42 protein-coding genes, 1 tRNA gene, 1 other RNA gene and 2 pseudogenes are annotated in these 57,671 nt (G+C 71.5%); 22 read left to right on the forward strand and 24 right to left on the reverse strand.

Annotation, left to right across the window (positions count from 1 at the left end):
- Positions 1–578 precede the first annotated feature (578 nt).
- The 4 genes from E0L36_RS17510 to E0L36_RS17525 all read right to left on the reverse strand — a co-directional run bounded on the left by E0L36_RS17510 (position 579) and on the right by E0L36_RS17525 (position 3,916).
- Positions 579–1,028: a VOC family protein gene (locus E0L36_RS17510; RefSeq protein WP_180930091.1), complete on the reverse strand. Its 450-nt coding sequence runs from the start codon at positions 1,026–1,028 to the stop codon at positions 579–581.
- A 291-nt stretch (positions 1,029–1,319) separates the two neighbouring features.
- Positions 1,320–1,781: a helix-turn-helix transcriptional regulator gene (locus tag E0L36_RS17515; protein WP_180930769.1), complete on the reverse strand. Its 462-nt coding sequence runs from the start codon at positions 1,779–1,781 to the stop codon at positions 1,320–1,322.
- A 431-nt stretch (positions 1,782–2,212) separates the two neighbouring features.
- Positions 2,213–3,160, reverse strand: a complete 948-nt coding sequence (locus E0L36_RS17520; protein WP_180930092.1) for a trypsin-like serine protease — start codon at positions 3,158–3,160, stop codon at positions 2,213–2,215.
- 141 nt (positions 3,161–3,301) lie between these two features.
- Positions 3,302–3,916 (reverse strand): hypothetical protein, encoded by a 615-nt coding sequence (locus E0L36_RS17525; RefSeq protein WP_180930093.1) that lies wholly within the window; start codon positions 3,914–3,916, stop codon positions 3,302–3,304.
- 400 nt (positions 3,917–4,316) lie between these two features.
- Between E0L36_RS17525 and E0L36_RS17530 the strand changes: the two genes are divergently transcribed.
- A complete protein-coding gene (locus tag E0L36_RS17530; protein ID WP_258016319.1) occupies positions 4,317–6,332 on the forward strand; it encodes a prolyl oligopeptidase family serine peptidase in 2,016 nt (671 codons plus the stop codon).
- 166 nt (positions 6,333–6,498) lie between these two features.
- Here E0L36_RS17530 and E0L36_RS17535 read toward each other — a convergent pair whose 3' ends face one another.
- The 11 genes from E0L36_RS17535 to ffs all read right to left on the reverse strand — a co-directional run bounded on the left by E0L36_RS17535 (position 6,499) and on the right by ffs (position 21,098).
- Positions 6,499–7,515, reverse strand: a complete 1,017-nt coding sequence (locus tag E0L36_RS17535; RefSeq protein WP_180930094.1) for an SURF1 family protein — start codon at positions 7,513–7,515, stop codon at positions 6,499–6,501.
- Between the two features lie 205 nt (positions 7,516–7,720).
- Positions 7,721–8,863, reverse strand: a complete 1,143-nt coding sequence (locus E0L36_RS17540) for a DUF4232 domain-containing protein (protein WP_180930095.1) — start codon at positions 8,861–8,863, stop codon at positions 7,721–7,723.
- A complete protein-coding gene (locus E0L36_RS17545) occupies positions 8,860–9,471 on the reverse strand; it encodes a SigE family RNA polymerase sigma factor (protein ID WP_180930096.1) in 612 nt (203 codons plus the stop codon). The genes E0L36_RS17540 and E0L36_RS17545 overlap by 4 nt, the downstream gene beginning before the upstream one ends.
- A 468-nt stretch (positions 9,472–9,939) precedes the next feature.
- Positions 9,940–11,229, reverse strand: a complete 1,290-nt coding sequence (locus tag E0L36_RS17550; protein ID WP_180930097.1) for an aspartate kinase — start codon at positions 11,227–11,229, stop codon at positions 9,940–9,942.
- An 849-nt stretch (positions 11,230–12,078) separates the two neighbouring features.
- Positions 12,079–13,515: a WD40 repeat domain-containing protein gene (locus tag E0L36_RS17555; RefSeq protein WP_180930098.1), complete on the reverse strand. Its 1,437-nt coding sequence runs from the start codon at positions 13,513–13,515 to the stop codon at positions 12,079–12,081.
- A 173-nt stretch (positions 13,516–13,688) separates the two neighbouring features.
- A complete protein-coding gene (locus E0L36_RS17560; RefSeq protein ID WP_180930099.1) occupies positions 13,689–14,537 on the reverse strand; it encodes an endonuclease I family protein in 849 nt (282 codons plus the stop codon).
- Between the two features lie 691 nt (positions 14,538–15,228).
- The gene (locus E0L36_RS17565; protein ID WP_180930100.1) at positions 15,229–15,909 is read right to left on the reverse strand and encodes a DUF5063 domain-containing protein; all 681 of its coding nucleotides are present in this window, start codon (positions 15,907–15,909) and stop codon (positions 15,229–15,231) included.
- Positions 15,902–16,501, reverse strand: a complete 600-nt coding sequence (gene recR, locus E0L36_RS17570) for a recombination mediator RecR (protein WP_180930101.1) — start codon at positions 16,499–16,501, stop codon at positions 15,902–15,904. Before recR ends, E0L36_RS17565 begins: the two co-directional genes overlap by 8 nt.
- Before the next feature lie 839 nt (positions 16,502–17,340).
- Positions 17,341–17,676, reverse strand: coding sequence for a YbaB/EbfC family nucleoid-associated protein (locus tag E0L36_RS17575; RefSeq protein ID WP_180930102.1), 336 nt, complete (start codon positions 17,674–17,676; stop codon positions 17,341–17,343).
- 568 nt (positions 17,677–18,244) lie between these two features.
- On the reverse strand, positions 18,245–20,761 hold the full coding sequence (locus tag E0L36_RS17580) for a DNA polymerase III subunit gamma and tau (protein WP_180930103.1): 2,517 nt from the start codon (positions 20,759–20,761) through the stop codon (positions 18,245–18,247).
- 238 nt (positions 20,762–20,999) lie between these two features.
- Positions 21,000–21,098, reverse strand: an RNA gene (gene ffs, locus E0L36_RS17585) — signal recognition particle sRNA small type.
- A 72-nt stretch (positions 21,099–21,170) separates the two neighbouring features.
- On the opposite strand from ffs, the gene E0L36_RS17590 reads away from it, so the two are divergent.
- A tRNA-Ser gene (locus tag E0L36_RS17590) sits at positions 21,171–21,255 on the forward strand.
- Between the two features lie 318 nt (positions 21,256–21,573).
- Positions 21,574–22,290: pseudogene (locus E0L36_RS17595) on the forward strand (transposase); the annotation flags it as partial.
- Between the two features lie 294 nt (positions 22,291–22,584).
- On the opposite strand, the gene E0L36_RS17600 reads toward E0L36_RS17595, so the two are convergent.
- From E0L36_RS17600 to E0L36_RS17610, 3 genes are read right to left on the reverse strand one after another with little or no spacing between them, the layout of a single operon-like run.
- Entirely contained in the window at positions 22,585–24,030 is a 1,446-nt protein-coding gene (locus tag E0L36_RS17600) for a PLP-dependent aminotransferase family protein (RefSeq protein ID WP_308416817.1), read from the reverse strand.
- 37 nt (positions 24,031–24,067) lie between these two features.
- On the reverse strand, positions 24,068–25,537 hold the full coding sequence (locus E0L36_RS17605; protein WP_180930105.1) for an alpha/beta hydrolase: 1,470 nt from the start codon (positions 25,535–25,537) through the stop codon (positions 24,068–24,070).
- Between the two features lie 41 nt (positions 25,538–25,578).
- Positions 25,579–26,241 (reverse strand): TetR/AcrR family transcriptional regulator, encoded by a 663-nt coding sequence (locus tag E0L36_RS17610; RefSeq protein WP_180930771.1) that lies wholly within the window; start codon positions 26,239–26,241, stop codon positions 25,579–25,581.
- A 197-nt stretch (positions 26,242–26,438) separates the two neighbouring features.
- Here E0L36_RS17610 and E0L36_RS17615 point away from each other — a divergent pair, with 197 nt between their 5' ends.
- Together E0L36_RS17615 and E0L36_RS17620 are read left to right on the forward strand one after the other, a co-directional pair.
- Positions 26,439–27,527 (forward strand): alpha-hydroxy acid oxidase, encoded by a 1,089-nt coding sequence (locus E0L36_RS17615; protein ID WP_180930106.1) that lies wholly within the window; start codon positions 26,439–26,441, stop codon positions 27,525–27,527.
- A gap of 361 nt (positions 27,528–27,888) precedes the next feature.
- Complete coding sequence (locus tag E0L36_RS17620) at positions 27,889–29,274, forward strand: class I adenylate-forming enzyme family protein (RefSeq protein WP_180930107.1); 1,386 nt, start codon at positions 27,889–27,891, stop codon at positions 29,272–29,274.
- Between the two features lie 5 nt (positions 29,275–29,279).
- Here the strand turns inward: E0L36_RS17620 and E0L36_RS17625 are convergent, their stop codons facing one another.
- The gene (locus tag E0L36_RS17625) at positions 29,280–30,053 is read right to left on the reverse strand and encodes a 4'-phosphopantetheinyl transferase superfamily protein (protein ID WP_180930108.1); all 774 of its coding nucleotides are present in this window, start codon (positions 30,051–30,053) and stop codon (positions 29,280–29,282) included.
- Positions 30,054–30,070: 17 nt separating this feature from the next.
- Between E0L36_RS17625 and E0L36_RS17630 the strand changes: the two genes are divergently transcribed.
- The 17 genes from E0L36_RS17630 to E0L36_RS17710 all read left to right on the forward strand — a co-directional run bounded on the left by E0L36_RS17630 (position 30,071) and on the right by E0L36_RS17710 (position 51,056).
- On the forward strand, positions 30,071–30,334 hold the full coding sequence (locus E0L36_RS17630; RefSeq protein WP_180930109.1) for an acyl carrier protein: 264 nt from the start codon (positions 30,071–30,073) through the stop codon (positions 30,332–30,334).
- Between the two features lie 111 nt (positions 30,335–30,445).
- Positions 30,446–32,134, forward strand: a complete 1,689-nt coding sequence (locus E0L36_RS17635; protein ID WP_180930110.1) for a class I adenylate-forming enzyme family protein — start codon at positions 30,446–30,448, stop codon at positions 32,132–32,134.
- A complete protein-coding gene (locus tag E0L36_RS17640; RefSeq protein ID WP_180930111.1) occupies positions 32,131–33,465 on the forward strand; it encodes a beta-ketoacyl synthase in 1,335 nt (444 codons plus the stop codon). The genes E0L36_RS17635 and E0L36_RS17640 overlap by 4 nt, the downstream gene beginning before the upstream one ends.
- Complete coding sequence (gene hppD / locus E0L36_RS17645) at positions 33,462–34,526, forward strand: 4-hydroxyphenylpyruvate dioxygenase (RefSeq protein WP_180930112.1); 1,065 nt, start codon at positions 33,462–33,464, stop codon at positions 34,524–34,526. The genes E0L36_RS17640 and hppD overlap by 4 nt, the downstream gene beginning before the upstream one ends.
- Before the next feature lie 184 nt (positions 34,527–34,710).
- Positions 34,711–35,685, forward strand: coding sequence for a phytanoyl-CoA dioxygenase family protein (locus E0L36_RS17650; protein WP_308416818.1), 975 nt, complete (start codon positions 34,711–34,713; stop codon positions 35,683–35,685).
- Positions 35,686–36,946: 1,261 nt separating this feature from the next.
- Positions 36,947–37,711, forward strand: a complete 765-nt coding sequence (locus E0L36_RS17655; protein WP_180930113.1) for an iron-containing redox enzyme family protein — start codon at positions 36,947–36,949, stop codon at positions 37,709–37,711.
- Between the two features lie 305 nt (positions 37,712–38,016).
- On the forward strand, positions 38,017–39,297 hold the full coding sequence (locus tag E0L36_RS17660) for a pyridoxal phosphate-dependent aminotransferase (RefSeq protein WP_180930114.1): 1,281 nt from the start codon (positions 38,017–38,019) through the stop codon (positions 39,295–39,297).
- 874 nt (positions 39,298–40,171) lie between these two features.
- Positions 40,172–40,906, forward strand: coding sequence for a hypothetical protein (locus tag E0L36_RS17665; RefSeq protein ID WP_308416819.1), 735 nt, complete (start codon positions 40,172–40,174; stop codon positions 40,904–40,906).
- Positions 40,907–41,162: 256 nt separating this feature from the next.
- Complete coding sequence (locus E0L36_RS17670) at positions 41,163–41,471, forward strand: helix-turn-helix transcriptional regulator (RefSeq protein WP_180930115.1); 309 nt, start codon at positions 41,163–41,165, stop codon at positions 41,469–41,471.
- Complete coding sequence (gene arsB, locus E0L36_RS17675) at positions 41,468–42,583, forward strand: ACR3 family arsenite efflux transporter (RefSeq protein ID WP_180930116.1); 1,116 nt, start codon at positions 41,468–41,470, stop codon at positions 42,581–42,583. Before E0L36_RS17670 ends, arsB begins: the two co-directional genes overlap by 4 nt.
- A gap of 174 nt (positions 42,584–42,757) precedes the next feature.
- Positions 42,758–43,453, forward strand: a complete 696-nt coding sequence (locus E0L36_RS17680) for a Crp/Fnr family transcriptional regulator (RefSeq protein WP_258016320.1) — start codon at positions 42,758–42,760, stop codon at positions 43,451–43,453.
- Positions 43,454–43,601: 148 nt separating this feature from the next.
- The gene (locus tag E0L36_RS17685) at positions 43,602–44,621 is read left to right on the forward strand and encodes a hypothetical protein (RefSeq protein WP_180930117.1); all 1,020 of its coding nucleotides are present in this window, start codon (positions 43,602–43,604) and stop codon (positions 44,619–44,621) included.
- Positions 44,621–46,963 carry a hypothetical protein gene (locus E0L36_RS17690; protein ID WP_180930118.1) on the forward strand — a complete coding sequence of 781 codons (2,343 nt, stop codon included), beginning with the start codon at positions 44,621–44,623 and terminating at the stop codon, positions 46,961–46,963. Before E0L36_RS17685 ends, E0L36_RS17690 begins: the two co-directional genes overlap by 1 nt.
- The gene (locus E0L36_RS17695) at positions 46,960–47,868 is read left to right on the forward strand and encodes a hypothetical protein (RefSeq protein ID WP_180930119.1); all 909 of its coding nucleotides are present in this window, start codon (positions 46,960–46,962) and stop codon (positions 47,866–47,868) included. Before E0L36_RS17690 ends, E0L36_RS17695 begins: the two co-directional genes overlap by 4 nt.
- A 235-nt stretch (positions 47,869–48,103) precedes the next feature.
- Positions 48,104–48,562, forward strand: a complete 459-nt coding sequence (locus E0L36_RS17700) for an Lrp/AsnC family transcriptional regulator (RefSeq protein ID WP_180930120.1) — start codon at positions 48,104–48,106, stop codon at positions 48,560–48,562.
- A 418-nt stretch (positions 48,563–48,980) separates the two neighbouring features.
- Complete coding sequence (locus E0L36_RS17705; RefSeq protein WP_180930121.1) at positions 48,981–49,502, forward strand: DinB family protein; 522 nt, start codon at positions 48,981–48,983, stop codon at positions 49,500–49,502.
- Positions 49,503–50,195: 693 nt separating this feature from the next.
- Positions 50,196–51,056 (forward strand): hypothetical protein, encoded by an 861-nt coding sequence (locus E0L36_RS17710; RefSeq protein WP_180930122.1) that lies wholly within the window; start codon positions 50,196–50,198, stop codon positions 51,054–51,056.
- A gap of 717 nt (positions 51,057–51,773) precedes the next feature.
- On the opposite strand, the pseudogene E0L36_RS17715 reads toward E0L36_RS17710, so the two are convergent.
- The 5 genes and pseudogenes from E0L36_RS17715 to E0L36_RS17735 form a co-directional block, all read right to left on the reverse strand.
- Positions 51,774–52,224 (reverse strand): annotated as a pseudogene (locus tag E0L36_RS17715) (IS30 family transposase); the annotation flags it as partial.
- A complete protein-coding gene (locus tag E0L36_RS17720; protein ID WP_180930123.1) occupies positions 52,193–52,447 on the reverse strand; it encodes a hypothetical protein in 255 nt (84 codons plus the stop codon). The pseudogene E0L36_RS17715 and the gene E0L36_RS17720, both read right to left, overlap by 32 nt.
- Before the next feature lie 858 nt (positions 52,448–53,305).
- Positions 53,306–53,485, reverse strand: a complete 180-nt coding sequence (locus tag E0L36_RS28525; protein WP_180930774.1) for a helix-turn-helix domain-containing protein — start codon at positions 53,483–53,485, stop codon at positions 53,306–53,308.
- Between the two features lie 464 nt (positions 53,486–53,949).
- On the reverse strand, positions 53,950–54,927 hold the full coding sequence (locus E0L36_RS17730; protein WP_180930124.1) for a peptidoglycan-binding protein: 978 nt from the start codon (positions 54,925–54,927) through the stop codon (positions 53,950–53,952).
- 353 nt (positions 54,928–55,280) lie between these two features.
- Positions 55,281–57,350, reverse strand: a complete 2,070-nt coding sequence (locus tag E0L36_RS17735) for a PhoX family phosphatase (RefSeq protein ID WP_180930125.1) — start codon at positions 57,348–57,350, stop codon at positions 55,281–55,283.
- Between the last annotated feature and the right edge of the window lie 321 nt (positions 57,351–57,671).

Here is a 57,671-nt window from a genome sequence, read left to right on the forward strand (position 1 = left end):
CGGGTCTCGGGTCTCGGGTCTCGGGTCTCGGGTCTCGGGTCGAGTGTCGCGGCCTCGGATCTCGGTCCCGGGTCACGGGCCTCAGATCACGGGCCTCGGATCTCGGGTCGCGGATCACGGGCCTCGGCCTCGGGTCGGGGCTCGGAGTTGGGGCGGTGCTGACGCCTGGCTGGTGGTGCTCGTCCGGCGGAGCGTCGCACCGCGCGGCGGGCGAGGCGAGGCGGCTCGGACTTGGTGGCCCCCTCCGGGTCAGGGATTCCCGGGGTTACCGGGCTTCCCGTCGGGACCTTGCCGTAAGGGCCTTCCCGTCGGGACTTTCCCGTCAGGACCTTGCCGTCGGGAACTTCCCGTCAGATGGGTGGACCTTTCTGGCTGAGGCCCTTCTGGCTGGGGCCCTTCTGGCTGGGGCCCTTCTGAGCGGGTGGTCCCGTCGGTGGATAGCCCCGTCAGGTGGTTGGTCCCATCCGGGCGGGGACCCGTCGGGCGGGGTCCCGTCGGGTGGGCTCTCGCGGCGGGGTGGGGCGTGACCCACCGGGCTGAGGGGCGTGGTCGGGGCCCGGAACGGGCTGTCGGTGGGGTCAGCCCTCGGCCTCGTGGTGCCACTTCTTGCTGTGGTCCAACTCCTCGTTCTGCTCCGTCAGGGAGAACCAGTTGCCGTTGTCGTCACGGAAGATCGCCTCGGTGCCGTACGGACGTTCCTGTGGTTCCTGGATGAACTCGACGCCGTTGGCCTTGAACCTCTCGTAGTCACCACGGCAGTCGTCCGTGTGGAAGGCGCCACCGCCGATGACGCCCTTGCTGACGAGTGTCGAGAGCGCCGCCGAGGAGTCCGGGTCGAGACCGGGGCCGTCCGGGCGCATCAACGCCAGCTGCAACTCGGGCTGGCCGGGGGCGCCGACGGTGATCCAGCGCATCTCTCCCATCGAGAGGTCGTTCCGGACTTCGAGTCCGAGCTTCTCGGTGAAGAACCTCTTGGTCCGCTCCTGGTCGAAGGACCAGACGGTGACGATGGCCAGGGCTTTGATCATGAAGAACTCCGTGGTCAGAACGGTTGGGCACGATCAGCCTAGGGAGCGGGGGCGCTGTCCGCTTCCTGAGAATTGCGGTGTCCGTCGGATCGCGGAGCGGGGTTGCGACAGCGTCCTGGCGTCCGCCCGCTGCCTGTCCGCAGCCCACCCCGGGGGGCAGCCGGGGGGCAGCCCGGTTGCCGAAACGGGGGCCGGCGGGCGCGTGGCGGGGCGACCGGGTGGTGGTCGCGGTCACCGCCCCGGAGACCTGCCCCTGGGAACCCGGGGCCTGCCCCCTGGGAACCCCGGGGCCTACCCCTGGGAAGGGGACGGGGACCCGGGCGGCTCCGGGGCCTCAGGGGCCTCAGGGGCCTCAGGGGCGCCAGTCTCTCGCCGTGCGTCGGTGTCGTCGTCGGGTCGCCGGGGCGGGAAGCCGCCCGCCCAGAAGAGGGCGTAGCAGTTGGGGATCAGGGCGGCGCCCTGGCGCTGGTTCCGCGTGCGGTACTCGCTCGGCGTCAGCCCCGTCTGCCGTTTGAAGCGGCTGGTGAAGGTCCCGGGGCTGCTGAAGCCGACCAGCAGGCAGATCTCCGTGACGGACAGCACGGTCGTGCGCAGCATCTCCTCGGCCCGTTCCGTACGGCGACGGGAGAGGTACTGGCCGGGCGTCTCCCCGTATACCGAGGTGAAGGCGCGGAGGAAGTGGTAACGCGAGTATCCGGCGTGTGCCGCGACCGCCGCCAGGTCAAGCCGGGGGTCGGCCCACTCGCGGTCCATGAGGTCCTTGGCACACCGCAGCCGCCGGAGATACGCGAGGTGTCCGGGCAGCTCGGCGCCCCGCGCCTCTCCGCGCGGCCCGCCCGGCCGCGCACCCCGTACCTCGTGCTGTGGCTGCTGCGGCAGCTCGTCCGACGCGTCCACGACACCGATGCTGGCACGGCCCTCTGACACCCGTTCCGTCGCCGAAGCGGTGCGGCCCGCCCACGACGGAGAGCGTGGGCGGAACAGGTGGCTCGGGCCGCTCCCGCGAGCCCGCCCCGAGCCACCTGTTCCGCGAACCGCCTGACCAGGGAACCGTCTGCCGCCGCGAAGCCGCCCGAGCCGTCGCCCCCGCCGAGCCGCTGGCCGCCAACTCGCCCGGTCCGCCGAGGAGTCCGGGGTGGGGAACACGCCGCCTGGCGGGGTGCGCGGTGTTCCCTCGATCGGGGTCAGTTGATGACGCCGCTGATCCAGTCGTGCTGGGCGCCGATGCTGGTGAAGATGTCGGAGGTGACGCCACAGGAGCCGACGGCCCGGCTGTTGACACCGGTGAGCTGCCACCGGCCGTCCACCTCACGCACGGCCGAGGCACCGGAGTCCCCGCCGCAGGTGCCCCCGCCGCCCGGCGGGTTGTCCGTACAGAAGTCGCCCTCGCGGATGCCCCAGGCGTCTCCGTCCTCCTCTCCCCGGATGCACCGTTCGGTGCCCGGGTCGAGCACCGGAAGGTCGATCTCCCGGTGTTTCCTGGGGAGTTGCGTGGGGTCGTTGTCCGAGGCGGAGGTGTATCCCCAGCCCATCGCCTTGACCTTGCTGCCCGTCGCGGGCATCTCGGTGGCCAGCGCGACCGGTTCGTGCGGGACCTTCTCGGCCAGCTGGATCAGGGCGATGTCCTGACCGTCCTCCCGGTCGTCGTGGTACACCCAGTCCGGGTTGACGGTGAACTGCTTGACCCTGACCAGCGATCCGCCCTCGGCGCGGTCGAGCGAACCGACCCGCACCTGGTACTTCGAGGGGTCGTTGACCTCGAACGGGTCGTCGCCCTCGCCCGGACCGGCGACGCAGTGCGCGGCCGTCACCACCCAGTCGGCGGCGACGAGCGCCCCACCACAGGTGTGGCTGCCGGGGTCGCCGTTCCGCTCGGTCTGGAGAGACGCCACGAAGGAGTAGTTCTCGGTCGACTCCTCGCCGCCGATTATCTTCGTCTGGTATCCGGAGTCATCCGGTTTGGGCTGCGAGTCCTCCACCGCGTTGACGGCGGACGCTCCCGCCACGAGACCGGCGGAGAGTGCCACCGCCGCCGTGGCCCGCACGGTCTTCCGCCGCGTCCAGGTGAGCCGTCGTCTCTGGTTTTCCGTGGAGTTGGAGATGAGTCCGTTCCCTTCTCTTTCCTCACCCATGTCTCGGGATAGCGGGATCACGCTAGTCCCGGGGGCACCACCCGTCCATCGGCTACCGGACTGTCGCGGTCGAGGTAACTCCTGTGCGTGGCAAGGATGTTGGGGGTCGCGTCGCGGAGTGTCCGCGTCTGCGGGAGGCGTTCAGGAGGCGGAAGCCGCCGGGCCCGCGCCGTCCCCCGGGTTCGCGGAACCGCCGTCGCCGGGGCTCTGGGGGTTGCCGGGGTTCGGGGGACTCCCGGGGTGGGGGTTGCCGGAGTTCCAGGGGCTCCCGGGTGGCGCGGACGCGGTGGCGCCCGCCGACGGCGGGGGCTCCGGTGAGGTCGGCTCCGGGGGCGGGGCGGGGGACACCGGGGGCGCGGACGCCCCCGTCACCGTCAGCTCGGCGTGGTCGCCCGTGACGGCGATCCCGACGGAACCGCCCGCCGCGACGGCACCGCGCCCGTGGGCGACGACGCCCCGCCCTCCCTGACCGTCCAACGTCCCCTGTCCGGACGGCGGTTGCGGACCTCCGGAACCCCCTGGCCCTCCGGAACCTCCGGGCTCGCCGGTGCCGCCGGACGGCTGGACGCCGGGGGCGCGGACCAGTTGGCGGAGCGAGAGGGCGAAGGCGCCCACCCCGACGGCGGTACCCACGATGCCCGCCCACTGCCCGGCCGTGTCCAGATCGGTGAACAGGGCCACCGAGGCCAGGCCGACGGCGACCACCGCCCCGGAGATCAGTCCGCACCACGCCAGAGCCCTCGACTGGTTCGTCAACTCCCGTACCTCCAGGCCGGTTTCGGACGCACGGCCACGCCCTCGGCGCTCCGGGAGACGTCCCGCACGACGGCCCGGTTCCCCGCCACCGACCCCGCCACACCCCGCCCCGCCCAGACGTACCGCCCCAGCACGCGACCGACCGCGACCGACCACGTCCGACCGCCACAGGTGCCGCACGAGCGCCGCTCCGCCCCACGCCTGTCCACCGCCCCGCCCCGCCGGACCCGCTCCACGCCCACCCACGACCGGGGCGCGGGGCGGCACGGACGGGCACCGGGACGCCGGGTCGTCGTTCGACGCCACCGCTCGCGGCCGTGGTGCGGGGATGGTCGTCGGTGCCGTGTACCGCGCCGTACCGGCCGCCGTCGAACGGGCGAGGGACGGCGACAATGGAGCCATGAGTACGAGTAACGGGGAGCGCCCCGACGCGAGCGCGGCTATGCCCGACTGGGAGAAGCGCTTCCGGGCGCCCCGGGTTTCGCTGCCGCAGTGGGCTGAGGACGCCCCGGACCGTTCGCTGTTCATCTCCAACGCGACCGGCACCTACGAGCTGTACGCCTGGGATCGCGCCACCGGCGCGCAGTGGCGGGTCACGGACCGTCCCAGCGGTACGACCACGGGCACCCTGTCTCCGGACGGCGAGTGGATCTGGTGGTTCTCGGACACCGACGGGGACGAGTTCGGAGTGTGGCTGCGCCGCCCGTTCACCGCCCCGCCCGCTCAGGGCGCCAGCGTCACCGGGACGGCCGCGACCACCGGAGACAGTCCCGCCACCGCGACCAGTGAGGGCGGGTCGGCCGGTGCGGGTGGGTCGGCCAGCGAGGGCCGGAGCACCGGGAGCGAGGGTCCGGACGCCGGGCCCGACGGCCGGAAGTGGGACGAGCCGACGTCCGCCCTCGGTCCCGCCTACCCGGCCGGGCTGGCCCTGGGCCGGGACGGCACCGCCGTCGTCGGCAGGTCCACCGACGAGGAGGGCTCCACCATCCATGTGGTGCGCCCCGGAGTGGACGCCGGGGAGGGCCGCGAGATCTACCGGCACCGCGAATCGGCCGACGTGGGTGACATGTCGCGGGACGGCACGCTGATCGTCATCGAGCACACCGAGCACGGGGACGCGATGCACGCGGCGTTGCGCGTCGTGCGCACCGAGGACGGCGGCACCGTCGCCGAGCTGGACGACACCGAGGGGGGAACCCGGGAACTCGGGCTGACCGTGCTCGGTTTCGCGCCGGTCGACGGGGACGCGCGGCTGCTCGTCGGGCACCAGCGGCGGGGCCGCTGGGAGCCGATGATCTGGAATCCGGTCACGGGCGAGACGCGGGAGCTGACGATAGACCTGCCGGGGGACGTGGGCGCCGAGTGGTACCCGGACGGTTCCGCGCTGCTCGTCGTCCACAGCCACCAGGCCCGTAGCGACATGTGGCGCTACGTGATCGACGGCGGGCGGCTCGTCCGGCTCGACACCCCGCCCGGCTCGGTGTCGGCGGCGGGCGCCCGCCCGGCACCGGCGAGCGCCACCCCGGAGGCGGTCGCGGAGGCGGAGGTGGAGTTCCTGTGGTCCTCCGCCGCGCAGCCGCCCCGGGTGCTGTCCACCGCCGGTTCCGTGGTGCTGAGCCCGCCCGGGATGAAGCCGCCGCCGTCCGTGCCGGTGGAGGACGCCTGGGTGCCGGGGCCGGGCGGGACCGTGCACGCCCTGGTGCAGAAGCCCGCCGGGGAGGGCCCGTTCCCGACCGTCTTCGAGCTGCACGGCGGCCCGACGCACCACGACTCCGACTCCTTCGCCGGGCAGCCCGCCGCCTGGGTCGACCACGGCTTCGCCGTCGTACGGGTCAACTACCGTGGCTCGACGGGCTACGGGCGGGAGTGGACGGACGCGCTCAAGCACCGGATCGGCCTGATCGAGCTGGAGGACGTGGACGCGGTCCGCCGGTGGGCGGTCGAGTCCGGGCTCGCCGATCCGGCGCGCCTGGTCCTCGCGGGGGGCTCCTGGGGCGGCTACCTCACCCTCCTCGGGCTGGGCACCCAACCGGAGGTGTGGGCGCTCGGGCTCGCCGCCGTCCCGGTCGCCGACTACGTCACGGCGTACCACGACGAGATGGAGGGGCTGAAGGCGATGGACCGGACCCTGCTCGGCGGTACGCCGGAGGAGGTCCCGGAGCGCTTCGCGGCGTCCTCCCCGCTCACCTACGTCGACCAGGTGCGGGCGCCGGTGTTCATCTCGGCCGGTGTGAACGACCCCCGCTGCCCCATCCGGCAGATCGACAACTACGTGGAGCGGCTGGTCGCGCGGGAGGCGCCGCACGAGGTCTACCGCTACGACGCCGGACACGGCTCGCTGGTGGTGGAGGAACGGATCAAGCAGTTCCGGCTGGAACTCGACTTCACCCGGCGGCACCTGCCGGGTTCGGGCTGAGTCCGAGGCGCTCCGGCGGAGTCCGAGGCGGAAGCGCGCGCGGCCCGGCCCTCGTCGGCCGGTGCCGCGCGGTCCGGGTTCGGCCCCCGTGGCCTCTGCTCCCGTGGCGGCTGTCGGCCCGTCGGCCGCCGTGGGCGGCTGTCGGTCCGCTCGTCGGCCGTCGACCTCAGCGGACGCCGGTGGTCTCGGCCGAGTCGCCGGACGTGCCCGATGTCCCGTCGACGGGCGCCCCGGTGGAGGTCCCGCTGCCGGAGGTGCCCGTGGCGGGCGCTCCGGTGGGCGACGGCTCCGGGGGGTCGGTGGACGGGTCGGGGACGAGGCCGAGTTCGATGTCGCGGGCGAGTTCGGCCTCCCGACGGAACAGCCGGAACCACATGAAGAGCACGAAACCGGCGAAGGCGAACCACTCGGCGGTGTAGCCGAGGTTCTGGAACGCCTTCATGTCGAGCCCGGTGTTGTCGGCCGCGACCGGCGGCACCGGCTTCAGCGGCGAACCCTTCGGCGTCCGCTGCACGGTGATCCACGCGTTGTGCACGTCGTACGGCACCACGTTGACCAGTGAGGCGGCGCTGATGAAGCCGAGCTGCCCGCGAGGGAGGCTGCCGGAGGCGCCCACTCCGGGGCTGTTGTGCGACTCGACCGCCTGGAGCACGCCGGTCACCGTCACCTCGCCGGACGGCGGGGCCGGTACCCGGTCCGCGTCCGGAGCGCCCGGCAGCCAGCCCCGTACGACCGGCAGCGCCTTGCCCGCGCCCTCGGCGCCAGCGCCCTCGCCGTCATGGTCCGACTCGGCGGACTCGGGGGCGGAATCGGCGGATCCGGCGTCGTCCGCTCCGCGCTTCGCTGGCTCGTCGCCCCGGGGGAACAGCAGGTCCAGAACGTAGAAGCCGCTCTGGTCGTCCAGTCGGCGGTCCGGGACGAGCAGCGTGCGGTCCGCGTCGTACCGCCCGGTGACCTCGGCCGTCCGGCCCACGGTCCGCTGGTCGATCGGCAGCAGGTCGTCCAGCGGCTCGGCGGTGGCGTCCGCCGCCTCGTCCACGACCCTCCGCTGGTCCTCGTGGGTGTCCACGCGCGACTCGAAGCGCCCCAGCTGCCAGCTGCCCATGAACAGGCAGACCGGAATCGCCAGTACGACGAAGACGTTGATCCCCCACCATCGGGGAGTCAGCAGAAACCGGTACACGTCCCCCACGGTACGGGGCTCGGGCCCGAGCGGGCGCCCGGGGTCCCGCACCGGCCTCCCCACCCGTCCGCTCCCGTCCCCACCCGTCCTCAGCCGAGCCGGAACCGGGCCCCGAGGACGGCGAGCCGCGCGGCCCGACCGGTCCGGTCCGTCCGGCTCATCCCGTCCGTCCGATCAGGAGCCGGGGAGCACTCCGGGGTTCCGGTCAGGAGCCGGGGAGCACTCCGGTGCGGTAGACCGTCCCCGAGCAGGCGCCCGGCACCGTGGTGTTGGCCACGACGGGGCCACCGCCGTCCGGGGTGTGGCGGACCGTGATGCTGGCGGCACCGTTGTCCGGATTATCCGGACCGCCGCTCCCGCCGCCGTCGTTCGGGCCGCCGGAGCCGCCGGTCTCACCGCCGGTGTCGGTCCCGCCGTCCACTCCCGGGCCGGGCGCCTCGCCCCCCTCGGAACCGCTGGTGCCGGGGCTCGGCTGGATCCCCTGGCAGGAGGAGCCGCCGTCCGCCTGCGGCACCCAGGCGAACCGGACGACGTACGAGGAACCCGGCTCCAGCACCAGCCGCTCGACCGACTCGCCCGGATCGGGCAGCGCCGGAGCCGCGCCGCCGCCCTGGTGGTCCTGCACGTTGATCTGACTGTTGCCCGCGCGCCCCTGCGCCGCCACCTGCACCGTGCCGCCGCCGCGCACCGCGCAGGCCGAGTCGGAGGTGTTGACGACGCGGAAGGTTCCGTAGACCCGGCCCTGCCCGTCGGGCTCGCCCGCGACGGCGGAACCGGAACCGAGTTGGCCACGGTCGCAGGCCGGGGCGCCGTCCGGGTCGGTGCCGCCGGACTCCGTGCCGCCGGACTCGCGGCCCTCGCTCGGCTCGGCCGACCCCTTCTCGTCGCCCTTGCCGCCGCCGTCCTTGCCGTCGGTCTCCTCGCCCTCGCTGTCCGCGCCGCCGGAGTCGGCCCCCGCGTGTTCCGAACCGGAGGGGGAGCCGCCGGGGCCGTGGCCCCCCGGCTCACCGCTGGCCGCCTCCGTCGGCTGGTCGGAGCCGCTGACGCCCGGAACGAAACCGCTCACCAGGGCGGAGGCCCCCACCCCGGCCAGTACCACCGCGGCGGCCGCGCCGACCAGCGCCTGCCGCCGCCGGGCGCGCCGTGCCGGGATGGCCTGCCGCAGGTAGGGCAGCGCGTCGGAGGCGGGCCGCAGATCGCCGACGCTGGCGCGCAGCGCCTCGCGCAGCGCCTCGGCCTCCGCCGGGGAGGCGTCGCCGGGGGCGGCGGCGGGACCGGGGTCGGGCCGTCCCTCCCCGGGTTCCACTCGCCCCCCCTCGCCGTCCCGGCCGGGGTACTGCGCGTTCATGTCGTGGCCTCCATGGCGACCCGCAGCGCGGCGATCCCGCGCGATCCGTACGCCTTCACCGAGCCGACCGACAGGCCCAGCACCTCGGCGACCTGCGCCTCAGTCATGTCCGCGAAGTACCGCAGCACCAGCACCTCCCGCTGGCGGCGCTGGAGCCCGCGCATCGCGCGGATCAGCTGATCGCGCTCCAGCAGTTCGTAGGCCCCCTCCTCGGCGCTCGCCATGTCGGGCATCGGCTTCGAGAGCAGCTTCAGCCCGAGGATGCGGCGGCGCAGCGTGGAGCGGGACAGGTTGACGACCGTCTGCCGCAGGTACGCCAGGGTCTTCTGCGGGTCGCGGACTCGCCGCCGGGCCGAGTGGACCCGGATGAACGCCTCCTGGACGACGTCCTCGCAGGAGGCGGTGTCGTCCAGCAGCAGCGCGGCGAGGCCGAGCAGCGACCGGTAGTGCGCGCGATAGGTCTCTGTCAGGTGGTCGACGGTGGTCCCCGCCGTCATCGCGTCGTCAGCTTCCCCGGCCTCCCCGGCGTCCCTGACCCGCTGCGTGTCCGTGCGCGACGCGGGCAGGCGCGACGCCCCGGTAGCCGACCACGGGGCCATCACGGGCATGCCTCCGGAGCGCCCACCCGCGCGCCGGGGAACTGTCGCGATACCGATTCCAAGTGCCTCTGCCACGCTTGTTGGACACACGTCCCCCCAACAGGGTTGTACGCCGCGGGCATTGTCGCCGCGGACAGCGCTCTCCCTGGCCTCATGCGCCACAGCCCTTCCCGGATGCCCGTCCCCTCCTCCGGATCCTCCGGATCCCCCGGCTGGCCGGATCCCCCCGGATTCCGGCCACGTGGGTTCCCCGACCGTCTCGGCCCCACCGTGCCACGCGTCCGGCGAGCCGGCCTCACGCGGTACGCGGACCGGTGTGGGGCGGACGGTGTCGGACACGAGGACGCTCCCTGTCCGGCCGCGGTGCGCGGCCGGACAGGGAGCGCATTGTTGTTCACGAACCCGCCCCGTGACCAGGGCCCGGGGCCGAAAGCGAACGGTCCCGCCAGGGCCCGGGGTGTTCCCCGGGGCGCGGTGTCAGCGTCCGGTGCCGCCGTAGACCACGGCCTCGTCGCTGTCGCTGTCCAGGCCGAACGCGGTGTGCACGGCGCGGACCGCGTCGTCCACGTCGTCCTGCCGGGTGACGACGGAGATGCGGATCTCCGAGGTGGAGATCAGCTCGATGTTCACCCCGGCGTTGGAGAGCGCCTCGAAGAAGGTGGCGGTGACCCCGGGGTTGGTCTTCATCCCGGCGCCGACGAGCGAGATCTTGGCGATCTGGTCGTCGAACCGCAGGGACTCGAACCCGATGCTGCCCTTGGCCTTCTCCAGCGCCGAAATGGCCTTACGCCCCTCGGACTTGGGGAGCGTGAAGGAGATGTCGGTGAGGCCGGTCGAGGCGGCGGAGACGTTCTGCACCACCATGTCGATGTTGACCTCGGAGTCCGCGATCACGCGGAAGATGATCGCCGCCTCGCCGGGCTTGTCCGGCACCCCGACGACCGTGACCTTGGCCTCGGAGGTGTCGTGCGCGACGCCCGAGATGATCGCCTGCTCCATCGGCTCTTCCCCTTGCCCGCTCTGCGCGTCCTGCGGCTCGTTACCGACCCAGGTGCCCTTGAGTCCGGAGAAGGACGAACGGACGTGGATCGGGATGTTGTAGCGGCGCGCGTACTCCACGCACCGGTGCAGCAGCACCTTGGAGCCGGAGCTGGCCAGCTCCAGCATGTCCTCGAACGAGATCCGCTCGATCTTCCGGGCCTTGGTGACGACCCGGGGGTCGGCGGTGAAGACGCCGTCCACGTCGGTGTAGATCTCACACACGTCGGCGTCCAGCGCGGCGGCCAGCGCGACGGCGGTGGTGTCCGAGCCACCCCGCCCGAGGGTGGTGATGTCCTTGCTGTCCTGCGAGACGCCCTGGAACCCGGCGACGATGGCGATGTTGCCCTCGTCCAGCGAGTCCTTGATGCGGCCCGGGGTCACGTCGATGATCCGCGCCTTGTTGTGCGCGGAGTCGGTGATCAGCCCGGCCTGGCTGCCCGTGAAGGACTGTGCCTCGTGGCCGAGGGATTTGATCGCCATCGCCAGCAGGGCCATGGAGATGCGCTCTCCGGCGGTCAGCAGCATGTCGAACTCGCGGCCGGAGGCGACCGGGGACACCTCTCCAGCGAGATCGATCAGCTCGTCCGTCGTGTCACCCATCGCCGAGACCACGACGACAACCTTGTTGCCGTTCTTCTTGGCCTCGACGATCCGCTTGGCAACGCGCTTGATGCCCTCGGCATCGGCAACGGAGGAGCCGCCGTACTTCTGCACGACAAGGCCCACGTGTGCTCGCTCCTCGTAACTCTCTCGGGGATCGCATGAGCCGGATCCCCGCGTCGGCTCAGTCTAACGAGCACCCGGATTCCGCCATCGTTCACACAAGGCGAGACGACTCGCCCACTCCGTGCGCAACACGGCGTTTCCCCTGCACTCGTCCAGAACCGCATCTTCCCGCTGACCGCCTTGGCACACGCGAACGTAAGACAGCTCACACCGCGTCTCACCTATCGGGACGCACATCGGACACACCATCCCGGAGGCCGCGTCACCCCCGCTCCACCCCGTCCCACTCGGCCCCCGAATGAGTCGGAAATACCCGAAACCGGGCGGCACACGGACCCCGGGCCGGGGGGCATCTCCGGACAGCCGGGACAGCCGAGGTGGCTGAGATGGCCGAGATGAGCGGGGCGGCCGGTACGCCCCAGGACGGCTGGGCGGCACGGTGGCCGAGCGGCACGGGGCGACGGGGCGTCTGGACGGACACCCGGGCCGACGAGAGCTTGGGACGCCCGGATGGAACGGGAGGGCGGGACGGCTCGTCCGGGTCCGGACGGCGAGCGGCGGGGCGGAGCCGGACTCCGCCCCGCCGCGCCGTGGGGGGTGCGTTCGCACTGTGGGGGTGCGAGACGGAACCGGGATTCCCGGAACCGTCGGAACCGCGCGATCCGAACGCGTCGGGTGAACCAGCGGGCCCACACTGGAGATTCCCGCACGAAATAGGTGCCTACCATTACATTCCGTAAAGGGCCGCTGAGGGGCCACGCACTTTCCTTATGTTTCCTCCCCGGCCTCTCTCCGCCCCGCTAAAACCCCTGTCTCCTCGCCGCACCACCCCGGAGTGGGAGCACCGGATCAGACCTCGCACTCCCCCGACGCTCCCCCGGCGAAACTCCGCTCCGAATCGGGAACCCACTCCCGGGGAAGACCGACCGGGAAGACGCGGATCTCGCCGCCATTCGGAATCCCACCGTGGTCCGCCGTCGGCAGAGTGACCGCCAGCCAGCGGTTCTCGGGCGACCAGGCGACCCCCGCGTGAGCCGGGAGGAACTGGCCGTCGAATGCGCGGCAGGTGACGATCCGGCCATCGCTCACTCGCCGGATGAGAACCGACCTGCCCTCCGAGGGCTTCTCGCCGACCGCCAGATAGCCGCCGTCCGGACTCACCGCGAGAGAACGCCCCAGCCTGTCGTTCGCGACCGTGCGGAGAACGTGGCCGGACGCGGGATCCACCACGCAGACCAGCTCTCCACAGCCGACGAACACCCGTGATTCGTCCGAGGAGAACGCGACCTCGTCGTACGGATCCGGCCCCAGGAACTCCGGTTCGCCCTCATCCGAATTCACCGCCTCGCGCAGACTCAGTACCCGCTCCTCGCCCTGTGGTGACAGCAACGCGACGGCGGGACCCGACGCCCCCTCGGCGCGGTACCGGCCGGTGGCCGAACGCCGCCTCCCCGTCTGCGGCGGCGCCTCGACCGGGTCGCCCGAGGTCACGTCGTACGCCAGCTGGGGGCCGAACTCCTCGTGGTGCCGCAGCGTGACGACCGGCTCGCCGGGCACCCACATCAGCCACGGGGACAGGTACTCGGTGGAGGGGACACGGAGGCATTCGCTCCAGGAGTCGGTGGAGTACACCACCAGTGCGCCTTCGCCACTGCTGACGGCGAGGAAACGGCCGTCGTCGGAGAACTCCGCGTGGCGCGGTGTGTCGTCCGCGTCAAACGGCCTCAACTCCACGGTCGGACGGCGCAGATCGGGTATCTCCTCGGCCTCGCCGTCCAGGGGCCAGTCGGCACGGGTGGCATAGGCGGAAGTGCGCCACCAGTCGCCGGGCGTCAGATGCGCCATCCAACGGGGATCGGTGACCACCACGTCGTAATCGGCGCCGACCCGCAACTCCTCGGCGCGCGCCAGAGCCGCCGCCTCCTCCTCCGGCATCTGGTCGAAGCGCGTCCCCAACTCCCAGGGAAAAGGGGTGTAGTTCTCGTCCAACAATGCCTGGGCGTCATCCGTGAACGGATGGTTGCGCGTCGCGACGCACTCCATACTCTCGACGAACCAACGGGTGTGCGCGTCCACCCAGTTCGGGTCAAGGCGTTGGTCCAGGGACATCGCCTTCCCGATGGGGGTGTCGATGTCGCCCTCCGCGAGGACGCGGAGGAAAAAACTCGCGTCGTCGACGAGCGGGATATGCGAGTCCAGGTCGTAGTAAAGGACCGTGACGCGCAGTCGTACACGGCGGTTCGGGGAGTCGGTGGCCAGCACCCGTACGCCATAGAGATCGGTCATTCGCCATCCTCGGTGAGCCTGTGGTGTTCCCACGGATCGGGCACCACACCTCACCCGAACCGAGGTCGCACATCGTCACAGCCACCGCTGACAGTCACACCCCCGGCCCGCGTGTCCCCGCCCCTCACGCGGGGTGGCCGGTCGGCGGCAGCGCGCCGACCGGCCCAACCGGCTCAGCTCCAGATCTCGTTGACCCACTCGGGGTTGTCGATGAAGGGGTTCCGGTTCTTCTGGAACTGCTCGAATATGACGTCGTTCCGCTTCTGCTCACGAGCGTCCGGCGGGTCGAGCTCGTTCCACTCCTTCAGCACGGAGAGGCGTCCGTGCAGCGGCTGCTTGCCGTTCTCGACCTCGTCGTTCGGCTCCAGGTCGGGGTAGGAGTCCTCACCCTCGTACCGGACGGCCATGTAGAGGATCATGCGGGCCACGTCGCCCTTGACCTCGTCACGCGGCTCGAACGAGTCGTTGTCGGTGAAGTTGCCCGGGGCCTCGCTCAGTTCCTCTCCGCCCTTGTCGAAGTCCTTGTTGCCACGGGTGCTGTTGACCCCGACGTCGGTGGGACGCAGGTGGTGGATGTCGGTGCCCGGGCCGGTGGAGGTGCCGAAGTCGCCGTGCGACTTGGCCCAGACGTGCTCCCGGTTCCACTGGCCCTGGTCACCGCCGTTGGCGTCCTTGGACTCCGAGCGGCCGGTGTACAGCAGCAGCACGTTGGAGGAGTTGTCCGGGTCCTCGTCGGTGACCTTGAGCGCGTCCCACACCTGGTCGTAGGAGAGCTGCTCGTTGTTGCTGATGATGCCGCTCAGCGCGGTCTTCAGCTCCTCGCCGGTCTTGCCCTCGGCGTCCTTGTAGTAGTCGTCGGGCGGGGCCACCGACGACGACTGGGAGACGGCGCTGCTGGAGGCCGAACTGTCCGGCGACGGCGTCGCGTTGGCGGTCAGCTGGACTCCGGAGGCCAGCAGCGCGACACCGCCGACCAACGCCACGGATTTCCATGTGACGCGCGTAGCAAGAGGATTACGCATGTGGGGGGTTCCTCTCTGGGAGCGGGCGCGCTCCTGCGTGTCGTCCGCGCTTCGGCTGGCGCTCAGCGCTGACCCGAGTCGACGCCGACCGGCTGGACGGCGCCCGCGATGGGCATTCGGCAAGCAGCGTGCCACAGATTCGAACAGCTACACCAGAGGTTCCCGCCACAAGCCCACCGCACACCCGTGGTTGGCCCTCCACGGCACCAAATCCCCGCCGTTGCCTCCGTGTTCACCGTCCGGACGGCCCGCGCGCCCCACCCACCACCCCACACACCAGGGCAGGGGAAGACCGCGTGGCCGCGGGAGACGCAGCGCCGTGTGCGGGGCGGTTCAGGCAGGTTGGGAGGGAAGCGGGGAACCGGCCTGGGGGCACCCAGGCCCCGGACGCCAGCCGCGTGACCCCGGACGGCCTCACGCGACGGCTCCGCGCCCGCGCCCGCCATCCGCCGACCGGAGTAGCCGGGCCAGGAAACGACGGAGACCGAAAACCCCTCGGAGCAGGACGAGTTGGGAGGGAATGACCCGACACGGCGGCGGGCCCCGGCTCAGCGGCGGCGCCCGACCAGCGGAGTCGGCCAGCCGGGACGGAACGGGCCGAGGAGCGCGACCGGGCCGACCAGGGCCGAACGGACCGGAACCGGCCCGGGGCCCAGGGCGGCCCAGGCCCCGGACCCGAACGCCGGGGCGCTCAGCGCTGCTTGAGCCCGAGCGGGGCGGCGATCTCCGCGGCCATCACCGCGCCCGCCTCCGCCTCCAGGTCTCCGTCATCGCCCTCGACACTGCCGCTGTCGGTGTCCAGCCCGTCCAGATCGTCGAGCGGGGTGTCCAGCCGGACGTGCGCCACCAGCGACTGGAGGGCACGCAGCGCGGCCGAGACGGTCGGCCCCCAGTTCGTCAGGTACGAGAACTGCCACCACCACAGCGCCTCGCTGACCCGTCCGGCGCGGTAGTGCGCCATCCCGTGCCGCAGATCCGTGACGGCGTCCGCGAGGTCGTCCGAGATCCGGCACGGAACCGGCGCCGTGCGGGTTTTGTACGGGTCGAAGACCTCGGCGTACACGTCGACGGGGTCCAGCAGCGCGGCGAGGCGCTCGCGCAGCTCGTCCACGTCCGGCTCCGGACCGACATCCGGCTCGTACCGCTCGTCCGGGACGATGTCCTGGTGCGCGCCCAGCCGCCCCCCGGCCAGCAGGAGCTGGGAGACCTGGAGGAGCAGGTGCGGGACCGCGCTGTCCGGGTCGTCCCCCTTGGCGATCTCGGCGATCGCCACGATGAAGCTCTCGACCTGGTCCGACACCTGGACGGCGAAGTCGTCCGGGTCCCCCTCGGTCGCGTTGAGTGTGCCGTCGGCCGTCGTGCGATCAGACATCGAGCAACCTTCTTCCCTCGAAGGCCCGCCCCAGCGTGACCTCGTCGGCGTACTCCAGGTCTCCCCCGACGGGGAGGCCACTGGCCAGTCTCGTCACCTTCAGTCCCATGGAAGCGACCATCCGTGCCAGGTAGGTCGCCGTGGCCTCCCCCTCCAGGTTGGGGTCGGTGGCCAGAATCAGCTCGGTGACGGTACCGTCCGCCAGCCGCGTCATCAGCTCCCGCATCCGCAGGTCGTCCGGGCCGACCCCCTCGATCGGGCTGATCGCGCCGCCCAGGACGTGGTACCGCCCGCGGAACTCGCGAGTCCGCTCGATCGCGACCACGTCCTTCGGCTCCTCCACCACGCAGATGACCGAGGGATCACGCCGCGGATCGAGACAGACCCGGCACCGCTCCTCCTGCGCGACGTTCCCGCAGACCTCGCAGAACCGGACCTTCTCCTTGACCTCCGTCAGCGCGTGCGCGAGCCGCCGTACGTCCGTCGGCTCCGCCTGGAGGATGTGGAAAGCGATCCGCTGCGCGCTCTTCGGACCGACGCCCGGCAGCCTGCCCAGCTCGTCGATGAGGTCCTGAACCACGCCTTCGTACACGGATGAACCCGCTTTCCTCTGCTCCCGCTACCGATCTCCGCCGTTCCTGCTGCTGATACTGACATCACCCCTCCCACCGGAACCACCGGACGGGCGGAACTCGCACTCCCGGTGACCGACCCCACAGCAGCCGACCACGCGCCGCGACGGCCCCGCGGGCAGCTCACCGTGGCCGCCCAGACGCCCGCCATGACCCGGCGGACGCCGCCCACGGCCCGCGAGGGCACAGCCCCGGAGCCCTACGAGCCGGTCCGGCGCCCCCGCCGCGTCCGACCTGCGGTCCGCGTCCCGCGCGGGACGCGGATCCGCATCCCAGGCGAGACGGGATCCACATCCCACGCGAGACAGAAGGGGCGGTGACCGTCAGGGACCGGAGGGGTGCGGACGGTGGCGAAGACCGCAACGGAGCGGAAGACGGAAAAGGGTCCCGAGCACCCCGGAACGCGAGACCTCGGAACCCACGACCCACAAGCCCACGGCCCACGGCCCACGGCCCACGGCGCCAACCGTGCGGACCCGGGTCCCGCCCCGGAGTCCGAGATCCTCAGAACCTCGGAGCTCCAGATCCCCAGTCCGAAGGGGCGAAGCTCCGAACGGACACAGGGGGCAGAGAGGGAGAGGGAGAGGGAGAGGGAGGGAGAGGGGCAAGAGGCGGAAGAACGACGAGGGGGCCGAACACCAGAGATCCCCGAGACCCCCGAGATCCTGGGGTCCCCGGGACCACGAGGTCCCGGGCCCTCGGACCCCCAGGACCCGGCCCTCGGGCCCCTCGGACCCTCGGCGGTCCTCGGGATTCCCGAGTCTCCAGACGGCCCAAGATCCCAGGGTGCCCCGGTGGTTCAGAAGGGCAGGCCCGGCATTCCGCCCATGCCCTGCGCGAGCGGGCCCAGCTTCTCCTGCTGGAGCTGCTGCGCCGCGGAGTTCGCGTCCCGTACGGCGGCGAGGATGAGGTCGGCGAGCGTCTCGGTGTCCTCCGGGTCCACCGCCTTCGGGTCGATGGACAGCCCCTGAAGCTCCGCCGAGCCGTTCACCGTCGCCTTCACCAGACCGCCGCCCGCCGAGCCCTCGACGGTGCTCTCCGCCAGCTCCTGCTGAGCCGCCGCGAGGTCCTGCTGCATCTTCTGGGCCTGCTGCAACAGCTGCTGCATGTCAGGCTGGCCACCACCGGGAATCACGTCTTGGCTCCTGCTCGTAGACGACGTTCACGCTCCGTGCGACGCGCCCCCTGAGCTGACGCTCCAGGCACCGCGCCCGGTGAGCGCTCGCCGTCGAGCCTACGTGTTCTCCCACACCGCTGGCGCGGGACCCCGTGCGCCCCCACCACGGCCCGCACCCCGGAGCCACCCACTCCGGTTCGCGGCCGCAGACGGCGCCGGACGTACGGGACGGCGGCCGAAACAGGTGCCGGAGCGACGGACGTACGGAACGGGGCCGACACGTGCGAGGGAGCGACGGCGTGAGGGCTGACGTTCGGCGCGAGCCTCGCCCCTCGCGCTCAGCCACGGCCACGCACCCACCGGTAACGCGCCACACCCAGCCCGGCACCCAGCCCAGCGATCACCGCCCGTCCGGTACGGAGATCAGCGCCGCGTCCGCGAAACGGTGAGCGGGACGGTGGACGGGGAACGGGGAGTGGTGACCGGCTGGCACTGGGTGATGCGGGGCGGGTGGTGGTGTCGGCCGACGGGCGTCGGTGTCCCGCTGGACGGCACGGATGACCGGGTCAGTCGCGGTGCGGCCCGGTCAGTCATGGTGCAGCTCCTCCACCACGGTGGCGCCGAGCTCCCGCACGATCAGGTCGTGGCCGGAGAGCACGGACTCGTCCAGGTCCGGGTCGTCGGCCGTCGGCATGTCGTCCTCCAGGTCCGCGCTCGTGCCCGGGTACTCCGCCCCCGCGCCCCCCGAAGCGGCGGACGACGGAGCGGACTGTCCGTCCGCCTCGTAACCACCGGAGGGGCGCCCGGCGGCGGCCGTCCGTGCCGGGCCCGGCACGGACGCGGCGCCACCCGGGGCCGCACCGCCCGAGGGGCCAGCGGACTGCGCGGTGGCCAGCGCCTGCCGCGCCTCGCCCGCGCCGCCCGACGGTCCACCGCTCTCACCCTGCGCGGGTCCACTGGGCGGCGGCGCGGCGGGAGCCTGCGCTCCCGGCCCGGTGGGGGCGCCGAAGCCGCCGCCTCCACCACCCCAGCCGCCCCCGCCTCCGGAGGAGGGCGCGGGGCCGCCACCCGGACCGGACCCGCCGGCCGACGGGTCGACGATCGCCTCGACCTGCCATCGCACCTGGAGGGCGTCACCCAGCGCCTGACGCAGCACCTCGTCGCTCCCGCTGTTGGCGAAGCTGTCCCGGGCGCCGGGGTTGGGGAAGCCGAGCTGGAGCGTGGTGCCGTCGAACCCGGCGACCTGGGCGTTCTGGCTCAGCAGAATCCAGGTGAAGCGGCGGCGGTTCTTCACCGCCTCCAGGATCTGCGGCCACATCTGCCGCACCCGCGCGGCCCCTTCCCCCGGGTCGCCCCCGGCGGCCACTCCGTCCGGCGCTCCGGCCGCACCCGCGCCCACACCCGGGCCCGCCGCGGACGCGGGGCCACCGGACGGGCCACCGCTCACCCCGCCGGGGCCACCCGGCCCACCGGAAACAGGACCTCCGGAAGCAGGGCCTCCGCCCGAGCCACGCTGTGCCCCGGGCCAGGCGCCGGGACGGTGTCCGGCGGACCGTCCGTCATCAGCGGCGCCGGTGCCACCCGGCCAGGCTCCCGGACGTCCGGACTGTCCCGGCTCCTCGACCGGCGCGCCCGAACCGTCCGCGCCGGTACCGCCGTTGGCACCGTTGACGCCGCCGCCCGGCCAGGCACCGGGACGGTGTCCCGCGCCCCGCCCCGGACCACTCTCCACGGGCGCGCCCGGCCCGCCCTGAGGCGGCCCGCCCTGGACCGGCCCACCCTGGACCGGCCCGGCGCCCCCGGGCCCGGGCCCCTCCGGGGCAGCGCCCGAAACACCGGGGGACGGGGCGACCGCGCCCGGAGCGGCAGGCGGGACGGGCGCCGCCATCGACGGACCCTCCACCCCCGCACCAGCCGCCCCGCCAGCTCCGCCCCCGGCGAAGGCGGCACCGCGCTCCAGCCGGTCCAGCCGGGCCTGCGTCGCCCGCTCGTCGCCGTACGCGGCGGGCAGCAGCACCCGGGCGCAGATCAGCTCCAGCTGCAACCGGGGCGAGGTGGCCCCGCGCATCTCCGTCAGTCCAGCGTTGACCAGGTCGGCCGCGCGGCTCAGCTCCGCGGCGCCGAACACCGACGCCTGCGCCCGCATCCGGTCCACGACCTCCTCGGGCGCCTCCACCAGGCCCTTCTCCACCGCCTCCGGCACCGCCGCGAGGATCACCAGATCCCGCAGCCGCTCCAGCAGGTCGGCGACGAACCTCCGGGGGTCGTGGCCCCCCTCGATGACCCGGTCGACGACCTCGAAGGCCGCGGCCCCGTCCCCCGCCGCGAACGCGTCGACCACCTCGTCCAGCAGCGCGCTGTCGGTGTAGCCGAGCAGCGCCGTGGCCATGGCGTACGTCACCCCGCCGGAGTCGGCACCGGCCAGCAGCTGGTCCATGACGGACATCGAGTCCCGAACCGAACCGGCGCCCGCGCGAACGGCCAGCGGCAGCACCGCCTCGTCCACCGCGATCTCCTCACGGGCACAGACCGCCGACAGGTGTTCGCGCAGCGTGCCCGGCGGCACCAGACGGAACGGATAGTGGTGCGTCCGCGAGCGGATCGTGCCGATGACCTTCTCCGGCTCGGTCGTCGCGAAGATGAACTTCAGGTGCTCGGGAGGCTCCTCCACCACCTTCAGCAGCGCGTTGAACCCCGCCGACGTCACCATGTGCGCCTCGTCGACGATGTAGATCTTGTACCGGCTGGACGCGGGTCCGAAGAACGCCTTCTCCCGCAACTCCCGGGCGTCGTCGACGCCTCCGTGTGACGCGGCGTCGATCTCGATCACATCGATCGAGCCCGGACCGTTCCGGGCCAGGTCCCGGCAGGACTGGCACTCCCCGCAGGGTGCAGGGGTCGGCCCCCGCTCGCAGTTGAGGCAGCGGGCGAGGATGCGCGCGCTGGTCGTCTTCCCACAGCCGCGCGGCCCACTGAAGAGGTAGGCGTGATTGACCCGGTTGTTGCGCAGCGCCTGCTGCAACGGGTCGGTTACGTGCTCCTGCCCGATGACCTCGGCGAAGGTCTCGGGGCGGTAGCGGCGGTACAGAGCGAGGGACGACACACCCCCGACGATATCGGGGACCACGGACATCCATCCCCGCCCGCGCGACCCCACCCACCCCGACCCAACCGACGGCGACCGCGACCGCAACCGCGAGAAACGACGGCGACTGGCGGGAAACGACCGCGACGGAACAGCGCCACCCGAAGGTGACCCCACCCACACCCCATCACCCACCCCGAACCGGAGTGGAGCCGGAGTGGAACCGGAACGAGCCGGGCTCCCGGAGACCTCCCGGGACGTCAACGCCCCCCACGCACCCGCCAGAGCCAACCTACCCTTGCTGCCTTCCGGCCCTGGGGGAGTTCAGTCAGATAGCGCCGCGTGAGGGGCTGCCGCAAGCGTACCCGATCGCCGGGGATGCCAACGAGTTCGCGAACACCGCCCCACGTCTTGTATTGTTCCCGGCGGAGGATTCGCCTAGAGGCCTAGGGCGCACGCTTGGAAAGCGTGTTGGGGGCAACCCCTCACGAGTTCGAATCTCGTATCCTCCGCACCCGCCTGAACAGGCGAAACGAGAGGCCCCACCGGTCACCGGTGGGGCCTCTCTCGTAGCCTGTCAACCAGGTGCGGACCCGGGTATCGGCGGCGAAATGAACCTTAGTGGTAGGTTCCCCCAAGGAAGCGACCCTGTACATGGGCCAACACGGGATACAAGGTCTTCCAGTTCGTCCCCATCCCCTCCCCCGTTACCTTCTTCGCGGTCCTGCGAGAGGGCCGCTGGCCTCTGGGCCCGGCATGACTTTTGCCCCTGCCGAACGGATGACCTGGGGTCCGGAAGGTGCCGTCGGAGTCGCTGATGAGAGGTCCGGCCACCGACCGTTCGGCGCAATGCCGGACAGCTTGTGGGCGGCAGGTCTGCTATGCGGCGGATCGCAGACCTCCACCCTGGCGAGGCGAAGACCGACCCGAAGGACGCGGCCGTGATCGCGGACGCCGCTCACACCATGCCCCACACCCCGCGGTCCCTGACGCTGAGCGACGAGGTCACTGCCGAACCGACCGTACTGACCGGCTTCGACCAGGACCTGGCGGCCGAGGCTACCCGCACCTCCAACCGCAACCTGCTCACGCAGTTCCACCCCAGTCTCGAATGCGTCCTCGGCCACGGCTGGACCACCCTGCGGTGACCTGGCCGCTGGAACGCTACAGATCCCCGCAAGCCCTGCGGAAAGCAAGCCGCAGCAGGCTCGCCGAGGCGATCCGACCCAAGGTACCCACGCATGGCCGCCCGGCTGATCGGCGATGTCTTCGACGCGCTGAACGAGCAGACTGTCACCGTCCCGGGCACCAACACCCTCGACGTGGTGATCCCGTCGCTTGCCCGCTCGCTTGCGGCCGTCCACGAACAACGCGAGGCCCATGGAAGCACAGATCAACATCTTGCTGGAGGCCCACCCTCTTCACCGGATCCTGACCTCGATGCCGGCATCGAGGTCAGGACTGCCGCCACACCGCTAGTCATCATCGTTAACGGCACCAGCTTCCCCACCGCCGCCCACCTGGCCTCCTACACCGGCCTCCCCCCCCCCCCCCCCCCCCGGAGCGACCAGTACACGAGAACGAGACGGGGCGACCGCAACAACTCGTCGTTCCACGCGATCAGCTCGTTGTTGAGCTGCGTCGCACGAACGTGACCAACCTCCTTCCTCCTTACGCAACAGGGCTGTTGAGCGTAGCGACGCGGGGCGTGTGTCTGTCAGCGTTCCGGTGGCGACGCCCTTCGGCCTCGTGGAGGAATGAGCCCGACGCACGCCTCGCGCGGCTACGGAAACCACCCAAGGCGGATCCGGGGGATCCAGGTGCCCCGGGACGGGGGCGGGTCAGGTGGGGGTGGGGGACTGGTGGGTGATGAAGGCGGCGAGGCGCTCGACGCCCTCGCGGATGCGTTCGGGGTCCAACGCCGAGCAGGAGAGGCGGAGTTGGTGGGTGCCGCCGTCGCCGAGGGTGAAGTCGCTCATCGGGGTCCACAGCACGCCGAAGTCCCGCGCCGAGCGTTCCAGCGCGGCGCTGTCGGCGGTGAAAGGCACGTTGACGACGAGGAAGAAACCGCCGTCCGGCAGGTTCCAGTCGATGCCGAGGGCGGCGCGGCGCTCGGCGGGGAAGTGCCGTTCGAGTTCGGCGAGCAGTGCGTTGAGGTTGTCCCGGTAGAAGGCGATGGGTGCCGCGTTGGCCTCGCGCAGGCGGCAGCCGGAGGCGACGAGCATGCCGCCGATCACGGCCTGGCTGATGGCCGAGGTGTTCACGGTCGTCATGCTCTTGATCTTGCACAGTTCCTCGGCGAGGACGCTGGACTCGCCGTGCGGACCGATGACCCGCTGGTCCGCGAGGACGTAGCCGACGCGGGCGCCGGGTAGCGCGGTCTTGGCGAAGGAGCCGAGGTGGACGACGCGTCGGTGGCGGTCGAGCGCCTTGAGGGTGGGGCGGGGTTCGCCCGCGCGGACGAAGAAGCCGTAGGGGTTGTCCTCCAGGATCAGCAGGTCCTCCTCCTCCGCGATCTCCAGCAGGCGGTGGCGGGCCTCGATGGTGAGGCTGGCGCCGGAGGGGTTGGCGAAGTCCGCCACCACGTAGCAGGCGCGGGGTCGTTGGCCCGCCGCGCGGGCGGCGCGGGCGGCCGTGCGGACCGACTCGGGATCGAGTCCCTCCGGGCCCTCGTGGACCGGTCGCACGGTGACGTCCAGCAGTCGCGCGGCGCCGGTGATCCCCACGTAGCAGGGGGAGTTGACGAGGAGGACGTCCTCCGGACCCGCGCAGAGGGCGCGGAGCGTGAGCAGCATGCCCTCCTGGCAGCCGGTGGTGACCACGATGGAGTCGGCCGGGACGTGGATGTCCTCGTCGAAGGCGAGGGCGCGGGCGATCAGGTCGTGGATGACGCCGCCGGTGCGGCCGTACTGGTAGAGCTGGGTGCGTATCTGGGCGCGGCTCCAGCCCCGTTCGCGTTCCAGGTGGTCGGTGTAGACGCGCAGGTAGCGGGCGATGTCCTCGGGCTCGAAGGCGCCCTCGGAGGGCCTGCCGGGGGCGAAGGAGATCGCCTCGGGGAAGCGGGAGACCACCTCGTTGAGGAAGTTCATCGCCTCCAGCAGGGGGTCGGTGAGCGACCCGTGTAACGCGTCGAGCCGGAGGGCGGCCGAGGGGCCCGCCGGGACCGGCCCGGTGGACGGTCCGGTCCCGGCGGTCTCGGTCCCGTTCGGCTGCTGGCCGGGCGTGTGATGGGCGGCCGGTCCGGCCGTCCCGGCCGCCTCGGCGGTGGTGGCTGTGGTGTCCCGCACGGAGTGGGTCATCCCTTCGGGTCGCGGTCGATGGTGGTCAGGGTCGGGCGCGTCCGGCCGGGGGCTCCTCGCCGCCGTGGGCAGGGGGGTGACCGGTGACGCGGGAGGGGCGCACGCCGCCGTGGCGGGGGCGCTCCGGGACGGCGCCGAGCGGCCCGCCGCCGGACTCGGCACGGGGACGGGTGGCGGGGCGCGCCTTGGCGCCGGTCGGCCGCGCGGCGGCCGGATGGGCTGAAGTCCGGGTGCCGCCAAGGGAGTTGTCCCCGGATCGGGGGGCCGGGAGGGATCCGCCGCTGCCGCCGCGCGGGCTGGCGGGCGCGGGGTGGACGCCAGCCCGGCGGGCTATGGACCCGCCCCGCGCCCCGCCGCCCCGCGCCCCCCGCCCGCCGCAGGTGGTAGCGCGGGGGCGCGGGGCGGTGTGTGACCGGAGGAAGGCGGCGGACTGGGCGAGCGCCCGCCGCGCGGCGTCCAGGCTGCCGCCCATGGTGAAGAAGCCGTGCGCCACGCCGGGGTACCGGCTGAGTTGGACGGGGACGCCGCTGTCCAGCAGCCGGTGCGCGTACTGTTCGCCCTCGTCGAGCAGGGGGTCGAACTCGGCGGTGAGGATCAGGGTGGGGGGCAGGCCGCGGAGGTCGGGGGCGCGCAGCGGGGAGGCGTGGGGGGAGTCGCCGTCCGCCGGGTCGGCCAGGTAGTTGTCCCAGTACCAGCGCACCGAGCGGTCGTTGAAGAGCAGCGGGTCGGTGTTCTCGTGGCGCGAGGGGGTGTCGGCGCGGTGGTCGGTGTTGGGGTAGACGAGGAGCTGGCAGCTCAGCTCCGGGCCGGTGGCGCGGGCGCGCAGCGCGGTGACGGTGGCGAGGTTGCCGCCCGCGCTGTCCCCGGCGACGCTGATCCGCTCCGGATCGCCGCCGAGGCGGCGGGCGTTGGCCGCCGCCCAGCGGAGTCCGGCGGAGCAGTCGGTGACGGCGGCGGGGAACGGGTGCTCGGGGGCGAGGCGGTAGCCGACGGCCACGGTGAGGCAGCCCGCCGCGTTAGCTAGAGACCGGCAGACGGCGTCCGAGGTGTCGAGGCTGCCGAGCGTCCAGCCGCCGCCGAAGTAGTAGACCAGCACGGGGAGTTGGCCGTCGCCTGCCGGACGGTAGATCCGGGTCGGCAGGGGGCCGCCGGGGCCGGGGAAGGTCTCCTCGGTGACGCGGGCGACGGGCTCCGGGGTGCCGGAGGACGCCCGGATGGCGGCCAGGTCGGCCGCGCGGGCCTCCCGGAGCGTGAGCGTGTACAGCGGGCGGTCGCCGCTGGCGGCGCGCCGCTCGTAGACGGCGCGGAACTGCGGGTCGAGCCCGGGGGGTGGGGCCGGGGCCGTGGCGGCGCCGCGGTCGTCGTCCGGGATGGTGTCCGGAGCGGTGCCGGGTGAGGCGTCGGGTGGGGGGCTCGGCCGGTGGCCGGGGCGGGCGGTGGGGCGCGGACTCCGCCGGTGCTGCGCTGCGGGATCCGGGTCTGCGTCGAAGGCCATGGTGTCTCCGGCTGGCGCGCCGGGCCGGGCCGGCGGGCCTGTCAGTCGGTGGCGGAGGGTGCGGGGACCTGGGGCAGCGTGTCCGGGTCGGTGGCCACGGACAGCAGCCGGTGGCGGATGCCCACGGCGGCCCGGTCGTAGGAGGTGAACTCGTCGGTCAGGACGGACTCGGCGTTCGCGGCCTCCAGCAGGGCCGTTATCTCGAAGGCCAGTTGGGGGATGTCGGCGGCGGCGGTGATCTCCCCCGCCGCGAGCGCCTCGTTGAGCGTCTGCTCGACGAACGAGAGCCAGTTGTTCCGGGTGCTGGCGACGATGTCGTGCACCTTGCCGACGCGTGAGTCGAACTCGGCCGACACGGAGTAGAAGAAGCAGCCGCCGGGGAAGACGCGGTCCCTGGAGTAGGCGAGCCAGCGGTCACAGAGCCGCCAGACGCGGCCGAGGCCGGGCGGCACCTCGCGGGCCGGCTGCACGACGTGCTCCAGGTACACCTTTATCGCGGCGCGGACGGTGGCGAGTTGCAGTTCCTCCTTGGAGCCGAAGAGCACGAAGACGCCGCTCTTGCTGAGGTTCAGCTCGTTGGCGAGACGGCCGAGCGAGAGCCGTTCGAGCCCTTCGAGGGAGGCGATCTGCACGGCCCGGCCCAGGATCAACTGCCGCGTCTGGTTACCGCGTTCGATGCGTCCGTCGGTCCGCCCTGCTGCCACCATGCACCATCCTTGTCTTGGTGGGCCCTCGCCCTGTGTGCGTCGTCGCCGCACTGTACGGGGCGTCCGGGCCGCGTCCGTCAGTCATTGTACTAAGTGGACGATCGTGCGGTCACTGTGTCAGAGTTGGGTTACTGTACGACCGTGCGGTTAGTTCTGTTAGGCTCGCGGGCGCGAGACGGGGGGAGTCCAGAACGGTGTTACTGACGCTGCGCGAGTACGAGGATGCCGCCAGGGAGCGACTGCCCGCACCGGTTTGGGACTTCCTCGCCGGAGGCAGCGGCACCGAGTCCATGCTCCACACCCCGCGCGCGGCGCTCGACCGCCTCCAACTCGTCCCGCGCTGTCTGGTGGACGTCTCCGCGACCGACCCCGGCGTCACCCTGTTCGGAGACCGGCTCGCCGCGCCGCTGGCCGTCGCACCCATGGCGTACCACCAACTCGCCCACGCCGAGGGGGAGGTGGCGACCGCCCGGGCGGCGGGTGAGTGCCAACTCCCGCTGGTCGTCAGCGTGTTCGCGAGCCGCACCTTGGAGGACGTCGCCGCGGCCGCCACCGGCCCGCTCTGGCTCCAGCTGTACTGGCTGCGCCGCCGCGAGGTGCTGGAGGACCTGGTGCGCCGGGCCGAGGCGGCCGGGTACCGGGCGCTCGTGCTGACGGTGGACGCGCCCCGGGTGGCCCGGCGCCCGCGGGACGCGCGCAACGGCTTCGCGCTGCCCGACGGGATACGGGCGGCGAATGTCGACCCCTCCGTCATGGCCGCCTCCCACCGGGGGAACTCCGGTGATTCCGCCATCGCACGGCATTCCCGGGAACAGTTCGACGCCACCATTAGCTGGCGTGATCTGGAGTGGCTGCGGGAGCGCACCTCGCTTCCGCTGGTACTCAAGGGAGTGCTCGCCGCGGCGGATGCCGAACTGGCGGTGAAGCACGGTGTCGACGCCGTGGTGGTCTCCAATCACGGAGGTCGCCAGCTGGATTTCGCCCGCCCCGCCGTCGAGGCGTTGCCGGAAATTACAGACGCGGTCAGTAAGCGCTGCCGGGTCCTTGTCGACGGTTCCATCAGACACGGTGCCGACATTGTCAAATGCCTCTGCCTGGGCGCCGACGCGGTTCTGGTGGGGCGGCCCGTGCTCTGGGGGCTGGCGCACTCGGGCAGCGCCGGTGCCGCCGCTGTCCTGCGCATACTCACGGAGGAGCTGGAGGAGACGATGGCTCTGATGGGGGCGCCGGACATCCGGGATCTCAATTCGTCCGGAATGGTGTCGGGAGTGGTCAACACTTAAGGAAAACGTAAGTCGCCGTGCGGAGATATCCCTTCCATCGCCATTGACCGAAACTGGCGGATGGGCGGTTTTTCGTGCGCTGGTATTCGATGTGTCCGGGGTTCGAAGAGGATCGCGTCCGCGTCTATCCGTAACAACACAACACGTGCGTGTAACGAATGTATCGACTGTGAGTTTGCGCAATCCTTGCTTGCATACTCTCGGGTAGTCGTGAAGGCTGTGTGATGCCGCGCAAGACAGGCGACTCCGGGTGAGGTCCATCGTCGAGTGGTTCCCCGAGAAAGCCTTTCCAGCGGTAACGGGGAAGCCAAGTCTGTACAGGGGAGGGATTCCTGTGGGCGGAACGCCGCCGCCGGGACCCGTGCACGCCAACGGAACCTGGGTCGACGACCTCCTGCTCAAGGGAGACGACCGGCACGACGTCCTCTACCTGAGCGAACCGGTGAGCCGGGGAACCCTGCGCCGTCTGGTCGCGGAGCGGCAGCGGGAGCTGACCGAGGCGGGACTCCGCCCGGGCGGCACCCTCGCCCTGCGCCTGCCGCCCTCGCTCGACGGCGTCGTCGCGCTGCTGGCGGGCTGGCGCGGAGGTGCCCAAGTCACCCTGCTCGACCACCGGTTGACCACCTACGAGGTGGAGCAGGCGCTGACCAGGCTCGCCCCGCAGCTGGTTGTCGAACCGGTCGAGCCCGTCAGCGGCCGACTGCGGGGCTTCTTCGAGATATCCAGCCGCGTGGTGCGGCGGCCGACGGGCCGCCCGGCGCGGAGCGAACACGTGCTGCTCCAGCTCAGCTCCGGCTCCACCGGCCCCTCCAAGGTCATCGGCCGCACGGTCCTCAGCCTGCGGGACGAGATCGAGCGGTACGGCACGCTGGACGGCTTCCCACGGCCCGGCGAACGCGTCGTGGTGCTGGCCTCCGTCGTCCATGTGCTCGGCCTGGTCGGCGGGTTGCTGTACGGACTGGCCCACGGGGTGCGTACGGTCCTGCCGGAACACCACTCGGTGGACGGCATCCTGCGCGCCGTCGCCGCCGCCGGGGAGCCGACCACGCTGCTCGGCGTCCCCTCCCACACCGCGCTGCTCACCGCCGCCGCGGCGCCGCCCCAACTGCCCCAGCTCCACCGCATGATCACCGGTGGTGAGGTGCTGAGGACCACCGTCCGGGAGCGGTTCACCGACCGGTACGGCGCCGAACTCGGCGCGATGTACGGGATGACGGAGGCCGGGGTCATCGCGGCCGACCCGCGCGGCGGCCACCACCCCGCGCTCACCCCGGCACCCGGCATGGACGTGCGGGTGGTGGACGGGGAGATCCAGCTCGCGCTGCCCGAGTCGCCGTATGTCGGACTGCTCGACCCGGACCGGTACGTCGACGGCTGGCTGCGCACCCGGGACGCGGGCGCCCTCGACCCGGCGACCGGGCTGCTCACGGTGCACGGCAGGACCGACTCGCAGGTGTCGGTGGCCGGGCTCAAGGTGGACCTCACCGAGGTGGAGGCCGCCCTCAGCACCCTCGACGGCGTCACCGACGCGGTGGTGGTGCACGGCAGCGGCATCGAGGCGTACGTCACCGTGGCCGAACCGGCCCTCGCCGACGGGCTGGCGGCCCGCCTCGCGGACCGGCTCGCCGCCTACAAGCGGCCCCGCGCGCTGCGGATACTTCCCGAACTCCCGCGCACCGCGACCGGAAAACCGATCCGTAACGCGGACACCCTGCGCGCGGCCACCCGTTCGGCGGCCGCCGAATGACCCCGTTAGCCGGGGGCCGGAGCGGCCACCCGACGCACCACGACCCGTGGGCCGCCACCGCTCCCGGCCGGGCCCCGGCCCCCGTCCACCAGCGGCGTCCAACCACCGTGCGAGCCCGCCCCGTTGCCCCCTCCCGCCGAACCGCCCGGCCCACACGGTCCCTCCGGTCCGCCCGGTGGTCCCGGATCCGGCGCGGTCGCGACGCCCACCACGAACCGCCCCCCGTCGAGCAGGGCCGCCCCGGACGCCAACCCGGCGGAGCCTGGCACCGGACGTGGCGCGATCCCACCCGCGGCCGGCGGCCACCGGCCGGGCAGCGGTACCGGGCGGCGCATACCGCCACCCCGCAACCCCCGGCCCAGCGCCTTTCCCACGGACTCCTTCTGGGTCCACAACCACAGGAACGCCGTGGCGCGTTCGCCCTCCGGAAGGGTGCCCAGCCACTCCGCCTCGGACCCGGCGAACCAGGAACGCGCCAGCGCCCTCCCGGGTAACCGACGTACCGCCTCGATATCGACGCCCACCGGGGTGCACGCGGACACGGCCACCGCCGCCGCTCCCCGGCCGTGACTCACGCTGACCCGCAGGCCCCCGGCGGCGCCGCCCACGTACGGGCGCCCGCCCGACTCATGACCGAGCCAGATCTCCGACGCCCGGACCGCGAGCAGATCCGCGGCGGTTCGCAACAGCATCGAGCGCGCCGTCGCGCGTTCGTCCCGCTCCGTGGTGCACCACACCACCGTCACCGTGTCCGGGGGCGTTCCCGGATGCTCGTACATGAAGTGGAGTGAACCAAATGTCGCACGAGATCCACCAGTTCATCCTCGACGCCCTCAAGAACATGAACTACGACGTGTCCGAGGTGACCGGCGAAACCCACCTCGGCCCCGCCGGACTCGACCTGGAGTCCCTCGCGGTCGCGGAGATCGCGATCCAGGTGGAGGACACCTACGGCGTGAAGTTCGAGGAGGACGAGATGGAGACCGTAGCGCTGCTGACCGTCTCCGGCCTCGTGAAGGAGATCGTCGATCGCGCCGCAGTGGCCGACGACACCAAGTGACGCCGAATCGCCGTCCGTTGGCCGCCGTCGCTCCGGCCGCCCGCCGCCCGCGGGGGGCCGGGGCGGCGGGCGGCCCCGGCACGGAGGCACCACAGAGCGGAGAAGCACGCCATGACAGCGAAGAACGACCGCGCTGAGCTGGCCGCAGACCAGTCTCTCGGCGTCGGCAACGCGCTCACCACCCTGGCCGCCAAGGCGCGGGGCCTCGACCTGCCCACCCTGAGCTTCGACACCGACGTGGACGTGGAGTTCGGGGGCAAACCGGCCTGGGAGGACTTCACCCTCGCCGAACTCGACACCCGCGTACGGGCCCGGGCGGCGGCGCTGCACACGGCGGGGGTGCGCCCCCGCGACCCGGTGGCCGTCTGGGTGACCACCGGCGCCGACCAGGTGCTCGGCTACCTGGCCCTCGCCCGGCTCGGCGCCATCCCGGCGTTGATGAACTCCCACCTCACACCGGACATCGCCGCCGAGTACATCCGGCGGCTGCGCGCCAGCCGGGTGCTCACCGACACCGCGCACCGCGCGCTCCTCGCCGGACACGAGACCGGGGCGCCGCTGCTGGACGACGTCGCCCAACTCGGCGCCGCCGACCCGGACTCCGCCCCCGCCCCCTACCGCCACCACGCCGACGAGCCGGTGGTCATCACCCACTCCTCGGGCACCACCGGGCTGCCGAAGGCGGTGGCGCACTCGCACCACGGCCTGTTCGCCTCCGTGCGGCACCGGCTGTCGCTGCCCAAACCCCAGGGCCTGAACCGGATGCTGGGGGCGCTGCCCCCGGCACACGCGGCCACCGTCATCGCGGTGAACCTGGCGCTCACCAACCGGGTGCGGCTCGCGGTGCTCTCCGGGCAGTCCGGCCCGTACGTCCTGGACGCGGTGGAGCGCTGGCGACCCGAGTGCGTACTCGGCTTCGCCGCCACCTGGTCGGAGTTGGCCGCCGAGGACCTCGACTCCCGGGCTCTGGACTCGGTACGCACCTGGTGGAACACCGGGGACTGCGCGCACGAGGCGCACATCCGGCGGCTGGTCGCCGTCGGCAGCCGGGACGCCGTCGGCCCCAACGGGCGTACCACGCGGCCGGGTTCGTTCTTCATCGACGGGCTCGGCTCCACCGAGATGGGTCACTCACAGTTCTTCATCACCCACACCCCCGACACCGACCGGTACGGCCGCTGCGTCGGCAAGCCACACGCCTTCTCGCGGATCGCCGTGTTCGGCCCGGAAGGTGAGCGTCTCGGCCCCGGCGAGGTGGGCCAACTCGGAGTAAGCGCACCGACGTTGGCTCTGGGGTACTGGAACGACTCGGTCACCACCCACCGCACCCGCCGGGACGGCTACTTCCTCACCGGCGACCTGGTGTACCGGGACGAGGCCGGTTTCTACTACCACGTCGACCGGGAGGTCGACTCCGTGGAACTCCCCGACGGAAAACGGCTGTTCACCATGATGGCCGAGGAGCGGGTACTCGCCGCCTGCCCCGCGGTGCGGGAGTGCACCGTCGTCGCCGTCCGGGAGGAGAAGCCCGAGGCGGAGAGCGGCGACGGTCCGCGGCCGGAGGTCACCACCTCCGTGCTGCTGATGCTGGCGGACGGCGCCGACCGGGACGCCGACCGCACGGCGGAGGTGCTGGCCGCGCTGGAGCCGCACGTCGCGGCCACCGTACGGCGGGTGGTGGTGGTCAGCCCGGACCGTATCCCGCTCGGCCCCACCGGCAAGGTCCGCAAGATCACGCTGCGCGAGCGGTTCCTCAGCGGCGAACCCCTCGCGGAACCCACCGGGGTGAGCGCCGGATGAGCGCGTCGCCCGTGCCCGGGCCCGCCGCCACGGTCACCGGCATGGGGGCGTTCACCCCGCTGGGCCGGGGCGCCACCGCCGTCTACGAGGCGCTGTGCCACGGCAGTTCGGGACTGCGCACCCCACCGGCCGGGCATCCGATCGCCGGGGCGATCGAGGCGGCCGGGTTCGCGCCCGACATCGCGGCGGCCGAGGTGCTGCCGCCCAGCGAGGGCCGCCTCGTCGACCGCTACGCGCTGATGGCGATGGCCGCGGCGGACGACGCGCTGGCCGACGCGGGCGTCATCGTCGGCACGGACGTGGACCCGGAGCGGGTCGCCGTCGTCGTCTCCAGCGGCGCCGGGGGCCTGGCCACCTACGAGGCGCAGGGCGTGGAGCGGGCGGAGCGGGGGCCGACCGCCGTCAGCCCCTACCTGCTGCCCGGCATCCTGCCCAACATGGCGGCCGCCCGCATCGCCATCAAGTACGGGATCCGGGGGTGGAGTTCGGCCATCGCCACCGCCTGCTCGGCCGGGGCGCACGCGCTGGTCGAGGGCGCCCGGCTGATCCGCCACGGCGAGGCCGACCTGGTGGTCTGCGGCGGATCGGAGTCCCCGCTCAACCCGACCTCCGCGCTGGCCTTCCTGCACGCGCGGGCCCTGGCCAGCGGCTGGGACGCCCCGGAGGCCGCCAGCCGCCCCTTCGACCGGCGGCGGAACGGCTTCGTCCTCGCCGAGGGCGCGGGCGTGCTCGTCCTGGAGCGCGCCGCGCACGCCGACGCGCGCGGCGCCACCGGCTACGCCGACGTGCTCGGCTGGGGTGTCACCACCGACGCCTACCGTCCCACCGCCCCCCGCCCGGACGGCTCCGGCGCGGCCTCGGCCATGCGCAACGCGCTCGCCACCGCCGGGCTCCGGCCCACCGACATCGGCTACGTCAACGCGCACGGCACCGCCACCAAGATCGGGGACCGGGCCGAGAGCCGCGCCATCCGCGAGGTGTTCGGCACCGACGGTCCAGCCGTCAGCGCCACCAAGTCGATGACCGGACACCTGCTCGGCGGCTCCGGGGCGCTGGAGGCCGCCGTCACCGCGCTCGCCCTCAGCCACGGCGCCCTACCGCCCACCCACAACCTCGAAGAGGTCGACCCAGCCTGCGAGTTGGACCACATCACAGGGACGGCCCGACGGCGCCCCGTCGAGGCGGCGCTGTCCAACTCCTTCGCCTTCGGCGGACACAACGTCAGCCTGCTGCTGTCCACCGCGACCACCCACCGGCGGCACGGCGCCACACCGGCCCGCGCCGCCGGAACACCCGACGAACAGAGCGACAACCGAGGAGCACGTCAGTGAACATCGAGGGAATCGACCATGTGGAGATGTACGTCGGCGACGCACGGCAGTCGGCGTTCTACCTCCGCACCGCCTTCGGCTTCCGGCTGGCCGGGGAGGCGGGCCCGGAGACCGGCGTGCCGGACAGCCGGTCCCTGCTGCTGGTCCAGGGCGGATTACGACTGGTGCTCACCTCGGCGCTGACCTGGGAGCACCGGGCGGCCGAGTACGTCAGAGCACACGGCGACGGCGTCGCCAACATCGCCTTCGCGGTCACCGACGCGGCCGGGGCCTACCAGACGGCGGTGGCGCGCGGCGCGACGCCGGTCGAGGAGCCCACCGAACACCGGGGCGGCGGGGAGCGGGTGGTCACCGCCACCGTCGGCGGCTTCGGGGACGTCGTCCACCGGCTGGTCCAACGCGACCCGGACGGCGTGCGGTTCCTGCCCGGCAGCATGGCGACCCTTCCCCGGGACCCGGAGGAGAGCACCGAACTGGTCGACGTCCTCGACCACGTGGCCGTCTGCCTCCCCGCCGGGGAACTGGCCCCCACCGTCGCCTTCTACGAGACCGTCTTCGGCTTCTCCCAGATCTTCGAGGAGATGATCGAGGTCGGGGAGCAGGCGATGGACTCCAAGGTGGTGCAGAACTCGGCGGCCAACGCCACCTTCACCCTGATCGAGCCGGTGACCAGCCGCAAGCCCGGGCAGATCGACGAGTTCCTGGAACGGCACGGTGGCGCAGGGGTACAGCACCTGGCGCTGCTCGTCGACGACATCGTGACCGCCGTCGACACCCTGGAACAGCGCGGCGTCCGCTTCCTGGACACCCCGGACAGCTACTACAAGGAGCTGGAGGACCGCCTGGGCCGCCCCGAGGTGGCTATCGACGAACTGCGGCGGACCAACGTCCTGGTCGACCAGGACCACTGGGGCCAGGTCTTCCAGATATTCACCCAGTCCATGCACGTCCGCCGGACGTTCTTCTGGGAGGTCATCGACCGCCACGGAGCCCGCACCTTCGGCAGCGGCAACATCAAGGCGCTGTACGAGGCGGTGGCCAGAGAGAAGGCCGAGGTCTGAACCGCCCAGCCGTCAGTGCATGTTGGGCAGCCCCTCGCGGCCGGACCGTCATGACGGGCCCTCCGGACCGGGGCCGGTCGGCACCACCGCACGACACATGACCGCACCACCGCACCACCGCACCACGAACAGAGGAACCGCACGCCGCACGACCGCACCATGACCACGAGCACGAAGGAATACCGTGACCGCACAGGAAACCGAGCGGACCGCTCACCCCGAACAGCACCCGTCTGACGGGGTGTTGGACCGCACCCAGGACGCGTTCGCCCTCACCGAGGAGGAGCACGCGCTCCTGCCCACCGACGCGGACGTCGTCCACTACGCCGAACACGGCTGGTACCTCTCGAAGAAACTCCTCACCGACGAGGAGGTCGACCTGCTCGTCGAGGCCAGCGAGCGGTACTACGGCGGCCACCGCGACCGCACCCTGCCCCTGCACCCGCCCAAACTCGCCTACTGGCAGCCCTCGGACGGTCCCGTCCAGCGGCACAACGACTACGTCCACTACGAGGACGACACCCTCGGCCGGGTGCTGCGCAAGCCGCTGCTCGGCGCCGTCGCCGCCCGCCTGGCCCAGGCTGAGCGGATACGCGTCTTCCAGTCCACGCTGATCCTCAAGCCCCCGCGCCCGGAGGAGGAGTCGAACATCGTGCCCTGGCACTTCGACCGGCACTACTGGGCGAACAGCACCTCCGAGCGGATGCTCACCGCCTTCATCCCCTTCCACGACTGCGACGAGGAGATGGGCACCATCACCATGGTGGACGGCAGCCACCTGTGGAAGGAGACCTCCGCCAACGACGCCACCTCGCTCCACTTCGCCGAACGAGACCGGAGCGAACTCGACCAGATGCTGGAGGAGAACGCGCACTACAACAACGCCGAGGTGCGCAAGATCCCGATGCGCATCCCCAAGGGACACATGAGCTTCCACCACTGCCGCACCTACCACGGCAGCGGTGCCAACCGCAGCGACCGTCCCCGACGCGCGATCTCCTTCCACCTCCAGGACGGGGAGAACCAGTACCGGCCGTTCCGCCGCTCGGACGGAACCCAGGTCTCCTACAACCACGACGCCCTGGTGCGGCGCACCCCCGAGGGCCTTCCGGACTACAGCGACCCGGAGTTCTGCCCGGTGCTGTGGAGCAGCCACTGACCGGACCTCGTCACCACCGCACCACCGCACCACGCCAACTCCGCGGTACCGCAACGCCGTCGGACCGCCAGACGTCGGCCCGGCGGACGGCGGCCCGGCGGCCCGTCGGAGCCGCACCCGCCGTGAGGGCGGCGGGACGCGATGACGGCGGGTACGGCGGTACGGCACAAGGGGGTTGGGGCACGGACTGCCATCCGCGCCCCAACCCCCGTCTCCGTGCCGGGCGTTCGGGACCGTCCGCACACTCACGGGCCCTGGCCCGGCTCCGGGGCGCCCACCCCGTACGGGCCCTGCCGGGCGGCCAGGGGTCTCCAACGGAGGGTCCGGGGACTGAGGTTGGGAGCGACCTGGGGTCTTCCGGGATGACCGCCGGAGCTGACCGAGCCGTTCCGGAGGAGACGTCCGGGAATAAGACAGCGGCACCGGACGCCCTTCCCGGCTGTCGCGCCGACCGGCTCGCGCGACGCGATCGTCCCACCACCCCCATCAGTACACCGGTCTCACCCGTACGGCGACTGAATGCCAGCTAATTCAGGATGCATAGGACCTTTCAGAGGACCTCTCCGGTGTCGGGTGCGGAACATTCTCCGCGTGCGAGGAGTATGCGAGGAGTAACCGCCGCACCGTCGGTTTTCTATGGCCACCGTGGTGTGCGGTGGTGGATTGTGGAGGAGCGCTGAAGATCCGCTCGGAGTGGATCCGGCGACCGTCGGCGGAGGTGGTCCGGCGATTCCGGTCCGGGTTTTCCGGGGGGTTTGCCGGGCCGTCGGCCGGTGGCCGCGGCTGCGGAGTGGAAGGGCCTGCGCCTGCTTTCACGGGATGTCCACGGTGGCACTGTTCACCGTCAAGAACCCTCCGCATATGGCCGGTTGTGCCCTGTTCCCGGTAACGGTCCCTACGTCACCTTGGATCACGGCCGATCCGAAGTGTTCAGCGCGGCGTGTGGGGTGGGTGTATTCCATCGGAAACCCGTCCGGCGCCGCCGGGAGAAGGGCTCCCGCACTTCCTGGTCCGGCCCGGCTGACCACCGGGTCCCGGATTCGATCGAGTTCCATGGCAGGGGTGCGTGCCATTCCGCGTGCGCGTGTTCGGGGTGTTCTCCCCGTTCCCCCTCCGGCCGTCGTCCTGACGGTTGCCACGGTGCTCACCCGCGATCGGTGACCGCGGAGAGTATTCCTCCAGCGCGTCGCGCGCCCCCGCCGGACGACCGGACGACCGCCGCGCGCGCCGCGCCGACCACCCACGTGAGGAGTGACGCACGATGACCACCACGGCGATGACGCTGGACGAACAGGTCACCTCGCTCATGGACGAGCTGGAGCGGCACCCCGTCTACGAGAACCCCTACTTCCAACGGCTGGAGAGCGTCCCGTGGACCGGCCGGACCTACGAGTTCCACCGCGCGAACTTCTTCCAGCGCACGGAGGGAACCGTCAAGGGCATCGCCCACGTGTGCGCGCAGGCCGCCGCCAACGACGACGTGGACACCCTGGTGCTGTTCTCGTTCATCCTCAACGAGGAGGCCGGGAACGGGGAGGCGGGAAGGTGTCACGAGATCCTGATGGAGAACGCCCACAACCTGCACGGTGAGCGGGAGTTCGGGCTGTCCCCACTGCGCGTGAAGGAGGCGCGGAACAGTGAACTCGTCCTGCCCGAGACGTTCGCCTACCGCGAGCGCACACTGGAACTGCTGAGCGGCGGTTACCAGCGGATGCTGGGCGTCGCCATGGCGCTGGAATCGCACGCGGACCGCATGTTGCAGGTGTGCCGGACGGCGTTCCGCAACAGCAACAACGAACTCCCGCACGACACGTTCGTCCACGACGTCGAGATCTATTTCAACGTGCACGTGGGAGACGAGGGCGTCGAGGAACGGCACGCGGCCGACGCGCGGAAGTGCGTCCTCAACAACTGCCACAGCGACGAGGACGTCGCCGAGATCGCGTACGGCGCGAAGGAGACGCTCGCCATCCAGCTGGAGATGTGGAACGCGATGGACCGGGCCGTCCGCGAGATGGCCGGCTGAGGGAACCGCGGAACGGTGCCCCACCACCGGGGGCTCCGTACCCGCGACCGGAGCGCCCGGCGGAACCCCCTCACCGCTCGGTGTCTCGACGGGCGGCGCCCCGACGGACGACCGGGCCGGGGCACCTCGCCCGACGGGTAACGGCCCTACGGAGAACAGCCCTACGGCGAACCGTCCAGCGGGGAACAGCCCGGTCAGGAACAGCCGTCCGGTCAGGAACAGCCCGGTCAACAACCGTCCGGTGGAGGACGACCGCGGCGGAGAGCGGAGAAACGCACCACGGCAGAGAGGTAGCCCATACGACCGTGCAGAAGAATCGTGGAATCTCCAACGCCATTCTGAGTATCCCCAAGTCAGCCACCCACGGCACCCGAGCGAAGATCGCGGCGCTCAACAGCGCGCTCGGCCCCGAAGAGCAGATCATCGATCTCAGCATCGGTGCGCTGGACACCCCGGCCGACCAGCGCATCGACCAGGGCGTGATCGACTTCGTACGGAAGCACCCGGACACGGTGCACGCGTTCGCGCCCGTCAAGGGGCTGCCCTTCCTGCTGGAGTCGATCGCGGCACGCGTGGCCCGGCTGCACGGGCTGAAGTACGACCCGGAGTCCGAGATCATGGTCACGCCGGGCGGGGTGAAGGGCTCGATATCGGCGGCCTTCCACACCCTGCTGAACCCCGGCGACGAGGTCGTGGTCCCGGTGCCCAACTGGCCGCACTACGCGGACATGGTGCGGCTGCACGAGGCCGTCCCGAGGACCGTCCTGGTCACCGCCGAGGACGGGCTCACCGCTCCCGTCCTGGAGCGCGTGCTCTGCGAACGCACCAAGATCGTGGTGCTGGGGGACTGCATCAACCCCACGGGCAAGGTCTACACGACCGAGGAGCTGACGGCCCTGGCCGAGACTGTCGCCCGGCACAACGCGCTCCGTGAGTCGCGCGGGGAGAGCCCGGTCTACGTCCTCTTCGACTCCCCTTACGAAGCACACGTGTTGGGGGAGCGGGCCAGGACGTTCGCCGCGATCGACGTCCCCGCGCCCGACGGCGGCCAGTACTCCATGCGGCCGTGGACGGTGGCGGTGACCGGCCCGGGAAAGACCTACGGCATGCACGGTGACCGGATCGGATACCTCTGCGGACCCGCGGACATCGTCGAGGCGGCCTCCCGCGCCCAGGTCAACCTCACCTCGTTCGCGTCCACTTACAGCCAGGTCGCCACACACGTCGCGCTCGGACCGGAGTTGGACGAGGTGGCGACCTCCCGGGCACGCACCGCGCGCTCCAACCTGGAGGCCATGCTGCGGGAGTTGGAGGCGGTGCCCGAGCTGCGGGTCAGCCGTCCCCAGGGCGGCTACTTCCTGTTCGTCGACCTCTCCGCGTTCGCCCCTGCTTACCAGCGGCTCGGCTACGACAGCGCCGACCCGTTCCTGCTGACCGAGGCGAAGGTCGCCACGATCTGCGGTACGCACTTCGCGGACGGCGAGGAGCTCCAGCACTTCGTACGGATCAACTGCGGCCGGTCGACGGAGCTTCTGACCGAGGCGGGCCGACGGATCCGCGAGACCCTCACCAGCCTGGAACCCTGACCCGCTCAGCGGGCGGTCCCGTCAGCCGGCCGCCTCCCGGCCTCTCCGGGGCGCCGGGGCGCATCGGCGCCCCGGGCGTCATGTGGCCGCCCCGGGCGCGGTACGCGCGCTCCGGGTGTGCGTCCGGCGTCCCGGGCGGCGTACGTGCGCTCCAGGCGTGGCGCCCCGCGCCCCGCGTCACCGGCGGCGGGCAACCACCGCGCCGGCCGCCGGTGACGCCTCGCGTCCGCCCGCCCACGCGACGGCCAACGGGCCGTCCCGGACGGTGTGTTGGGCGTCCCCGGGCGTCCCCGGGCGTACCTGGGTGTACCTCCGTGCATCCGTGTGCCCGTGTGCCCGTGTGCCCGTGTGCCCGTACGTCCGTACGTCCGTGTGGTGTGCGTCCGTGCCAGGGCGGGAGGGCGGGTCAGAGGGTAGTGGTGGTCGCCGGTGGGCATCTTCCCCTCCGTGCGGCGCTCTCTCCTCCGTCCGATCACCCGGTCCGGCCACGCGGACCGAGCACCCGGCCCGATCGTCCGGGCCCACCGTCCGGGGACCGGCGGTCCGCTGCCCGCCCACCGGGTGGTCGCCGTCCACCCCGCGACCGTCGCCCACCGGCTGTCCGCCCCACACCGCGTGGCCCGCCCGCACGGCTCGGCCCGGTAGCGGCGTGCCGACCACTCACGAGGGGGACGCGCGCGGTCCGCCGCCGTCGTGTCGTACGTCCTCGGCCAGGCAGATTCCGGAACGGCGGCGGCGTCGCTTCGACGCCAGCACACAGGAGGCGACAGGTATGGAGCGGGAGACGACGGGGCGCGGCTGGCGCGGGTTAGGGCGCCGCCGGAACGGGGCGGCGGGCGCGCCGTCCCGTCGGACACGGCGTCCGCCGATTCCGGTGAGCTACGTCCCGCTGGGCGAGCATCCGGTGCGCCGCTTCCCGCAGTTGCTCCTCGGCCTCGCCCTCTACGGTTTCAGCCTCTCGGCCATGGTGCGGACCTCGCTGGGCGTCAACCCGTGGAGCGTGCTGTACGAGGGCCTGGAACTGCGTACCCCGCTGAGCTTCGGGATGATCAGCGGCGTCCTCGGCGTACTGGTGCTGCTCCTCTGGATTCCGCTCAAGCAGAAGCCCACGCTCGGTACCTTCGCGAACATCCTCGTCGTCGCCAGCTCGGCCGATCTGGGCCTGCTGCTGATCCCCGCGGACCTCGGTCTTCCGGCGCGGGTCGCGCTGCTCGTCGGCTGCGTCGTCCTCAACGGGCTGTCGGTCGCGATCTACGTGGGCGCGCGCTTCGGCCCGGGCCCCCGCGACGGGCTGATGACCGGGGTGGCCGCGGTGACCGGCTGGTCCCTCCGGCTCGTGCGCACCCTGATCGAGCTGACCGTGCTGGGGATCGGCTGGGTGCTCGGCGGGAGCGTCGGCGTCGGCACGGTGCTGTACGCGCTGCTGGTCGGCCCGGTCACCCAGTTCTTCCTCCCCCACCTCGTGTACCGCAGGGCCTCCGAACCCGCGCTCGCCGCCCCCGGCCGCCCCCGGGCTGGCGGTCCGGGCCACCCCCGGGCGGGCGGCAGCGGCGACCCCCGCACGGAACACGGAACCCCGACCCCCCACAACCCCACCCCCCGCCAGTGAAGCCCGCCGCACGACGCCGAGGGGCCGCCCGCGTGACGGTGAGGTTCGGCCGGTCACGACGGGGAGGTCGGCCAGACGAGGTGGGGTCCGGCCCGGCGCGGTGACGGCCAGCTGTGGGTCCGGCCCGGCGCGCGGCCAGTCCGTGGCCAGCCCGGGCCAGTCCGCGGCCAGTCCGCGGCCAGTCCGTGGCCAGCCCGGGCCAGCCCGGTGCCGACCCGGGTGACGTGAGCGGCGGGCGATGTGAGAACATCAGTACATGCTGACTTCAGTGGACGCTGATGTGATCCGGGTGCTGGGCGACCCGCTGCGCTGGCGCATCGTGAACCTGCTGGCGCGGGAGACGCTGTGCACCACGCACCTCGTCGAGGAGACCGGCGCCAAGCAGACGAACCTCTCCAACCACATGCGGGTGCTGCGTGAGGCGGGCCTGGTGGAGACCGAGCCGTGCGGCCGGTTCACCTACTACCGCCTCCGGCCCGGAGTCCTCGCGGAACTCTCCGGGCGGTTCGCCCAGCTCGCCGAGTCCGCCCACGGGGCGGCGGAGAACCGGAGGCCCTGCACGTGACCGCCGTCGACCCCACCACCCGGCGCGCGTCGGACGCGTCGGACGTATCGGACGCTGCCTCGGTCGCCGGGCGGCTCTCCACCCTGGACCGCTACCTGGCGGTCTGGATCCTGCTCGCGATGGCCGTCGGCCTGGCTCTGGGACGGGCGATCCCGGGGCTGGGAGACGCCCTGGCCGCCGTGGAGATCGGCGGGATCTCCCTGCCGATCGCCGTCGGCCTGCTGGTGATGATGTACCCGGTGCTGGCGAAGGTGCGCTACGACCGGCTGGACGCGGTCACCGGTGACCGGCGGCTGATGGTCTCCTCGCTGGTCGTCAACTGGCTCGTCGGCCCGGCGGTGATGTTCGCCCTCGCCTGGGTCTTCCTGCCCGACCTGCCCGAGTACCGCACCGGACTGATCATCGTGGGCCTGGCCCGCTGTATCGCCATGGTGATCATCTGGAACGACCTGGCCCGTGGCGACCGCGAGGCGGCGGCCGTGCTGGTAGCGCTGAACTCGGTGTTCCAGGTGCTCGCCTTCGGCCTGCTCGGCTGGTTCTACCTGGATCTGCTGCCCCGGTGGCTCGGCCTGGGCGACGGGCAGGGACTGGACGTGTCCGTATGGCAGATCGCGGCCAATGTCGTCGTCTTCCTCGGCGTTCCGCTGCTGGGCGGCTTCCTGACCCGTCGCCTGGGCGAGCGGAGGATGGGCCGGGACGCCTACGAGAACCGGCTGCTGCCGAGGATCGGGCCGTGGGCGCTGTACGGACTGCTGTTCACGATCGTCGTCCTCTTCGCCCTCCAGGGGAAGACGATCACCTCGCAGCCACTGGACGTGGCCCGGATCGCGTTGCCGCTGCTCGTCTACTTCGCGGTCATGTTCTTCGGCACCTTCGCCCTCGGCGCCTGGCTGGGCCTGGCCTACGACCGCACCGCCACGCTGGCCTTCACCGCCGCGGGCAACAACTTCGAGCTGGCCATCGCGGTGGCCATCGCCACCTTCGGCGTCACCTCCGGCCAGGCGCTCTCCGGAGTGGTCGGCCCACTGATCGAGGTTCCGGTGCTCATCGGTCTGGTCCACGTCTCTCTCGCCTGGCGCCGCCGCTTCACGCCCCAGCCGCCCGCCAGTTGACCCGAGCCCGTCCCCGGACCACCTCGAACCCGACCTCGTCACCTCGGAGTTGACCCCGCCAACCCCGAATCCGACACCGCCGCGACACCACCGCGAGGCTGGTCGCACACGCGCACCCCGTCGACTGCGAACCAGCCCCCGGACAGGGCGATTCTCTTCCCCTACGGTCGGCGTATGGCTGACCCCTCCCCCGAGGCCCCGGGGCCAGCAGGTCACACCATGCGCGACTTCCTCGGCGAGGACGCGTGGTCCGATCTGCTGACCCGGGCCACCCACCGTCAGCACCGGGCGGGCACCCTGCTCCTGCGTCAGGGCGAACCGGGCACGCACGTCCTCGCCGTGGTCAGTGGCGCCACCAAGGTCACGCGTCACGAACCCGACGGGAACCGGACCCTGCTGGCCTTTCGCGGACCGGGCGAACTGCTGGGAGAGATCGCGGTGCTGGACGACCGGGGGCGGTCGGCCAGTGTGGAGGCGATGTCCCGGTGCGTGGTCGGGGTCGTCGGGAAGCCCGTCTTTCTGCGGTTCGCGACGGAGTACGGGCTCTTCCCGCTCCTCGTGCGCTACGCGCTGAGCCGTCTGCGGGAGTCCGACCAGGCGCGCGCCGGAGGTGACGTGACGGGCAGGCTGGCCGCGGTGCTGGTGCGGCTGGCGGACATCGCCGGGGAGTCCGTGCCGCGCGGCGGCGACTCACTGGAACTGGCCCTGACGCGGGACGATCTGGCGCAGCATCTGCGCATCTCCCGGAACACCGTGACCGCGGCGCTCACCGGCCTGTCCAGGTACGTGCGGGTCAGCCGGAAGCGCATCGTCATCGACGATCTCCCCGCCCTCCGGGGCGTGGAGGCCACCGTCGTCTCGCGCGACTGAGACGTGACCCACGCCACGTTCCGGCCGCACTGAGCGTGCGGACGCTGGCGCCCGTTCCCTGGACGCTCGGATCAGCAGGCCCGGAGCGTCCGGCCACCGGCCGTAGGTACCGCTCCAGGCGAGACCCAGCAGGAGACCGAGGTCCGTCATGTCCGAACCCGCCCAGGTGCCCTCCGCGACCGTCCGCCCCCACACGCGAAGCCACAGCCTCCCGCCGTACCGCGGAATCCTCGCGGTCGACGCGAAGGACTTCACCGGCTATCCCGCCATCCAGCACGGTGAGATCAGCCGCGTCATCCCGCAACTGCTCCAGACCTCCTTCTCCCGGGCGCGGTTGCCCGAGGTCTGGGAGGAGCGCAGGTTCCCGGACTCGACGGGGGACGGCTACGTCTTCGGATTCGAACCGTCATCCATGCCGTTCGTCATCCACCCCTGGCTCAGCACGCTCCAGGAACTGCTCACCGAGTTCAACGTCAACTCGATGGGAACCGTCCGCATCCGCCTCCGGGCCAGCCTGCACATCGGGCCGCTCCCCGACTCCGGCGACGACTTCGACGGGAACGGAACGCCGCGGAACGACACCCACCGGCTGCTGGACTCCGTGCCGGTCAAGGCGGTTCTCGCGACGCAGAGCGAGAACGTCACGCAGGTGGCGGCCATCCTGTCCGACCGCTGCTACCAGGACGCCGTGGCCAGTGGTTACACCGGGCGGCACCCCGACTACTTCATCGAGGTTCCCGCGTCCGTCGAGGGGAAGCGGTTCGAGCAGCGCGCGTGGCTGTACGTCCCGGCCCCCTCCGGGAACCTGCACGACCCCCGGATCCTCGGGGAGGGGGTGGCCGGCGGGTCCCACGAGCCGGAGGACCACCGCGCGGAGCGGGAGGCACTCCCCCAGCGGACCGCGGCCCCGAGCTTCCGGGCCGACCGGGGCATCGTCAACGGCGGCCACGTGGAGGGCGGGCAGACCGTCAACAACGTCGAGGGCGGACAGACCGTCAACCACGTTGAGGACGGCGGGCGTTACATCGGTGGCGACCACGTCGGCGGCGACTCCATCGGCGGCGACTACGTCGGGGGGAACAAGGCCGGGACGGTACACGGCAACCAGGGCGACACCGTCCACGGCGACAAGAGCACCGCCACGGGCCGGCCGCGCGAGGACCGTTGATGAGCGGGCGAGAGACCCCCGGCACGGACGCGGACCGCGCCCAGCGGGCGGCGGACCGGCGGGCGGCGGACCGGGGGGCGGGCCGAGCGGACGGCGCCACCGACCCCCCGGCGCGGACACCCGGGATCCCGGCGGGCGGGTCGGCGGAAGGTCCCGAGCCGGGCCCCGCCGCCGCGAGTTCGGGCCGCTCGGCAGAGCCGGGCCCCGACGCGGGCGGCCTTGACGAGGCGGACCTTGACGAGACCGACTTCGACGAGGCGTACTTCGACGAGGAGAACGCCGGGTTCCCGCGGGGCACCCCCGGAAGCGGGAACGGGCCGCCGCACCGGATCTACGCCCCGGGCGGCATGGTCAACCTCGGGTTCGTCGATGGCGGCCAGCACGTCAACAACGACGGCGAGGGCTCGGCGGGCGGCCGGCGCGGTCACGCGCTGGACGGCCCCCTCTTCGCTGAGGAGATCCTCGCGGCTGGCGAGGGGTTCGCGGAACCGGACTGGTTCCCCGAGGCCCTCCGGTACCTCGACTCGCGTCTGCTGATCCTCACCGGCGCGGCCGGTACGGGGCGTCGTACGGCGGCCCTCAACCTGCTGCACCGGCACAGCACCAGCATGGTCCTGCGCGCCGTCGACACGCCGGACCTCACGAGTTGGCGCCCACACGACGACTCGGTGCGCGGCTACCTGGTCGACGGCCTCTCCCAGCCCCAACAGCTCCTCCGGGGCGGGCTGGTCAACCAGCTCATCGCCCGCCTCCGGGAGAAGGAGGCCCGTATGGTGCTCGTCCTCCCGGACGTGCCCGGGCTCGTGCGGGACCTCAACCGCGAACTGCCCGGCCACGTCGTCTCCTGTGTCCCGCCGTCGACCCGCGCGCTCTTCGCGGCGCGGTTCGAGGCCGAACTGCCGGACGAGGAACAGCGCGACCGCGTCCTCACCGCGCTGGGGCGCGAGCGGATCGACGAACTCCTGGAACGGGAGCTGTCGCCCGCCCACGTCGCGGAGCTGGTGGACGAAGTCGCCCGGGAGAACGCGGACTTCGCCTCCATCGTGGAGCGCCTGAGCTTCCTGGCGGAGGAGGAGGTTCCCGAACTGATCGAACGACTCGGCGGACAGCCGTCCGCCCTCGCCTTCCTCCTCGCGGCCTGCGTCTTCGAGGGGCTGGACTACCGCGTCATCCAGGAGGAGGCCGACCGGCTGCTGGAGTTGGCGGACGAGCGGCTCGACGCCACGATCCCCGGCACACGTCAGCAGGAGGAAGCGCGGGACAACCCCCGGTTCGTCTTCGACGAGCCCATGGACGACCAGCTGCGCGGCATCGGCGCCCGCCGCCTGCCGCGCGAGGTCCACGCGACGTGGGGCTACGCCTACGCGGTGGAGCCCGTCCGCTTCGTTCGGCACGGCCGGGCCGAGGCGGTGTTACGGCACATGTGGCGGCAGTACGGCCAACTCCCCGGACTGATGACGGACTGGCTCCAGAAGGCGCGGCGCGAGCGGGAACTCAGCGCCCCCATCGGCAGGGTGATGGGGCTGGCGGCCAGCTGGGGTGGTGGCAGGCGGGCGCTGTCCCACATCAGCGCCCTCGCCAAGTCCCCGGAGAGCGGGACCCGGCAGGTGGCCGCCATCGCCATGGGCATCGCCGCGCGGGACCCCGTCCTGGCCGGTGAGATCGGGTACCGACTGAGCCGCTGGAGCTACGCCAAGGGATGGCAGCCGCGCGCCACCGCCGCGTACACCTGCGGCACGGAGTACGGGGTGTCCCGGCCGGACCGGGCTCTGGCCCTGCTGGGGCAGCTGATGCACGGCCGGGACGACGACTCCGTCACCCACGTGACCAGCGCCATCCACGACGCCGTACGGCAGCTGTTCACCTCGGGACACCAGACCGTGGTGATCCTGCGACTGTCCGAGTGGGCCGAGGAGGGCGGCAGGCGCGGTGAGGTGGCGCTGGCCTCGTTCGCCCTCCTGCTACTCGACATCCCGTGGTTCGCCGAGCAGTTGAGGTCCGGAACCGACGCGGCCGAGCACGTCGTCGGCCTCGTCCACCGGGCGCTCAACGAGCGGGAGCACTTCGACCTCGTCTGCCGGACGGTCCTCGCCTGGCGCCAGCTGGCCGACGGCGACGAGCCGAGCCGCGAGGCCCTGGAGACACTGCTGTCCGCGCTCTCCCACGGGATGCGGCACGGCGTGCTCCGCCTCCTCGTCAGCATCGAGGAGGACGAGCACGACAGCCCCGTCGGCAAGGACATCGCGCGACGAACCCTCGCCGCCTGGCACGACGGCCGGTCGGCACCCACCGGCGGCGACACCGAGACGAGGACGGACCGGCAGAGGAGCGGCACACCATGACCGACGAGAACCCGCCCCCGCTCTTCACCCCCGCGCCGCGCGCCCCGTGGCGCGAGGTCCTCCGCCACCGCTGGTCCGCCCCGAGCGACAGCGCGCTCGTCCTCCGGGACGTCGACGGGCAGTTCCACCTGCTGTGGGCCGGGGCGCAGCGGCATGACGGCGGTTCCGCCTCCGCCACGCCCCCGGGCACCGTGGAAGCGGCCGCCGGACCTCCCCGCGTACGCCACCCCTACGAGGCCGCGTTCCGCGTGAACGTCGCCCACCACGCGAACGCCCGGGCCCTCCGCGTCCCCCACCAGTACGGCCCTCCCGAGCCGGTCTCCCTGCGCGTCTCCTGGTGGGTCCACGATCCGGTCCAGGTGGTCCGTACCCACACCACGCACGGCTGGAGCGTCGTCCGCCGCGACCTCGACCGACGCCTCCGGGACCTGGAGAGAACCTGGGCCGCTAACGAACAGTCGCTGGGCGCCGACGAGTTGGCGCATCATCTCGCCACCGCGCGAACGTTGGACCACTACGGCCTCGCCTACGCGGTCACCGACACCTCGTCCCGCGAGGTGGACGACGAACTGCTGCTCTCCGGCCAGGACACCGGCAGTTTCCCGTTCACCTGGAACGTCACCCGACGGGAGGAGTACGACTTCTGCGTCCAGGCGGTCCGCAGCGGCCCCGTAGCGCTCGCCGCGCTCTGGCTGCTCCGCCAACCCGACCAGGTGAGCGCCGTCCTCGACTGGTCGGTCGGCCACCGGGACCTGATCAGTGAGGAGGTCGGCTGGGAGGAGGAGATGGTCGGCCTGCTGGGCCACCTGTCGTCGGAGGAACGCCACGAGCTGTCGAAACTCCTGCGCGACCGCCTCCTCACCCTGGGCCGCGGAGTCCCCGGTGACCAGGGCGTCACGTGGTGACCGTGGCCCGCCCCCCGGGTCCTGTCCCGTGAACGACGAGGGCCCGGCCGCCCGCCGGCCAGGCCCTCGTCCTTCCCCCGCCGGGGGTGAGCGCGGAGAACAGGGGACGCACCTCGGAAGGTCAACGCGCCGCGTCCGCCGGGGAGTTCGTGGCCGGATCGGCGACGTCACCGGCACCCGGGATGATGAGGCTCGCTGGGGGACACGGACGACTCGGACGAACGGAAGAAGCACGATGGCCAAGGACCTCGACCCGGTGGACCGGGAGATCGTCAGGCTGGTCTCCGCCGAGGGGCGGATCAGCCATGAGGAGATCGCCCGGCGGGTGCACGTCTCGCGTCCGGCCGTGCACGAGCGGGTCAGGCGGCTGGAGCGGGACGGTGTGATCCGCGGCTACCGGGCCGTCGTGGACTGGTCCGCCATCGACCTCGGGCTGTGCGCCTTCCTCTCGGTACAGGTCGACCACGACCGGCTGGGCACGGCCGTGGACCGGATGTTCGCGATGTCCACACCGGAGGCCATGGTGGAGGAGAGCCACCGGGTGACCGGCCAGTGGTGCGTCCTGCTCAAGGCGCGGGCCGCCTCCACCGCCACCCTCCAGCGGTTCCTCGACGACGTGATGTCGATCGATGGCGTCCGGCAGGTGGTCACCACCGTCGTGCTCACCTCCGTCGAGGCCGCCCAACGGGCCTGAGTCGCCTGACGATTCGTCGGCCCGTCCGGGCGCGTCAGCGGAAGTGGCGGGCCAGCGCCCTACGGAACGTCGCGATCCCCCGGCACCGCACCGCGACGGGCCGTCCCGCCGCTTACGGTGCCAACGATCAGCCACCGCCACGCAGGAGACCCGCCATGCCACCCCACCCCACCCAACTCGTCTGGCACCACAGGCCGGTTGAGACCGGCAGCGCGCTGCCGAGCCCCACCCCGCCCAGGCCCCCACGCCAGTCCCCGCCCAGGGCTCCGCGCCAGTCCACGCCGCTGACGTTCCCGTCACCGGAGTACCCACCGGCCCGGCGTGACCGCCACCCCCTCACCCCGGAGAGGCGCGGCGGAAGGACACCCGACGGTCGCTGCGGCACGACGGACAGGCCCCACGGAAGGACGGTCCGCTGATGGCCCACCACGTTCCGGTCGCGCCCCACACCGAGGGGCGCCGCATCCCGGGCCACCGCCTCGGCGAGAAGGAGATGCTCCGGGCCTGGCTGCGCTTCGCCAGGGCCACGGTGGAGGCGAAGGCGACCGGCCTGACCCCGGCGCAGCTGATCGCCACACCGTCGCCGTCCGAGATCAGCGTGGGCGGGATCCTGACCCACCTCGTCACCGTGGAACACCACTGGTTCGGCAACGTCCTCGGCGGCCAGGCCCACCCCATGCCGTTCGGCCCCGGTGACCCGGACGGCGACTGGCGCGTCCCCGAGGACGCCGACGCCGACAGCCTGCTCACCCGCTACCGCGCGGCCTGCGCCGCCAGCGACACGGTCATCGCCTCCCTCGCGCTCGACGATCTCGGCGCCCAGACGACGGACGACTACACCCTGCGCTGGGCGATGACGCACGTCACCATCGACACCAGCAGGCACGCCGGACAGGCGGACCTCCTCCGCGAACTCCTCGACGGCGAACGCGGCTGGTGAACCGCCCTCCCCCGAGGCCGGTCGGGGACGGGGAGTACGGACCCCAACAAGCATTCATTTGGAGCGACGCAGTGGTGACCGGGTGAGCCAAGACGGTGTAGATAGACGTGCAAGGCCGCCGCAGCCCGGGGCTCTGATCGCCGTCAAAGGCGAAGCTGACTGCTCCATGACGCTGCGTGAAGAAGGCCCCATTACAGCGCGAGGAAGCCTGTGGTGTGCATACCGGAGTGTTGGGACGGACGGCCTATCACGGCGCTGACCTGCAACAGGCTTGGCGGGAGCCGCCTCCACTCTAGCGGCCACGGCCGCTGCGGCCACAGTATGAGCTCCCTCGCATGGCTATCGACCGCCCTCGCCTCCAGCCCCACCTGCATCAGACTGAAATGGGACAGACCTCGGCACTACAGGAGGCGGCAGGCTACGTCCATCGGTGATCGCAGCTGGCGCAGCACGTGACAGAGTCACGCCCCTACAGGGATACGCGCGGCTCATGTGACAGAGATTCAACCGGCACCTGGACCACAAGACGGAAAGATTACGATCAGAAACGATCCACAGTAGTACCACATCTATCAGTGTAGTAGATTTTACATCAATTCATTGCACCGCTGGCGCCACTATCACCTCTATGGCCATACTTCACTTCCGAGGTCTCAATGACCCCGACAAAGTCAAGCGTGAGGCGTAGTTTGGATGTCCAGAATCCCCCAGATCCCCGTCAATCCGATGTATGTCCCCATCACACCTGACATGGCGAAGGCGTGGCTCGAACACTGCAACCCCGAATCGAATCGTGTCCTTTCTGAAGTAGTGTGTGAACGCTACGCAAAAACAATGCGCAAAGGGGAATGGAAGACCACTCATCAGGCCATCGCCTTCGACTCCAAGGGGAAACTCCTCGATGGTCAACATCGATTGAACGCTATCGCCACCTCCGGCGTGACCGTAACAATGCTAGTGATTCCGAATTGCGACCCCGCAACTTTTGATGTCTTGGATGCGGGGCACCGGAGGCAAGCTTCTCAACTCGTGAAAATCCCGCACAGAATCATCGTCACCGCAGCCGCCCGCATGCTGGGGGTGATGTATGGAATGTGGGAACCCGTCAAACTCCACGAAGGGTTCTATGACACCCAGGCCACGACGCCCGATATTCTGCGTGCGGTGGCTGCTTGGCCAGAGCTCGGGCAGCATGCACCTACCGCTTCCACCGTATACAGGGCGACTAGGATCAACCAGCCAACACACCTCGTTGTCCTGGCACAAGCGGAGCGCAGCGCATACGCACACAGGATCGAAGAATGGAAGAATGGGCTCACTTCAGGGGCAAATATGGAACCGAAGGACCCACGCCTCTTGCTTCGAAATAGGTTCGTTCGAGACTTCACCTTTCTCGCATCCAGCGGAGGGAGAAAGGCTTCGTACAACTTGATCGCAAAAGCTTGGAACGCATGGGTACTGGGAAAGGGAATGGGCACCCTTAAGTACTCAGATAGCGATGGAGTAGTTAAAATTGCAGGACTGGAGAACGGACCCCTTGAACTCTTCCAGTAAGTTCACCTTCCTTGACTCTAACCTGGCAATAAATATAGAAACCCCCAGCAGATGCCTGAATCTCCACTCACTAGCAGAAATCTCGTCGACTTCCTAATCACCCCGGAAAAGGTGATTCCGCCGCGGCAAACAGAATAGGGTCGAAGTCGCCCCGCGTAACCCATTTCATTCACTAAAACTGCCACGAAGAACGGACACCCGAGTACCCCTGAAATCGGCACTGGTGGCCACGTCTCTATGGTGTCAAACCTCACTGCCTGAGCCAACTAGACGGCGCATCATTTGAAGGCGTGTCCCGCCCAGATGAGCACCCCTTTGGCTCATTGCGGACGGTTGGCCATGCCTCGGATCGGTGAGTGCGTTAATTCCGTGACGAGAGACGGTAGCCAACGAGCTCTGACACGGTAAGAAGTCAGAGTGCCAAGCTCGTGGTCTTCGATCGCAGTTGCGTGGTGGTGAATGCTCACCGTGTTGCGATCATCGGCATCTGGGAGTTGCAAGTCTGTCAATATCGGAGTGCCAGGGGCTCTTATACACTCTCGGCCGTCTTCGCTGCTCGCAGCAGATCCTGGATGTGGGCGCCGGGTGGGCATCCTTCTTGGGCGGGCTCAAGACTTCGGCGGTCACCGACAGTTGAGGCGGCTCGACGGCCCTGGCTGTGGAGCCGAGTGGGCGTCGTGGCAGACCGATGTAGCAGCGCAGTGGTGAGTGATTACGTAGACGCTCGGCTGGGGCATCCCAGTCGAGCGTCTTGCGTGGGCGGCCGTTGAGTTCCTGAGCGACGTGTTCGAGGTCTTCGGGACTGTGGGGGCTCAGGTCGGTGCCTTTGTGGAAGTACTGCCGTAGGAGTCCGTTGGTGTTCTCGATCGAACCGCGTTGTCAGGGCGAGGCGGGTCGCAGAAGTAGACGGACATGTCGGTGGCCATGCTGAACTGCTGGTGAGGTGACGTGCCATCTCGCTGCCCTGGTCCCAGGTGAGGGAACCACGCAGGTGGGCGGGCAGGGTCTGGACCGTGGCGACGGGGCCGTCGCGGACGGTCTCGGCATCGTGGGCTCCACTCGGCAGGTAAACCAGGTCGCCTTCTCAGTGGCCCAGTACGGCCCGGTCCTCGACGCGGCGGATGCTCTTATGGATGTCAAGCAGTGGTTGTGAGGTGACGTGGGGCCGTTGCTGTGGTGTTGGTGGTGGTCAGGACGTGGTAGATCTCGCGAGCGAGCGGAGCTATCAGCTCGTCCAGTTCGTCGATCTCCTGGCCCAGGTCGCGGTGACGGCGGGCGAGGGAACGCAGGGCGATCTTCGTCGCGGCGACTGGGTCACTGGCCTGGTCGAGGCCGGGGCGGAAGCCCGCGCAGACGGCGAGGAGGTCCTTGTCCTTGAGGTGTCGCAGCATGGTCCGGACGCTTCCGGCGCGGTGATGATCAGAGTCTTGATCTGCCGGGTGACATCGGCCCGTTGCTGGATGGCGCTGCGGCGGGCGACTCGCAGAGCGCGTAGGGCCTCGACCTGGCCTTCACGGAACTTCGGGGTGCCGGTGCGGCGTTCAGCGAGTGCGGCCCGTGCCGCAGTCTCGGCGTCGAGGGGTCGGACGTGCCCTGCCAGCGGCGGGTTTTGCGGTCCGGGCGGTGTCCTTGTGGGTGTCGACGCCGCCGGTGACCTCGACCTCAAGCTGTGCCATCGTGGGGTATGCCGTCCTGTCCATTCGACCGAGCGGGATGGCACCCGTCGGCTGTGAGGGCGGACAAGACTGTGATGGGGCCTCTGGCCAGGCTCTTATGAAGTCACGCCCCCGGCCCGACGGATGCGGACAAACGTCCCCCGGACAGGGCCGACAGATCCGGTTGAGGGCCCTGAGTCAGTCAGTCGCTGGGTCAGGCCCGCCGGGGAACGCTCACCTACATCCTCACTGTCAGTAGTCGATCATCACCATCAGGTCGATGACCCGGGTAGTGCGCCGCTGGGGTCCCGGCGCGGTTTGCGGCGGGTGCAACCGGAGCTGATGGCTGCTTGGACTTCCCGTTTCAGGCCGCCGCGGGCCTGGAAATACAGCGCCTGGTAGACCGTCTCCACGCTCACCCGCATGCTCTCGCCATCGGGGCATTCCTTGCGTAGAGCGTGGCAGATCCGGTCCGGCGACCACCGCCTGCGTAATCCGTCCTGGACGAAGCGGCTCAGCCGTCCCTCGCGCAGCAGCTTGCGCTCCTTGGGTCCGGGGCCTGCGGGCTGCCGCCGCCCGGTGGGCTGCGTAGGGCTAGCTCTCGCTGCCGGAGTTCGCGTCGATCTCCCGCTTGACGGTGCTCGCCGGCCGTACCAGAACCTGTCCGATCGCCCGCAGCGACTGCCCCGCCGCACGGAGATCGCGGATCCGTTCACGCGCGGCGAGCGTCAGAAACAGCGGGTGAAGCTGTTTCTCCAGGGCCCTCAGGCCCAGCTATGGCGTGGTCACACCGCACATCGTGACGGTCCCCGCCGCGTAGTCGGCACGGCGCCCGTCCGCATAGGTGCGCGTGGTGCGGCTATTCTCGACGCCCCAGTCCCAGTCCTTGGCCGTGCACTCGTTCACACCGATCTGCCGCGCCGCCACCTGGCGTGCGACACCAGCGGCCCGAAGCCGCTCGTACCCGTTTCGCCTGGGATGCCGCCGACGCGAACTCAGTCCGCCGGTCCGGGCCCAGCTGAAGGCCGTGTTCGGGTTTACCCCAGCTCACGCGCCACGAAGGTCACGCTCCCCTCGACATCCAGCCGTGCAAGGAAAAGCTTCTTAACCCGGCAAGATCATCACGCTCGACGCCCACGGTCCTCACAACTCCCGCAGATCGCGGGTGTTGCGAAGACCGTTAAAACCCAAGGACGTGCGCACCGGGTGGGTGGGGACCGCCCGGTGCGCCCTGGGCCTCAACCGACCAGTGCCTGCCAGGTCTTGGGGCCTGCCTCGCCGTCGACGACGAGACGGTTGGCGCCCTGGTAGGCGCGGACCGCGTCGTCGGTGACGGACCCGAAGTCACCGTCGAGCGCGAGCCCGGCGCTGTGCTTGTTCAGCACGGTCTGGAGGGCGCGGACGTGCGAGCCCGAACCGCCCTTCTTCAGCGTGTAGACCAGCACCGCCCAGGTCTTCGGACCGACCTGGCCGTCCGCCACGAGCCCCTTGGAGGACTGGAACTTCTTCACGGCGTTGACCGAGACGCTGCCGTAGTCGCCGTCCGGCTCCAGCTTGGTGCCGCGCTGCGTCATCAGGTACTGGATGGACTTGACGGTCGCGCCCACGGCGCCGGGATCGATCGAGGACCAGCCACCGCCCAACTTCACGCCGCGCGCCGTGAGATACGGGACGGGGTTGGTGGTGGAGCCGATCGAACCGGTGTGGACCTCGAAGTGCAGGTGGGGTCCGGTCACGTTGCCGGTGGCACCCATGTCCGCGATCCGCTGCCCGGCGCCGACCTTGGCGTTCAGCGCCACCCGGAACTTGTTCAGGTGGCCGTAGTAGGTGTAGCGCCCGCCGCCGTGCGAGATGACGATGCCGTTGCCGGAGCGGCCGGGCACCACCGAGGTGCCGCGGCGGATGACGGTGCCCGCGGCGGCCGCGTAGACCGCGGTGCCGATCGAGTTGGTGACGTCCTGGCCCGCGTGCGGGCCCGCGCCCCGGGGCGCGCCGTAGTGCCCACCGTCGGGGAAGTACCCACGGGCGGGGTTGCACCACCGGCCGTCCTTCAGCGACGCGGCCGAGGCCGAGGAGGCCAGGAACGGCATGCTCGCCAGCGCGGCGCCGAGTCCGGCACCCGCCCCGATCAGCAGCTTCCTGCGTGACGGACCTCCGCGTCTGAGGTCCCGGGGCTCCTCCACCGAGCCGTCGACCGGCCCGCACTGCTCACACATGTCCGTCCTCCTGGGGTCCGAATGCATCTACGCGCATTGCATTGGCGAGAGCATGCCACGGTTACCCCCGGTGCTCCAGAGGTCGGACGCACTGACCTGCACCGCCGTCACGACAGCCATCAGATCGCGCCAACTCCACCGCGACGGACGGTAGATGGGACGGCACGGCCGAGGCCTCCAGCCCATCTCCCCCGCCACGCGCCGGAGTCCGAGCGGAGGCGCCCCGTACGGCGGTGCGGGCACCGCTACGTGACCGATCGCGGGCACACCGGCGGTACGGTACGCGCCGACGGCCCGGCCCCCCGAACCGGGCCGTCGGCGGCTCCCCGACGCCGGAGCCAGCGCTGGCTCGCTCAGACGCCGATGTCGCGGCCGTCAGCGCGCCACACGTTGACCACCGACGGGCGGACGTGGGAACCCCCGCCGTCCGGCCACTGGGAGGCGGGACGCTCCACGCTGGCGCCGTCCACCTCGCCCGGGTGCTGCACGGCCACCAGCACCCGCCGGTCCCGGACGACCGGCCCGCAGGTCTCCGCGCCCGTCGGCACTGTGAGGAACTGCCGTACCTCGCCGCGCCGTTGACCGGACACCGCGACGCCGAACAGCCCGTCGTGGCTACCGAGGGCGTTTCCGTCGGTGGAGATCCACAGGTTGCCGTGCGCGTCGAAGGTGACGTTGTCCGGGCAGGAGATGGGGCTCACCTGGTCCTTCGGGAAGCCACCGAAGTAGCTGTCCGGCTGTTCCGGGTCACCGCAGACCAGGAACAGCCGCCAGGTGAACCGATCCGCGGCCGGGTTGCCCCCGCGCTCGGTGAACTCCACGATCTGGCCGTGCTTGTTGCCCGTGCGGGGGTTCGCCTCGTCCGGTCCGGCCTTGCCGGAGGCGCCCCGGTCACTGTTGTTGGTGAGGGCCACGTAGACCCGTCCGGTGCGCGGGCTGGGCTCCACGTCCTCGGGACGGTCCATCTTGGTGGCGCCGACCCGGTCGGCCGCGAGTCGCGCGAAGACGTAGACCTCCTCGGCGGACATCCCGGGGACGTGCGAGGTGTCGCCGGTCGCCAGCGGCACCCAGGTGCCGCGGCCGCCGAACTCCCCGTCCTCCGGCAGCTCTCCACCGCCGTCGATCTCCTCCTCCGGGCTGTCACCGCTCAACACCGCGACGTACAGGGTGCCTTCGTCCAGCAGCGTGAGGTTGTGCTCACGCGCGGCACGGCTGTCCCCGCGCATCATCCGCTTCGAGGAGACGAACTTGTAGAGGTACTCGAAGCGTTCGTCGTCGCCCATGTACACCACCGGACGGCCGTCCGGCGTGAGCCGTGGCTCGGCGCCCTCGTGCTTGAACCGGCCGAGCGCGGTCCGCTTGCGCGGCCTCGACTCCGGGTCGTACGGGTCGAGTTCGACGACCCAACCGAAGCGGTGCGGCTCGTACGGCTCCTTCGTCACGTCGAACCGGTCGTCGAAGCGCTCCCACTGCCGTTGCGTGGCACCGCCCCTGAGCGCGTACCGCTCCAGCCGCCTACGGTGCTCCGCGTCCGTGACCCGCTCGGTGTGGGCGAAGTACTGGTCGACGTTCTCCTCACCGTGCAGCGTGGTGCCCCACGGAGTGGTGCCGCCCGCACAGTCGTTGAGCGTCCCCAGCACCGTACGGCCCTCCGGGTCGGCCTCGGTGCGCAGCAGTTCGCTCCCGGCGGCCGGGCCCGTCACCTCGAAGGGGGTGGTGGCCGTGACCCTGCGGTTCAGCCGGTGGCGGGGCACCGGGCGCAGCGCCCCCGAACGCCGGTCCTCCTCGACCACCACCACGGACAGACCGTGCGCCGCCCAGGCGATCTCCACCTGTTCCCGGGTCGGGCTCTCCGGGTCGTACCCCGCGAACATCAACTCCTCGTTGGTGTACTCGTGGTTGGCGACCAGCAGCTGCCTGCCGCGCTCACCACGCAGCGGCAGCAGGGCGAGGAAGTCGTTGTTGTAGCCGAACTGCCCGGCCTGCGCCCGCGCCGACTGACGCTCGGGGTCGAAGCGCGGCGCGCCCCGCAGGATCGGCTCGCCCCAGCGGATCACCACGTTCTGCTCGTAGCCCGCCGGGACGGTCACCGCGTCGGCGGTGTTCGGCGCGACCGGCGCGAACCGCAGCCCCCGGGCGGCCTTCCCGGCCGGACCGCCGCCCGGCTTCGACGGCGGGGGCGCGGCGTGGGCGGTGCCGCCGCCCAGCGGGCCGCCCACCGCGCTCGCCCCGGCGGCCACCCCGATGACGGCGCCCGCGCGCAACATCGTCCGACGGGACATCGCCCGCGCGACCACATCGCCCAGGTAGGCGTTGTCGCTGGTGTTGGGCGCCTCGTGGGAGCAGGCGTCCCCACAGCGGTAGCGGCAGGTCATCGCCGACCTCCCGCCCGGGTGGCCGAGCAACGGAAGCAGCTTGCGCATGGTCCCCTCCGGAATGGTGAGCTTGTGCGTCCGTGACGCTAGGGGCGACTTTCCGCCACGGGGCGACGCCCGGATGAACCCCCGGTGAATCCCGCCCCGGCCCCACACGGGCCTCGCCCTCCAGCCACTCCGGGCACTTCGCCGACCGGGCACGGCCGACCGGATCGCGACCGTCCGGAGCGCGGTCGTCCGGAGCGCACCGTCCGGAGCGCGACGAGCCGTCGGCCTGATCACGACGGGCTGGGGCGCGCGACCGGCTGGGACGCGACGGAGCTGGGGCGCGGCTCACCGGATCGCTGGCCGGAGCGTGTCTGGGCCCAG

The sequence above is a fragment of the Streptomyces sp. AJS327 genome, assembly GCF_013450295.1.
Classification (GTDB): Bacteria; Actinomycetota; Actinomycetes; order Streptomycetales; family Streptomycetaceae; genus Streptomyces.

What these genes read in the sequence shown, in the direction of transcription:
- E0L36_RS17630 (WP_180930109.1), top strand. Translation starts at nt 30,071, where the DNA reads ATGTCGCACGAGATCCACCAGTTCATCCTCGACGCCCTCAAGAACATG.
- E0L36_RS17555 (WP_180930098.1), bottom strand. Translation starts at nt 13,515, where the DNA reads ATGACCGATCTCTATGGCGTACGGGTGCTGGCCACCGACTCCCCGAAC.
- E0L36_RS17545 (WP_180930096.1), bottom strand. Translation starts at nt 9,471, where the DNA reads ATGCCCGTGATGGCCCCGTGGTCGGCTACCGGGGCGTCGCGCCTGCCC.
- E0L36_RS17540 (WP_180930095.1), bottom strand. Translation starts at nt 8,863, where the DNA reads ATGAACGCGCAGTACCCCGGCCGGGACGGCGAGGGGGGGCGAGTGGAA.
- E0L36_RS17635 (WP_180930110.1), top strand. Translation starts at nt 30,446, where the DNA reads ATGACAGCGAAGAACGACCGCGCTGAGCTGGCCGCAGACCAGTCTCTC.
- E0L36_RS17695 (WP_180930119.1), top strand. Translation starts at nt 46,960, where the DNA reads ATGACCGACGAGAACCCGCCCCCGCTCTTCACCCCCGCGCCGCGCGCC.
- E0L36_RS17530 (WP_258016319.1), top strand. Translation starts at nt 4,317, where the DNA reads ATGAGTACGAGTAACGGGGAGCGCCCCGACGCGAGCGCGGCTATGCCC.
- E0L36_RS17690 (WP_180930118.1), top strand. Translation starts at nt 44,621, where the DNA reads ATGAGCGGGCGAGAGACCCCCGGCACGGACGCGGACCGCGCCCAGCGG.
- E0L36_RS17655 (WP_180930113.1), top strand. Translation starts at nt 36,947, where the DNA reads ATGACCACCACGGCGATGACGCTGGACGAACAGGTCACCTCGCTCATG.
- E0L36_RS17685 (WP_180930117.1), top strand. Translation starts at nt 43,602, where the DNA reads ATGTCCGAACCCGCCCAGGTGCCCTCCGCGACCGTCCGCCCCCACACG.
- E0L36_RS17700 (WP_180930120.1), top strand. Translation starts at nt 48,104, where the DNA reads ATGGCCAAGGACCTCGACCCGGTGGACCGGGAGATCGTCAGGCTGGTC.
- E0L36_RS17670 (WP_180930115.1), top strand. Translation starts at nt 41,163, where the DNA reads ATGCTGACTTCAGTGGACGCTGATGTGATCCGGGTGCTGGGCGACCCG.
- E0L36_RS17510 (WP_180930091.1), bottom strand. Translation starts at nt 1,028, where the DNA reads ATGATCAAAGCCCTGGCCATCGTCACCGTCTGGTCCTTCGACCAGGAG.
- E0L36_RS17625 (WP_180930108.1), bottom strand. Translation starts at nt 30,053, where the DNA reads ATGTACGAGCATCCGGGAACGCCCCCGGACACGGTGACGGTGGTGTGG.
- E0L36_RS17730 (WP_180930124.1), bottom strand. Translation starts at nt 54,927, where the DNA reads ATGTGTGAGCAGTGCGGGCCGGTCGACGGCTCGGTGGAGGAGCCCCGG.
- E0L36_RS17735 (WP_180930125.1), bottom strand. Translation starts at nt 57,350, where the DNA reads ATGCGCAAGCTGCTTCCGTTGCTCGGCCACCCGGGCGGGAGGTCGGCG.
- E0L36_RS17515 (WP_180930769.1), bottom strand. Translation starts at nt 1,781, where the DNA reads ATGGACCGCGAGTGGGCCGACCCCCGGCTTGACCTGGCGGCGGTCGCG.
- E0L36_RS17565 (WP_180930100.1), bottom strand. Translation starts at nt 15,909, where the DNA reads ATGTCTGATCGCACGACGGCCGACGGCACACTCAACGCGACCGAGGGG.
- E0L36_RS17605 (WP_180930105.1), bottom strand. Translation starts at nt 25,537, where the DNA reads ATGGCCTTCGACGCAGACCCGGATCCCGCAGCGCAGCACCGGCGGAGT.
- E0L36_RS17705 (WP_180930121.1), top strand. Translation starts at nt 48,981, where the DNA reads ATGGCCCACCACGTTCCGGTCGCGCCCCACACCGAGGGGCGCCGCATC.
- E0L36_RS17720 (WP_180930123.1), bottom strand. Translation starts at nt 52,447, where the DNA reads ATGCTGCGACACCTCAAGGACAAGGACCTCCTCGCCGTCTGCGCGGGC.
- E0L36_RS17520 (WP_180930092.1), bottom strand. Translation starts at nt 3,160, where the DNA reads ATGGGTGAGGAAAGAGAAGGGAACGGACTCATCTCCAACTCCACGGAA.
- E0L36_RS17710 (WP_180930122.1), top strand. Translation starts at nt 50,196, where the DNA reads ATGTCCAGAATCCCCCAGATCCCCGTCAATCCGATGTATGTCCCCATC.
- E0L36_RS17680 (WP_258016320.1), top strand. Translation starts at nt 42,758, where the DNA reads ATGGCTGACCCCTCCCCCGAGGCCCCGGGGCCAGCAGGTCACACCATG.
- E0L36_RS17560 (WP_180930099.1), bottom strand. Translation starts at nt 14,537, where the DNA reads ATGCGTAATCCTCTTGCTACGCGCGTCACATGGAAATCCGTGGCGTTG.
- E0L36_RS17640 (WP_180930111.1), top strand. Translation starts at nt 32,131, where the DNA reads ATGAGCGCGTCGCCCGTGCCCGGGCCCGCCGCCACGGTCACCGGCATG.